We start from the raw sequence: 57,367 nt of genomic DNA on the forward strand, positions 1-57,367 counted from the left end.
ACGGATCGTGACAACGTGGCCGCTGGAGAAGCTCCGGGAGTGGACAGGCGCCCGGCGGTGAATCGCTCCTTCCCCTGGTTCGTTATCGCCGGTGTCCTCACCGCCGCTCTGAGCCTGCGCGGACCCATCGTCTCGCCGACACCGGTGCTGCGCGACATCGAGGCCGACCTCGGCATCACCGGCGCGACCGCCGGGCTCCTCACCACCGCGCCCGTGCTCATGTTCGCGCTCCTCACCCCGCTCGCGGCGATCTTCGTCCGCCGCACGGGTGCCGAGATGGCCCTCCTCGTCTCGCTGTCGGGCGTGCTCCTGGGCACGGTCATCCGCGCCGTGCCCGATTTCGGCTTCATGCTCGCCGGGATGGTGGTGATCGGAGCATCGATCACCATCGGGAACGTCGTGATCCCGGTGATCATCCGGCGCGACGTGCCGCCCGAGCGGGTCGCGGTCGTCACCGCCGGATATGCGGCGACGATGAACGTCGGGTCGCTCATGACGTCGTCCTTGACCGCACCGCTGGCGTCGCTCATCGGCTGGCCGTGGGCGCTGCTGTCGTGGTCGCTCATCACGATCGCGGGCATCGTGCTCTGGGGTGCGCATCTCGCGCGGTCGCGGCGACAGGGCGAAGACGCGGAGCGTTACTCCGGAGACGTGACACCTGGGCGCGACGGCTCCGGCGGGGCATCCGCTCTCGACATCGACCCCGCCACGATCACCGGACCGCTGCCGGTCGTCGCCTCTCGGCGCGAGGAGAGGTCGATGATGCGCCGGCCCGTCACCTGGCTGCTCGTGGCGTCGTTCGGGTTGCAGAGCTTTCTGTACTACGGTCTGTCGACCTGGATGCCCGCGATCGCCTCCGATGAACTCGGGGTCGGGCCGGACACGGCCGGGGTGATCGCGTCGATCTACCAGGGGGCGGGGATCCTGGGAGCGTTCGTGGTCCCGTTCCTCGCCCGGTGGACGCCGCGGTTGGTGCCACCGGTGGTCATCTGCGTGTCGTGGGTCGTGCTGGGCATCGGACTGCTCGCCGCGCCGGAGCTGCTCGGCCTGTGGCTCGCGATCGGCGCCATCGGGCATGCGGGCGGGTTCGTCGTGATCTTCTCGGTGCTGGTCGCCGTGGCGCGCAGCGACAACGAAGCGGCGGGCCTCTCGGCTTTCGTGCAGGGCGGCGGGTACGTCGTCGCCGCCGCCGGCGGGCCCCTCTTCGGCCTGCTGCACGACCTCACCGGCAGCTGGACGCCGGCGCTCGTGCTCGTGCTGGCTCTCGTGGGGGTCTATTCCACGGTGCTGATCGGGGCTAGCGTCGCCTCCATGCGGAGCGGGCCGCGGGGAGGGACGAAGGGCGGACGAGGATGACGCGGCATCGACGTCTGGCTGATGCCGCCGTCCTGGCGGTCGTCCTGGGGTGCGTGATGACCGCCGTCGCCGGGTGTGCCGACGCGGGAGAGCATGTCGCGGGTCGATCCGGGGCGGGCAGTCCGACGCCGACGGCGGCGTGTCCTGCCGTGCCGGGGGTCGAGCTTCCGCCCGACTGTGCTCCTTATGACCCCGACGACGCGATGGCCGCCAACGACGGCTATCGGGAGCGCATGCCGCTCTCGGACGAGGCTGTCGCGGCGAACCGTGAGCTGCTTCCGGAGGTCGTCGTGGCGTTGGACGCGCTGCGAAGCGACGGGGCGGTCACCCCGGAATCGGTCGTCGCGACGCTGCGGGACGCGGGGTTGACGGACGTGCAGACGCGAGGCGACGCGGACGATCTCCTGTTCGGGGCGCTGGGCGTGGCCGGCGGGTGCTTCTACGGGGAGATCTCCGCTCAGACGGTGCAGATCGAGGTCGGCGGGCTCATTCTCGACGGCGGCTGTCTACCGGCGCAGTGACGTCGCGGTGTCTCCTGCACAGCGTTCCCGCTCGGTTGTGTCGGATAGCGTGGGCCGATGAGCACCGACCGCGTACGCGAGGTCCGCGTCCGCGCGGGGCGCGTGCAACCGTCCGGCTCCTGGATCTACGTCTGGATCGACGTCGCGACGAACGCCGTGGCCTACGTCGGCGGCACGGGGTTCGATCCCGAGCTGCGTGCATATCTGCACGTCACCAGCGACGACCCGGATATCGGTCGGATCCGCGCAGCGATCCCGCGGTACGAGGAGAGGAACTTCGACGTCCTCGCGTTCGCGGTGCCCGGCCACATCGACCGGGCCGAGGCGAGATCGGCGCTCGCCGCCGACGTGACGTGCGGCGGCCGGCGGCGTCGTCATCGCGGGAGGTCGCCGAGTTCGTCGGGCGGATCCTCAGCGAGCTCGACGCTCGCGGGGTGAAGAGGATGCGGGGCGACGCGGCGCGACCCGAGGACGGGTGGCCGAGATGATGTACGTGCGCCCGTCCTTCGCGACACAGACCTTCCGAGACCGGGACGGTCGCGTCATCGACTATGGCAACAGGTGGCACGGTTCGCCGCCGGACGTCGTGAAGGGGGTGCGGCTTCGGCCCGTCGATGCTTCGTGTGCCGCGCTGACCTTCATCTTCCACGACCATCCGGGCGTGCATGTCCATGCGGGTCTCCTTCATGACTTCGCCTACCCGGTGTGTGGCTGTGATGCCTGCGACTCGACGTGGGAACACGAGGCGAATGAACTCGAACGACTGGTGCGTGCGGTGGTGAACGGTCACTACAGGGAAGCGATCTCTTTCCGGGAGGGAGACCCCTGGCTCGCTTTCGCATTCGAGTCGCCGGACGGCCGTTCATCCGGGGAATTCCGAGCGCAGGGCATGTCGCGAGAAGACGCTCAGACGGCGCTGGACGCCCTCCAGAGCATCTCCGGACCGTGGTCTGCCTGGCCGCCCGCCTCGACGGTGATGTGAAGGCAGCTACGCGCCTGCAACACCGATCGCCGCAAGGACGCGATCCATCGAACCACCCAGCGCCCAGCGCTCGGCGAGCTCGCGCGCGGTCGCCGTGGCAGTGGAATCGAGGGGAGTCAGGTCGTCACCGGTCACCGTGAGATCGAGATCGCGCGCCACACCGACGACCCGCGGAGCCACCTCGAGGTAGGGGAGCGCGGCCAGGATCTTGGACCGCACACCCGCAGACATCCCCTCGCCGGCCTCGGCCGCTGCGATGATCCCCGCGAGGTCGCCGTGCTGCGACAGGAGGCTCGCCGCGGTCTTCTCTCCCACGCCGCTCACGCCGGGAAGGCCGTCCGAGGTGTCGCCGCGCAGCGTGGAGAAGTCGGCGTACTGGTCGGGTCGAACCCCGTACTTCTTCTCCACCACCTCGCCGGTGACCACTTCGAGATTGCTCATTCCGCGGGCCGTGTAGATGACGCGAACGTCGCGTTCGTCGTCCACGAGTTGAAAAAGGTCGCGGTCACCGGTCACGATGTCGACCGGCACCGTCGCAGTCGTCGCCAGCGTGCCGATGACGTCGTCCGCTTCGTAGTCGGATGCCCCGGCGATGGGAATCCGCAGCGCCTCGAGCGTCTGGCGGATCATCGGCACCTGTGCTTCGAGCGGATCGGGCACCACTTCGACATCGTGCCCGCCCGCGACGATCTCGGCGACGCGATGCGCTTTATAGGAGGGAATCAGATCGACACGCCACTGCGGGCGCCAGTCATCATCCCAGCAGGCCACCAGTCGCGTCGGCTCGTACGTCATGACCAGCTTGGCGATGATGTCGAGGAAACCACGTACGGCGTTCACCGGCGCGCCGTCGGGTGCCTTGACCGTGTCGGGCACGCCGTAGAACACGCGGAAGTACAGAGACGCGGAGTCGAGCAGCATCAGGCGATCCGGCATGCGCACATCCTGTCACGTCGACCGAGCCCGCTCGCGCGGGATCAACAGCCCGGACCGGCCGGGTCCTCACGGCACGTCCGGTCGACCAGTGCCGTTCGCACCTCGCGGACGTCGACCTCGTAGCCTCCGGCCGAAGAGGTGACGACCCCGGGAACGGGGCGCCACGTCGATCCGAAGGTGACGGCGGCGGTGTACTCAACCGTCACCGCCACCGGGTACACCCCACGCTCGGCGTAGACATGGCTGGTTGCGGTCGGAGTGAACTGCGGCTGCCCGAGGGCCGACCACGACGACCCGCCCGAGGAGGACCGCACGGTCGTGCCGTCGCCATAGGAGAAGACGTACGCCGCCGGCTCGAACCGGACGACCACATCCCAGCCGAGGATCTCGCCGGGGATCTCCTGCGCGCTCGCGGATGCGTACACATTCGTCGGCATCCCGACCACACCGAACCCGGATGGTTCACCGCCGAGGAGCGGCACCGCCGGACGGAATGAGGCGAGATCCTCGATCGTCACCTCGGGAGGAGCCTCGACCTGATAGTCGATGTCGCAGCGCCGCAGTTCGACGACGCAATCGGGTTCGACGGGATCGGCGACGTCCGCACTCTCGGATCCACCTCCGCGGGGACCCTCGCCGAACTGCCCACCGGCGCCGCCCGAGCCCGTGCTCGCGCCGACGTTGACCTCGGTGCCGGTGTTGCCCACTTCGCAATGCGTCCACATGTTCGAGCCAGCGCACCCTTCTGACGCAGGAGCGACGATGCCCAGCAGCGCGCTAAGTGAGACTGTGCCAATCGTCAGCCAGCGCATTCAGCGCTCTCCACCGCAGTGCTCTTCGATACGGTCAGACCTGTGTCAGTTGTCCCCGAACTCTCGAATTCGAGCTCAACCGCATAGCGGTCCGGACGAGTTTCGGGGACGACAGTGGAGCCGGACGCATCAACAACGTCGACTGCTGAGACATCGACGCATGCCAACGCCGCCACGGCGGCTGGGGGGTCAGTTGAGGAGGAAACGGGCGCGAAACTGACGAGTAGGGAATCTCCCGTCTTGCGCCATCCTTTGGCCGCCAGCTGCGTGAGACTCTCGCGTTCAGTGGCGTTTGCGGCGCCGGTCGTCCATTCGTAGACGGGCTCGAAGGTCTCGGGATCGCTCAGGTCGACGGCATTCAGTGCCTCGACGTAGTTGCGGTACGTCTCCTCGGCGGCGGCGAAGGCCTCTTCCTCTGTCGCGAAGGGCCCCTGAGACTCCACCGGCTCGGGCTGCGGTGCGCACCCCGTCACGAGCACGAACACCGAGACGAGGCTGAGCGTCACACCCGCGACACCCCTCACCGTGCTTCGTGCCTCTGATCCGACCCGGCTTTTCACGGACACCACCGTAGTGGGCGTCCGCGCGCACCCTCGGAGTTATCCACACCCGACACCGGCACCGGACGTTCACCTGCTCGTCGACCGACCGACCCCCCGGGGAGTCCCCACCGTTCACCTGAGCGCTCGACGCTGGACGCTCTGGGAGGTGGCATGAACCGAGACGCCGTGCTGGCGTGGGTGGAGTCACCCCTGCAACTGATCGGCGCCGCCGAGTGGGCGGCCGCACATCGCACCACCATCCCGGTCGCGGGCCGTCTGACGCCGCAGATGTCGGAGACGGCCGACCTCCTCCTCGCGCGCGGGGCGCGGTTCGGTGAGATGGATCCCTACCTCGGCATCCCGTGGAAGCTGCTGGCGCAGCATCCGCACTGGCTCGTCGGCGACGGATTCTCGGGACAGTTCCGTCTCGCTGCCGCCATCCTCCGTCCTCGCACCCTCACCTTCCTCGACGACGGCGCTATCGCGCTGCCCTTCGCCGACACCCTCCTTCAACGCCGCCCCTACGCTCGCCCCCACGTGACCGAGAAGGGGCTGACCTCTCTCGTCGCGCCGTTCGCCGCCGAGGCGATCGCCCGCCGCGCCCGCTCCCGTGCCGCGCACCTGTTCACGGCCTTCGACCTCGGCCCGGATCGCACGGCCGCGCTCGCCGACCGCGGCTTCGCCATCGAGCGGCACCGGTTCGCCTGGACGCGCGCAACAGCCTCCGCGCCGGTCGATCTCGGCGCCCGCGTGATCCTCGGCAGCGCCCGCCCGGTCGACGGACGGATGACACGTGACGCCTACCTCAGATGGCTCGCCGAACTCGCCGCGGCCGCGCCGACCGGCGCCGAACCTGCGACCTACCTCCCGCACCGGCGCGAGACCGCCGAACAGCTCGACGCCGTCCGCCGCGTTCCGGGTGTCGCGGTCGCCGAGGCATCCGTCCCCGTCGAGCTGATCCTCGCCGGCGCGACCCGACCGCTGCAGCTGCACACCCTTCCCTCGACGACCTCGACCACTCTCCGCCTCGTCCTCGCCGGCAGCGGCTCGACCATCAACGGTGAACCGGTGCCGACCGACCAGACGCGGGCGGGGGCCGAACGATGAGCGACGTCGTCGCGATCATCCCGGCCCGGGGCGGATCGAAGGGCGTTCCCCGCAAGAATCTGCGTCGCGTCGGAGGCATCCCGCTCATCGGCCGCGCCATTCAGGCAGCCCGGCGCTGCGATCTCATCGACCGCGTCTGCGTTTCGACCGACGACGACGAGATCGCCGCCGTGGCGGAAGAGTGGGGGGCCGAGGTCATCCGGCGCCCCGCCGACCTCTCGGGCGACACCGCGAGCTCCGAGTCGGCGATCCTGCACGCCCTCGACGACCTCGAGGCGCGCGACGTCAACGTCGGCGTCGTGGCGTTCCTGCAGGCCACCTCGCCGTTCATCGACAGCGAAGCCCTCGACGGTGCCATCCGCCTGGTGCAGCAGCGCCGCCGCGACAGCGTGTTCTCGGCGATCGAGACGTACGGCTTCCTCTGGCGCAAAGGCACGGGCGACTGCGCCGAAGCGATCAACCACCGCGCCGATCACCGTCCGCGCCGGCAGGACCGTGAACCGCACTACCTCGAGACGGGCGCGTTCTACGTCATGCGAGCCCGGGGCTTCCGCACCATCCGGCACCGCTTCTTCGGCAGCATCGGAATCGCCACGGTGCCCGAGCGCACCGCGATCGAGATCGACTCCTTCGCCGAGCTCGAGCTCGCCCGCGCCCTCGCCCCTCTCGTCGATGCGCCCGAACCTCTCGATGTCGATGCGGTCGTCACCGACTTCGACGGCGTGCACACCGACGACACCGTCACGGTCACCGAGTCCGGTGTCGAGGCGGTGCGCGTCAGCCGCTCCGACGGCATGGGCGTCGCGCGCCTGCGCGCCGCGCAGATCCCCTTCCTCATCCTCTCGACCGAGGAGAACCCGGTCGTCAGCGCCCGGGCGCGGAAGCTCCGCGTCGAGGTCGTGCAGGGCGTCGCCGACAAGGCTGGGGCGCTCCGCAGCTGGGCCGATGCCGCACGCATCCCGCTGTCTCGCATCGCCTACCTCGGCAACGACGTCAACGACGTGCCCGCGATGGACATCGTGGGCTGGCCCGTCGCCGTCGGCGACGCCGACCCCGTCGTCCTGAGCGCCGCTCGCGTCGTCCTCGACCGCCACGGTGGCGACGGCGCCGTGCGAGAGCTCGCTGAGCGCGTGCTCCGCGCCCGCCGCGGCCCGACATCCCTTCCCTACCTCCAGGAGAACAGGACCACCCCATGACCGTCACCATCGGCTCCCGCGTCATCGGAGGCGGCCACCCCGCCTACATCATCGGCGAGATCGGCCTGAACCATAACGGCGATGTCGAGATCGCCAAGCGCCTCATCGACGTCGCCGCCGACGCGGGCGTCGACGCGGTGAAGTTCCAGAAGCGCACCCCCGAGATCTCGACGCCCGAGCACATGCGCGACATTCCGCGCGAGACGCCGTGGGGCACGATGAGCTACCTCGACTACCGGCGCCGTGTCGAGTTCGATCGCGATCAGTACATCGAGATCTCCGACCACGCGATCCTGCGAGGACTGGAGTGGTTCGCCTCGCCCTGGGATGTGCCGAGCGTGGCGTTCCTGGAAGACCTGGGCGTCGGCGCGCACAAGGTCGCCTCCGCGTGCCTCACCGACCGTGCCCTGCTGGGCGCCCTCCGCGACACCGGCAAGCCGGTCATCCTGTCCACCGGCATGTCGACCATGGCGCAGATCAGCGCGGCCGTCGACGCCCTGGGCACCGATGATCTCGTGCTGCTTCATGCCACCTCGACGTACCCGATGGAGCCCGACGAGGCCAACCTGCGTATGATCCCCGCATTGCGCGACCGGTTCCCCGGAGTGCCCGTGGGGTACTCCGGTCACGAACGCGGCCTGCAGGTCTCGCTCGCCGCGGTCGCGCTGGGCGCGGTCGCCGTCGAACGCCACATCACGCTCGATCGCACGATGTGGGGCTCCGACCATGCCGCCTCCCTCGAACCCGCCGGCCTGCAGCACCTCGTGCGCGACATCCGGATCATCGAGGCAGCCCTCGGTGACGGCGTCAAGCGCGTGTACGACAGCGAGCGGGGCCCTCTGGCCAAGCTCCGCCGCGTCCCGACGTGACAGGTTCTCTCACATGAGAGGGTCCGCCGATGGGTCAGCGCGACCGCGGAGGATCCGGGTCGTCGGCATCGCCGACACCGATTCGTACGTGAAGTGGGCGGCGGCGCTCGTGGGGAATGCTCCGGCCACCTGGGACCGCTCGATGCGAATCCTCGACACGCCGCTGGCGGTCTCGGACGACCAGCTGCGCGCCGCCCTGACGACGAGCGGCTTGCCCGCCGACGCCGTCGTCCGGCTGACGCTTGCGCAGCTGCGGGAGAGCGTTGCCGACGACCCGCCGGATGTCGTCATCATCGGGGCGCGCGGCCCACTGGCCCGGGTTCTCGTGCGTCTCCTCGCCACCCTTCCGGGGCGACCGGTCGTGGTGACGGGGCTTCCGGGCATCTCGGTCCCCGTCACCCGGAAGGCTCTGTTCTACCGGCAGGGCGCCGATCTGTTCGTCGTGCACTCCCGGCGCGAGCGGACGGAGTTCGCAGCGCTGTCGGTGACCACCGGACTTCGCCACCGCTTCGCCCTGGCCACCCTGCCGTTCGCGGCGGCGGCCGCGCGGGCGGGTGGTCACGGGCATGCCCGCGGGGCGACCGACATCGTCTTCGCCGCCCAGGCGATCGTGCCGAGCGACCGGGACGACCGCCTGAGGCTGGCCGTGATGCTTCGAAGACTGGCGTCGGCAGACAACTCACGGCGCGTCGTGATCAAGCTCCGCGCCGCAGAGGGGGAGCACCAGACCCACCTCGAGCGCGACGCGTTTCCCGAGCTCCTGCGTTCGCTCGGTGAGCCACCGGAGAACCTCGTCCTGTCGACGGCGCCGATGCAGGCGGCCCTCGATCAGGCCGCCGGGCTGGTCACGGTCAGCTCGACCGCGGCGATCGAGGCCATCGCCCGCGGCATCCCGGTTCTGGCGCTGGACACGTTCGGCGTCTCGCCCGCGCTCATCAACGTGGTCTTCGAGGGCAGCGGCCTGCTCGGGGGCGAGGACGATCTGCTCGCGGGCCGATTCCGGCTTCCGTCGACGTCGTGGTTGCAGGAGAACTACCTGCACGACCCGGAAGAGGATGACTGGATCGCGGCCGTCGAGCGGTTGGTGGGGTTCCGGCGACAGGGACTGCTGGCCGACCCCGCGCTGCCGGCGGGACGAGGGGGGCGCCTGCGTCTGGCCTGGGAGCGCAAGTCCGTGCTCGGTGAGATGGATCGTTCACCGGCCGGGCGATGGGCGCTCGTCGTCGGCGTTCCTGCGCGGAGCGTCGTCCGGACGGCGCGGCGCGTACGCAACCGGCTTCAGGTGTCGCGTTCGGCCGGACCGATGTCTTCGCGGTGATCATCCGTCCCACCCGGGGGGTACTCGGTGGGCTCGGGGCGCGAGCGAAGGAAGAGGATGCTGACGGCCAGCCCGCCCCAGACGATGATGATCGACAGGATAAGGAACGTGATGGCGAGACCGGTCATTTCGCGTGCTCCTTCCGATTCGCCGCGTGGCCTTCGGGCGGGAACGACGGCCACGCGCGGAAGTCATCCGGCGAGTCGCGCCACTTCAGCGCCGACATGACGATCGCAGCGACCACGATGAACCCGATCGTTCCCCAGCCGAACACCAGCAGGTACCACTCGGGAAGACCGCCGTATCCTTCCACGATCAGCACGACGATGCGCTGGATCAGCATGTAGGCCAACACGATCGGAGCCAGCACGCCTACGAGCAGCACCCACACGCGCCCGACCTGGAACGTCGACACCGCGTTGAGGTGGTAGCGGAGTTCGGGGCCGCCGCGCAGCACCCAGATCACCACGATCGTGGTGAGCACCGCCGAGGCGACGATCCCCACATTGTTGGCGTACTGATCCGTGACGTCGAGGGCCAACAGGCCGGTGGTGGTGGAGAAGAGCAGGATCGACAGCACCGCCGAGACCGAACCCACGGCGGTGGCCGCCACCCGCGGTGTCAGGCGGAATTTCTCCTGGAACGCCGCCGAGACGACCTGCAGGACCGAGATCAGCGACGTGAAGCCGGCGAGGGTGAGGGAGCCGAAGAACAGGCATCCGAACAGCGGGCCGCCGGGCATCTGCGACACGATCGCGGGGAAGGTGATGAACGACAGCCCCACCCCGGTCAGGCCCTCGAGTTCGGCGACCTGGATGCCCTGCTGGAAGGCGAAGAACCCCAGCGTGGCGAAGACGCCGATGCCGGCGAGGATCTCGAACGACGAGTTCGCGAACGCCACGACCAGGCCGGGCGAGGTCAGATTCGACCGTCGACGCCGGTAGGAGGCGTAGGTGATCATGATGCCGAACGCGATCGACAGCGAGAAGAAGATCTGGCTGTACGCCGCGATCCACACGTTCGGATCGCCCAGGGCCGCCCAGTTCGGGGTGAACAGGGCGTTCAGCCCGTCGGCTGCGCCGTCGAGGAAGAGGGCGCGGATGACGAGGACCAGGAAGGCCGCGACGAGGAGGGGGAGGAAGATCACGTTCGCCCGCTGCAGGCCCTTGGCCACTCCCGCGGCGAGCACGAGGATCGCGGCGATCCACACCAGTGCAAGGGGGATGAGCACGCCCGGCACGAACTCCAGGCTCAACCCGGGGTCGCCGACCTGCAGGTAGTCGGCCTGGAAGAAGGTCGCCGGATCGTCGCCCCAGCGCAGGTCGAAGGAGAAGACGAAGTAGCTCAGCGCCCAGGCGATCACGGCCGTGTAGTAGAGGCCGATGACGAAGGCGATCGCCACCTGGAACCATCCGAGCGACTCGGTGAAACGGCCGATCGATCGGCCGATCCGCCGGAACGCGGTGGGCGCAGCACCCCGGAACCGGTGCCCGAGGGCGTAATCGAGGAACAGGATCGGTATGCCCGCGGTCAGGAGCGCGACCAGATAGGGGATGAGGAACGCCCCACCGCCGTTCTCATAGGCGACCCCCGGGAAACGCCAGATGTTGCCGAGGCCGACCGCCGATCCGATGGCCGAGAGGATGAAGCCGACCTGGCCGGTCCACTGCTCCCGGGGCCGGACCGTAGCCGAAGGGGCGGGGGCGTTCTGGGTCACTGTCGTCCTCCGTCGTGGCTGTGGTGCGTCACCGCGGTGCCCCCGCACGCTACCAGCCCCGAGGACGGGCGACACCCCTCATTCGGCCCTCGTCACGGATTGCCTTCGCTGAGCTGATCGTGGATCCGGCGCAGGTCCTCCATCAACGAGCCCACGACGATCCAGTTCGTCGCCGATGGTGCGGTCAGTTGCAGGGGCGCCGTGAGCGCCGGGATCGTCGCCGTCGGCTCCGCGCCACCCGACCGGGGCGCGCGGCGCAGATCCAGGCGGATGTCGTGCGCCGCGCGACGCAGCTGATCGGCGATCGCGAGGACAGCGGGCTCGGTGGCAAGGCTGGCGTCGTAGTGGTCGTAGACCGCACGCGTCATCCCGATCGTCTGGGTCACGATGGGACCGAAGAGGGCGAGGAGCTGCTCGACCTCGCCGAGCTCGCGTCGATACCGCCGGGCCCGCGGATTGAGGGAGAGCGAGTCGCGCGCCGTCGCGATGGCCTCATCGGCGTCGACCACCATCGGTCGCAGCAGCCGAACGGTGAGCATGAGCTCTTCGATCTGCGGACGCGTCTGCTGGGTGGTGAGCGCATCGGCGAGGCGTTCGAGGGATCGAGCGAGTTCCTCCCCGACCCGGTCGACGGCCTCGTGTGCGGGAGTCACGGCGACCGGCGGCACCATCACGATGTGCACCACCATGCCGATGATCGCGCCGATGATGGTCTCGAGGATGCGGTCGACGGCGTAATCGGGGGTGGTGGCGCCCAGGGCGAGCACGAGCACCGCGCTGATGGCGACCTGGTTCGCCGTCCCCGCGGTCACGCGAGCCGCCCACGGCACGATCAGGGCGACGATGATGGCGACCAGGACCACCCAGGTGGCGTCGCCGAACACCATCCCGAGCCCCGAGGCGATGGCCACACCCACGATGACGCCGACGCTGCGTTCGATCGCCTTCGCGAACGACTGGTTGAGGCTCGGCTGCACCACGAGAAGCGCGGCGATCGCGGCGAACACCGGGGGAGGACCCTGGATCAGCCAGCCGGCGACGAGCCAGGCGGCCACGGTCGCGATCGCCGATTTGGCCACCTGCAGCAGAGGCGCGCGACGCGGGGCGCGGATCGCCGAGGTCAGTCGCATACCTCAACGCTAGCCACGTCGGGCGGGGTTGACAGCGCCGACGCCGCCCGATGGGCTGAGGGTTCGTCGAAAGAAGGAGAGCGGATGTCTCGGGTGCTGGTTTTCGGTGGACACGGCAAGGTTGCGATGCTCCTGGCGCCGCTGCTGGTCTCGCGTGGCGACGAGGTGACCGCGGTCATCCGGAATCCCGCTCACGTCGACGAGGTCGAGGGCACGGGTGCGACGCCCCGCGTGGCCGACATCGAGCAGCTCGACACCGAGGCGCTCGCCGAGCTGGTGGCGGGCCACGACGCGATCGTCTGGTCGGCGGGCGCCGGCGGCGGTGACGCCGCGCGTACGTATGCGGTGGACCGCGATGCGGCGATCCGCTCGATGGACGCCGCGGGCCAGGCCGGTGTCGAGCGCTACGTGATGGTGTCGTGGCTGGGATCGAAGGCCGATCACGGCGTGCCCGAGGACGACGACTTCTTTCCCTATGCCGACGCCAAGCTCGCCGCCGACGATCATCTGCGCGGCACCGGTCTGGAGTGGACAGTGCTCGGACCGGGGGCGCTCCTGGACGAACCCGGCACGGGACGAATCACCATCGATCCGGACGGCCGCGGTGCGGTGCCGCGCGCAGACGTCGCCGCCGCCGTCGCGGCAGCGCTGGTCGAGCCCGCGACGGTCCGGCGGACACTGCGATTCGGCGGGGGAGAGCAGCCGATCGCCGAGGCCTTCGTCGCCGCATCCGACGCGCGGTAGCGCCGCGGGACGCAGCTCACCCCTCGTGGCGTCCGCTACGGTCGAAGTATGAGCGGGGAGGCCCGGGAGAGGGATGACGACGTCGATCTGCTGATCGACGCGTGGTCCCGTCGGCTCCCCGACGTCGATCTCACTCCGCTCGATGTCATGTCGCGACTGCGGCGCGTCGCGCTCCGACTCGCCCGCCTGCGCGCCGAGGCCTTCTTCAGCGCAGGCCTGTCGGTGTGGGAGTTCGATGTGCTGGCCGCTCTCCGTCGCGCAGAGGATCCTCACGAACTGAGCCCTGCCCAGCTGATCGAATCCACCATGATCGGAAGCGCGGCGATGACCAACCGTCTGGAGAAGCTCGCCGCGCGCGGCCTCGTCGAGCGGCGGCCCAACCCGCGCGACGGTCGGGGCGTGCTCGTGCGCCTGAGTCCCGAGGGCACCGAGCGCGTCGACGCCGCGATGACGGAGCTGGTCCGCCGGGAGGCCGAGGAGCTCGCGGGCCTGTCGCGCGAGGAGCAGGGTCTGCTGACCCGTCTCCTGGGGCGTCTCCTGGTCTGAAGCGAACACGCGGTGTCGTCGTCGCGCATCCCTGCGCCGCCGCATCCTTCCCTTTCCGCGCCCTCTCCTGCCATGGTGAGTTCATGCGCAGCCCGAAGCTCGTCCTGGCCGTCCTCTCCACGGCGGCATTCGCCCTTTCGCTCAGCGCCTGTGCACCCGGCGCGGCGAATCCCGGGAGCACGTCGGTGATCGCCCCCGTCACCGAGTCGGCCAACGATCTGCAGGGGGCCACGGTCGAGCTCGTCGTCGGTCAGGTGCTCGACATCGACACCGGTGACCTCGCGATCGACAGTTACGAGGGCGAGGTCGCCGATCCCGCCGTGGCGGAATTCGTCCAGGGGAGGGATGACGGCAGCGCCACCTTCAACCCGGGGGTGCGTGCGCTCGCCGAGGGCACGACGACGGTCACGATGACGAATCAGGACGGCGGGATCCAGCCGTTGGAGTTCACCGTCGAGGTCTCCGCGGGCTGACGCTCTCTGATAACCTGAAGTGTCACGCGTGTGACGGTTCCACCATGCCCGGTTTCGATCTCGGGATGACGTGTGGGCCGGTGCGCCACATGTGACGCCGTACGACCACAATCCGCTCCGCCTCGGGGCCGGATCCGACCGCTTTCGCGTGCGGACCAGGCAGCCGAGGCCCGAACACCACACCACCAAGGACAACCCACTACATGACTACCGCAACGACCGCCCCGGCCACCAAGCAGGTCGCGATCAACGACATCGGATCTGCCGAGGACTTCCTGGCCGCGGTCGAAAAGACCCTGAAGTTCTTCAACGACGGAGACCTCATCGAAGGCACCGTCGTGAAGATCGACCGCGACGAGGTCCTCCTCGACGTCGGCTACAAGACCGAGGGTGTCATCCCCTCGCGCGAGCTTTCGATCAAGCACGACGTCGACCCCAACGAGGTCGTCAACGTCGGCGACCACGTCGAGGCGCTCGTCCTCCAGAAGGAGGACAAGGAAGGGCGCCTGATCCTGTCCAAGAAGCGCGCACAGTACGAGCGCGCCTGGGGTGACGTGGAGAAGATCAAGGAGACCGACGGCGTGGTCACCGGCCAGGTGATCGAGGTCGTCAAGGGTGGCCTCATCGTCGACATCGGCCTGCGCGGATTCCTCCCCGCTTCGCTCATCGAGCTGCGCCGCGTCCGCGACCTCACCCCGTACCTGGGTCAGGAGATCGAGGCGAAGATCCTCGAGCTCGACAAGAACCGCAACAACGTCGTGCTCTCGCGTCGTGCTCTGCTCGAGCAGACCCAGTCCGAGTCGCGCACCACGTTCCTCAACAACCTGCACAAGGGCCAGGTCCGCAAGGGAACGGTCTCGTCGATCGTCAACTTCGGTGCCTTCGTCGACCTCGGCGGCGTGGACGGCCTCGTGCACGTCTCCGAGCTGTCGTGGAAGCACATCGAGCACGCCTCCGAGGTCGTCGAGGTGGGCCAGGAAGTCACCGTCGAGATCCTCGAGGTCGACCTCGACCGCGAGCGCGTCTCCCTGTCGCTGAAGGCGACGCAGGAGGACCCGTGGCAGGTCTTCGCCCGCACCCACGCGATCGGTCAGATCGCGCCGGGCAAGGTCACCAAGCTCGTGCCGTTCGGTGCGTTCGTCCGCGTCGCGGACGGCATCGAGGGTCTCGTGCACATCTCCGAGCTCTCGGGCAAGCACGTCGAGCTCGCCGAGCAGGTCGTGTCGGTCGGCGAAGAGGTCTTCGTCAAGATCATCGACATCGACCTCGAGCGTCGCCGCATCTCGCTGTCGCTGAAGCAGGCCAACGAGTCGGTCGACCCCTACGGCACCGAGTTCGACCCGGCCCTCTACGGCATGGTCACCGAGTACGACGAGAACGGGGAGTACAAGTACCCCGAGGGCTTCGACCCGGAGACCAACCAGTGGAAGGAAGGCTTCGACGAGCAGCGCGAGGCCTGGGAGCAGGACTACGCCGCCGCACAGGCGCGCTGGGAGGCCCACAAGGCCGCCGTCGTCAAGGCCCTCGAGGCCGAGGCGAACGCGCCCGCGGTCGAGTCGACGGGTTCGTCCTCGTTCTCGTCCGACACGTCGGGCGGCGGGACGCTGGCCGACGACGAGGCGCTCGCTGCGCTTCGTGAGAAGCTCTCTGGTCGCTGAGCTCGCACCATCCGCGCACAGGGCCGGAACCCGTCACGGGTTCCGGCCCTGTGCCGTGTGCGGACGAACGTGACGGGATGAACCGCGTAGCGTCGGACCGATGAGCGACGCGACCGGGCACCTGCCGGGGAGCCGCGCGTACCGGCGTCTCCTCGTCGCCCTGTTCTTCGCCGGGATCGCCACCTTCGCGCAGCTGTACTCGCCTCAGGCGGTGCTGCCGCTCATCTCCGCCGACCTCGACGTGTCGCCTCCGACCGCCTCCCTCGCGGTGTCGGTGACGACGCTCGGTCTGGCCGCCGCCGTCATCCCGTGGTCCATCGTCGCCGACCGCTTCGGTCGCGTGCCGGCCATGACCGTCGGGATCTGCGCTGCCACGGTCCTCGGGCTGCTGGCGCCACTGGCCGACGACATGGGCGTGTTCCTCGGCATCCGACTCGCCGAGGGTGTGGCGCTGGGAGCGATCCCCGCCATCGCCCTGGCCTATCTGAGCGAGGAGGTCGACGCGCGCCACACGGCGTCCGCGGCGGGAAGCTACATCGCCGGTACGACCGTCGGCGGGCTCTCGGGACGGCTGGTGTCGGGCCCCGTCGCCGACCTCGTCGAATGGCGGGCCGGAATGTGGGCGGTGGCGATCCTGTGCGCGGCCTCGGCCGTGGTCTTCCTCTGGCTCGTCCCGCGCGCGCGGGGCTTCATCGCCCACCGCCATCGGCCGGAGCGCCGGCTCGGCGAGCGGCTCTCCGCTGTCATGCGAACCCCGGCCCAGCTCGCGATCGACGCGCAGGGATTCCTCCTCATGGGAGCGTTCGTCGCAGTGTTCAACTACCTCGGTTTCCACCTCGCGCAGCCACCGTTCTCCCTGCCCGGGTGGCTGGCGACCCTGCTGTTCCTCTCCTACCTCGCCGGGACGGTCTCATCTCCCTGGGCCGGTGCGCTCGCCGTGCGTCACGGCCGGCTCCCGGTCCTCCTCGGCGGCATCTCGGCGATGCTCGTGGGGCTGGTTGCGCTGCTGGCTCCCACGACCGCGGTCGTCCTCCTCGGTCTCCTCGTCTTCACCGCGGGGTTCTTCGCGGCCCACGCCGTGGCGTCGGGCTGGGCCCCCGTGGCCGCTTCGGCCGATACCCGGGCGCAGGCGTCCTCGCTGTACTATCTCGCCTACTACGGCGGGTCGAGCCTGTTCGGCTGGTGCCTCGGCTTCGTCTACGCCGGGCCCGGCTGGACGGCCTTCATCGCTGCGCTCGCGGCGATGTGCACCGCTGCCGCGGTCACCGCTGCTGTGGTGCTGCGCACCGCAGGTCTCGCGCCTCGATAAAGTGAGCGCGTGACTCAGACGCGCGCGGGCGACACAGACCTCGGCACGGTCCCGCCCCGGGCGCCCGTGGTCCTGACGGCCCTGATCCTGGCCGCGCTGGTGTGCAACATCAACCTCGCCGCCGCCAACGTCGCCCTTCCCGACGTCGGCGACGCCTTCGGCGCCACCCAGACCGCGCTGAATCTCGTCGCCGTCGGGTGCGGGCTGGGGCTTGCGATGTCGGTGCTGTACCTCGGGGCTCTGGCCGACCGCTACGGACGCAAACAGCTGCTTCTGCTCGGCCTCGCTCTCACCGTCGTCGCAAGCTTCCTCTCCGCCTTCTCCCCGACGGTGGAGATGCTCATCGCCGCGCGGATCTTCACCGGTGTCGCAGCGGGCATGGCCTTTCCCACCACCCTGTCGCTGATCACCGCGCTGTGGGCTCAGGGGCCCCGGCGTACCGTGGCCATCGCCCTCTGGTCGGGCGTCAGCGCCACGGCTGCGGTGATCGGCTCCGTGCTGGCAGGGTTGCTGCTGACGATCTGGTGGTGGGGCTCGGCCTTTCTGCTGGCGGCGCCCATCGCCGCGATCGCCTTCGTCCTCGTTGCGCTCTTCGTGCCCTCGCACGTCAAGGAGAACGACGACCCCGTCGATCACCTCGGAGGGGTTCTCGCGACCCTCGCGATCGCCGCGCTCGTGCTCGGGGTGAGTCTGGTCTTCGCGCCCGGTCGGACTCTGCTCGGGCTGATCCTGCTGGGCGCAGCGGTGGTGCTGCTGGCACTGTTCGCCTGGCGCCAGATGGCGGCGCGGCATCCGATCTACGAACTGAGGGTCGCCCGACGGCGCATGTTCTGGGTACCGGCCACCGGTGGCACGATCGTCTTCGGCTCGCTGATGGGGGCCATGTTCGTCGGGCAGCAGTTCCTCCAGAACATCCTCGGGTACAGCACCCTGGAAGCCGGGCTGGCGGTGGTGCCGGCCGCCGTCGGTCTGCTGCTGTGCGCTCCGCTGTCCGCGCGGCTGCTCACCTCGCGTGGGTCGCGCGCGACCATGCTGGCCGGGTACGCGCTCGTCCTGCTGGGCTTCCTCACCACCCTGCTGTGGGGGGAGTCCACGCCGTACGTGCTCGTCGGCGCCGGCTTCCTCTTCATCGGCAGCGGTGCCGCCTTCGCGATGACGCCGGCTTCGCGTGCGCTCACCGAGAGCACGCCGGTCAGACGTGTCGGGATGGCGTCAGCGACCTCGGATCTGCAGCGCGACCTGGGCGGCTCGATCATGCAGGCCCTCCTCGGGGCGGTTCTCGCAGCCGGCTTCGCGGCCTCGTTCGCCCGTCAGATCGCCGCGTCGGCCGAGGCGCAGTCGGTGAGTGCCGAGGTGACGCAGGCGCTGCAGGCCTCGTACGCCTCGGCGCTGCGGGTCGCCGAGCAGTATCCGCAGTACGCCACCCAGATCACCCAGGGGGCGACGCAGTCCCTGCTCGACGGCGCGTTCTCCGCCTATCTGATCGGTGCCGTCGCGATCGTCGTCGGTGCGGTGGTCGTGGCGGTCTTCCTCCCCGGATTCGCCCGCGAGCAGGAGCTCGTCGCGGGGTACGCGCGGGAAGACGCAGATCCGTCGGCAGGGCGGTCGTAGTCGCATGGACGTCACCCCCACCGCATCCGTTCCCTCCGCCGCCCCCGACACGCGCCGCTGGATCGATCTCGTCCTCGCCGATCGCGCGCGCGGGCATTCGCCCGCTCTCACCCAGCTCCTCCTCGGGGCGCTCGTCCTGGCGGTCGCGATCGCCGTGCTGGCGACGGATGTCGTGGGGAGCATGCCGGTCTTCTTCGCCGGGGTGATCGGGATCTTCATCCTCACCGGACTCGCGCTCGTGGTGCCGTGGGACCGCATGTCCTCGTGGTGGCTGATGGCGATCCCGTTGGCCGACATCGTCGCGGTCGGCGTCATCCGCAGTGCCGCCCCCGCCCTCGGGACGGGATTGCTCTTCATCTTCCCGGTGATGTGGCTGGCGACCGGCTTCGGGATCGCGGGCCTCATCTCGGGGGTGGTCACGGCCAGCGTGACCTACTGGATAACCGTGGCCATCGGGCCGCCGAACGGGGCGGTGCTGAGCACCATCCTCCTGCCCGTCGTCCTCATCGCCGTCGGGCTGACCTCCTTCCTCGCCGCGCGGCGGGCGGCGGCACAGCGGATGTTGCTGGACAAGCAGGCCGCGCTGCTGCGGCAGTCGGCCGAGCGGGCCCGGCGTCAGGAGCAGCTCGTGACCGAGGTGCTCGACGCCGTCGACTTCGGCGTCATCCGCATCGACGAGACCGGCGCGATCACGGTGACCAATGACGCCCATGCGCGGCTGCAGCAGGTGCTCGCTGACGTCGAGGCGGAGGATCAGCTCGAGGCCTACCGCACGGATCGCACGACCCGCCTGCCGCGCGAAGAGCTCCCGCTCGAGCGCGCGCGCCGCGGCGCGGTCTTCCAGGACGAGCGCGTGTGGTTCGGCACGCCGGGCGGCCTGCAGCGGGCGTTGAGCTTCACCGCCCGACGGTTGCGCGATTCCGACGGTCGGGATGCCGGCGCGGTCGTCGTCTCCCGCGATGTCACCGTCGAGATGCTCGCCGCACGGGCGCGGGACGAGGTGATCTCGTCGGTGTCGCACGAGCTGCGGACCCCACTGACGTCGATCCTCGGCTACATCGAGCTCGCCATCGACGACCCCGAGACACCGTCCCGGATCCGATCGAACCTCCAGATCGCCGACCGGAACGCCGAACAGCTGCTCGAGCTCGTCTCCGACGTCCTGACGGCATCGGCGGCTGCCGACGACCGCGTCGAGCTCGTCATGCAGCCGGAGGTCGTGGAGGTCTCCGAGGTCATCCGAGCGGCCGTCGAATCGCTCGTGCTCCGCGCGGGCGAGCGCGGCGTCACCATCGACACGACCCGGCTGCGTCCGGCGCACGCCTATGTCGACCCGCGTCGGCTCGCCCAGGTGATCGACAACCTGCTCTCCAACGCCGTCAAGTACAACCGCGAGGGGGGACGGGTGTCCTTGCAATCGGCGACGACGGGGCGATGGACCGCGATCGTCATCGAGGACAGCGGCGTGGGCATGACGGAGGAGGACGTCGAGGCACTCTTCCAGCGCTATTACCGCGGTGTCGCGGTGCGCTCCTCACCCGTGTCGGGAACGGGTCTCGGTCTCGCGATCAGTCGTGACATCGTCCGCGGGCACGGCGGCGACATCACGGTGAGCAGCGTGCTCGGCGTGGGCTCGACATTCACCGTCACCCTCCCCGCGACCCGTCCAGGCGGAGGAGGGGAGGCCTGATGCTCGCGGATCTCGATCTGGTGACGTCAGCGGTGATGACCGCCCTCGTCGTCTTCGTCGCGGGCACCGTGTTCCTCCTCGAGACCGTGCTTCGTCGCGATGAGGCTGCCGGGCGGGCGTGGGCGCTGGGATTCCTCGGCGCCATCCTGACCTCCCTGCTCTACCTCGCCTGGGCCGCCGATCCCACCGCCTTCTGGGCGGTCGTCGCGGGCAACTCCGCGTTCGTAGCCGGAACCGGCGCGATGTGGATCGGCTGCCGCCTCTACAACGGTCGACGAAACGGTCTTGCCATCGGCATGATCGCCGTGCTCAGCGCGGTCACCGCCGTCGCCACGGTGCTCGAACAGCCGAGCCTCGATGACTGGGCGGGAGCGGCGTGGACGTTCGCCGCTCTCGTCGTCGTGGCCGGTGCGGCGGGGATCGAGTGCTTCCGCGGTTCGCTCGGCGGCATGCGGACGGCGTGGGTGCTCGGCGCCGTGTTCGCCATCGAAGCCGTCTACTTCTCCTTCCGTCTCCTCGCGTTCCTCCTGATCGGCCCCGACGACCCGTTCTTCCAGACCTGGTTCGGCAGCGTCGTCGTGGGGATGCTGACGGTCCTGCTGATGATCGTCGCCGTGGTCGTGACCTCCGTGCTCCGCGCAGGACGGGCGGAACTGCGTCACCAGCGTGCGCTGGCCGGAGCAGAGGATGCCGTGACGGGGATCCTCACCGAGAAGCGTCTTCGCGCCGCCCTGGATTCGCTGACGGCCACGGCCGAAGCCCGGGGCGTGGCGCTCGCGGTGATCGAGGTCAGACTCGACGACCTGGCACACATCGCCACCGCCTTCGGTGAAGACGCGCGCCGCGAGGCGATCGTGGTGTGGCGCGAGGCGGTCCGCAGTCACGCGCCTCTGTTCTCGGTGATGGGGGAGGACGGCGAGGGCGGCATCGCCCTGGTCACGACCGCGTCCTCACCGAGCACCGCCCGCCGGGAGGCCATGACGCTGTACCGCGGCAGTTTCGACGCCCTCGGTCAGCTTTCCGGCGTCGGTCTCCCCGTCGTCGGCGTCGGCGTCGCGCTGACCGAGATCGTCGGATACGAGCCTGAGACGCTTCTTCGGGTGGCGCGCACGAGCGCCGTGAGCGGATTCTCCAGCGCCGACTCGGCGGTGGTGGTCGCGCGCACCGCCGAGGCGTGAGACCTACTCAGGTCGACGCGTCGTCGTCAGCGCCTCGATGCGGGCGCGCAGCTCCCGCGGCCGGAAGGGCTTGCGGAGATACTCGTCGGCGCCGGCGTCCAGTCCCTCCTGCGCATCCGACTCCTGCACGAAGGCCGTGATCATGATGATGTGGGTGGCGCTGAAGCGGCGGATGCGCCGGGCGGTCTCGTACCCGTCGATCCCGGGCATGCTGATGTCGAGGGTGACCACCTCGGGTGACACGCGACGTACCAGCTCCACGCCGTCCAGTCCATTGTCGGCGGCGTGGACGGCGTAGCCCGCCGATTCCAGGACGAGCGAGATGAGCGACCGGATGTCGGCCTCATCTTCGATCACGACGGCTGACTGTGTCACCGCGTTGCCTCGCTCGCTTTCGGCCGCGTTCGGGGGGTGCGTCCGATCGGCCCAGTCTAGAGGGCGCAGCCCTCCGGCGTCCCACGACCTCGGCGTGGCATGCTCGGAACATGTCTCTGCTCGCGCTCACCGGCGGGATCGCCTCGGGGAAGTCGACCATCGCCCGGCGCCTCGCCGACCACGGCGCCGTCGTCGTCGACGCCGACGCGATCGTGCGCCACGTCCAGCTGCCGGGCTCCCCGGTCCTCACGGCGCTCGCCGCGGAGTTCGGCGACGACATCCTCCGCGAGGACGGATCGCTGGACCGGGCCGCTCTGGCCGGCCGCACCTTCGGCGATGCCGCGGCGGTCGAGCGCATGAACGCCATCGTGCATCCCGCCGTCCGGGAGGAGTCGGCCCGGCGTTTCGCCGAGGCGTTCACGGCGGACCCCGACGCGGTGGTCGTCTACGACGTCCCCCTTCTGGCGGAGGCCCGCGCCGCGGACCCCTGGGATCTGATCGTGGTCGCCCACGCGCCCGCGGAGATCCGACGGCGACGGCTGGTCGACCTGCGAGGCTTCACGGAGCAGGACGCGACCGCCCGGATCGCCGCGCAGGCGAGCGACGACGAGCGCCTCGCGCTCGCCGACGTGGTGATCGACACAGCGGTGCCGATGGCGGACACGCTCTCCCAGGTCGACCGGCTCTGGCAGGAGCTGCCTCGACGGATCGCAGAGAAAAACGCCAGACGCCGCTGAGTTCGGCGTACCCTGTCGCTACCGATCAGGAGGAGCCGACATGGGAGCGCTCTGGAGATTCCGTCGGCGGCGGAGGGCGCCGTACCGCGCGGTCACCGAGGAAGAGCAGATCTCGAGGTACGTGTACCTGCTGAACACGCTCCCGGCATCGGTCATCGAGAGCGCGCACGCCACGGCGTTCCGCGACCTCCCGCTGGAGCGCCGGCGAGCGATGCTCGCAGAACTCCGTCCTTTCCTCCGTGACGACGAGCGGCAGGATGCCGATGCCGAGCCGGGTCTGCTGGCCACACTCGTCCGCCGTGCCGAGCAGTACCGCAGCGAGCGGGCGGACGGTCGGATGACGCCCGAGGCGGGCGACCCGCGACAGACGGCCGACCCGCGATCGATCCTGATGAGTGCCGGGGTCATGACGGTCGTCGCGCAGCAATTCCTCCTGACCCAGGCGGTCACGGCCTACTTCACCGTCGGCGCCGGGTCTCTCATGCTCGCGGAGCAGCCGGGATGGCTCGTCGACACCGTCGACCCCACGGCGGCATCCGTCGACGCCGGCGGGTACGCCGGCGACGGGGGGTTCGGCGGCGTAGCATTCGGCGACGGCGGCGGCTTCGGTGGAATGGACGCGGGCGGATTCGGCGGCGGTTTCGGCTGACGGAGCGGATGTCGGAGGGCGCGCCTACGCTGGAACAGTGCAGACCACACGATCCGTCAGGCCCTTCGAGGTCGTCAGCGAGTACGAGCCGTCCGGCGATCAGCCGTCGGCGATCGCCGACCTCGCCGCCCGCATCAATGCCGGCGAAACCGACGTCGTCCTGTTGGGAGCGACCGGAACGGGAAAGTCCGCCACCACCGCGTGGCTGATCGAGGCGGTGCAGCGGCCCACCCTGGTGCTGGCGCACAACAAGACCCTGGCCGCCCAGCTGGCCAACGAGTTCCGCGAGCTCATGCCGCACAACGCGGTCGAGTACTTCGTGTCGTACTACGACTACTACCAGCCCGAGGCCTACGTGCCCCAGACCGATACCTTCATCGAGAAGGACTCGTCGATCAACGCCGAAGTCGAGCGGCTGCGCCACTCGACGACGAACTCGCTGCTGTCCCGACGTGACGTCGTGGTGGTCTCGACCGTGTCGTGCATCTACGGCCTCGGCGCGCCCGAGGAGTACCTGCGTGCGATGGTGGCGCTGCAGGTGGGCGAGGTCTACGACCGCGACGCTCTGATCCGCAAGTTCATCTCGATGCAGTACAACCGCAACGACGTGGACTTCTCGCGAGGGAACTTCCGCGTCCGGGGCGACACGATCGAGATCATCCCGGTGTACGAGGAGTACGCGATCCGGATCGAGATGTTCGGCGATGAGATCGAGGCGCTGTACATGCTCCACCCCCTCACGGGTGATGTCGTGCAGCGCATGGAGTCGGTTCCGATCTTCCCTGCCTCTCACTACGTCGCGGGTACCGAGACCGTGCAGCGCGCGATCGGAACGATCGAGCACGAGCTCGCCGAGCGCCTGAAGGAGCTGGAGTCGCAGAACAAGCTGCTCGAAGCGCAACGGCTGCGCATGCGGACGACGTTCGACCTCGAGATGCTTCAGCAGCTGGGTTTCTGTTCGGGGATCGAGAACTACTCGCGTCATCTGGACGGACGGATGCCGGGGGAGCCGCCGCACACTCTGCTGGACTTCTTCCCCGACGACTTCCTCATGGTCATCGACGAGTCGCACGTGACCGTTCCGCAGATCGGTGCGATGTACGAGGGTGATGCCTCTCGGAAGCGCACGCTGGTGGAGCACGGGTTCCGGCTCCCCAGTGCGCTGGACAACCGACCGTTGCGATGGGACGAGTTCAAGGAGCGCATCGGACAGACGGTCTACCTCTCCGCAACCCCCGGACGCTATGAGATGGGCATCGCCGACGGGGTGGTCGAGCAGATCATCCGACCCACCGGACTGATCGACCCGCAGATCGTGGTCAAGCCGTCGAAGGGCCAGATCGATGACCTGCTCGAAGAGATCCGCCTTCGCGTGGAGCGCGACGAGCGCGTGCTCGTGACGACCTTGACCAAGAAGATGGCCGAGGAGCTCACCGACTTCCTCGGCGAGCACGGCGTGCGCGTGCGGTACCTGCACTCCGACGTCGACACCCTGCGACGCGTGGAACTGCTGACCGAACTGCGCGCCGGCGTGTACGACGTCCTGGTCGGGATCAATCTGCTCCGTGAGGGTCTCGATCTTCCGGAGGTTTCGCTGGTGTCGATCCTGGACGCCGACAAAGAGGGCTTCCTCCGATCCGGCACCTCCCTCATCCAGACCATCGGCCGTGCGGCGCGAAACGTCTCGGGTGAGGTGCACATGTATGCCGACACCATCACCGATTCGATGCGGAACGCGATCGACGAGACGAATCGTCGACGCGACAAGCAGATCGCCTACAACCTCGAGCACGGCATCGATCCGCAGCCCCTGCGCAAGCGCATCGCCGACATCACCGAGGTGCTCGCTCGCGAGGCGGACGACACGAAGGCCCTGCTGAACCGCAAGGACGCGCGAGTGAAGTCGGGGAAGGGCAAGTCGCCTACGCCGCAGCTGCGACGGGAGGGCATCGCGGCCGAGGGCGCCGAGCAGTTGGAGGCCACGATCGCCGACCTGTCCGGCCAGATGCTCGCGGCCGCAGGGGAGCTGAAGTTCGAGCTCGCGGCGCGCCTGCGTGACGAGGTGCAAGACCTCAAGAAGGAGCTTCGCGCGATGGAGCGAGCCGGTCATGCCTGACACGTCGATGGCGCAGCGGGTCAGCCTCATCACCCTGGGTGCGACCGACCTCGAACGCGCACTGGCCTTCTACCGCGCCCTGGGATGGGCGCCGCACGAAGAGTCGATCGACGGCGTCGTCGCCTTCTTCCAGCTCGACGGGTTCGTCCTCGCGCTGTGGGGAAGGGCAGAGCTCGCCGAAGATTCCGGTATCGACGACCCTGGCGGATGGGGCGGGGTGACTCTGGCGCACAACGTGTCCTCCGCCTCCGCGGTCGACGCCCTTCTCGGCGCGGCCGCAGACGCGGGTGCCCGGATCAGTCGTCCGGCCGGGCCGACCCCGTGGGGCGGATACTCGGGTGTCTTCGTCGATCCCGACGGGCACGCGTGGGAGATCGCGCACAACCCCGGATGGCGGCTCGACGCCGCGGGGCGGGTGTCGATCGGCTGAGAGGATCGTGCCTCGGTTCTCGCTCGGCGCGAACGCCGGACTCCATGTCGGAGGCCCCACCTACACTTGACGGGTGCCCATCGTTCCCGTCGCCCTGCCCGGTTCCCCCGCTTCCACAGGCCTTCCGACCGGCTCCGCATCCGGCGAAAATCTCTCCTTCGGGTCGTCCGGAAAACTCAGCGTCCGAGGCGCGCGCGTCCACAATCTGAAGGACGTCGACCTCGACATTCCCCGTGACTCGCTCGTGGTCTTCACCGGCTTGTCGGGGTCGGGGAAGTCCAGCCTCGCCTTCGACACGATCTTCGCCGAAGGTCAGCGCCGATACGTCGAGTCGCTGAGCGCCTACGCCCGCCAGTTCCTCGGCCAGGTCGACCGGCCCGACGTGGATTTCATCGAGGGCTTGAGCCCCGCCGTCTCGATCGATCAGAAGTCGACCAACCGCAACCCTCGGTCGACGGTGGGCACGATCACCGAGATCCACGACTACATGCGTCTGCTGTGGGCCCGCATCGGCATACCGCACTGCCCCGAGTGCGGAGAGATCATTCAGCGGCAGACCGTGCAGCAGATCGCCGATCAGCTCATGGAACTCCCCGAGCGCACCCGTTATCAGATCGTCGCGCCGGTGGTCTCGCAGAAGAAGGGCGAGTTCGTCGACCTCTTCAAAGAGCTGAGCGCGAAGGGCTACTCTCGCGCCATCGTCGACGGCGACATGGTTCAGCTCGCCGACGCCCCGACGCTGAAGAAGAGCTACAAGCACGACATCGCGGTGGTCGTCGACCGCCTGGTCGCAAGCCCCGACATCCTCTCCCGGGTCACCGACTCGGTCGAGACGGCGCTGGGCCTGGCCGGCGGAGTCATGCAGGTCAACTTCGTCGACCGCGAGGGCGACGAGGCCTGGCAGTCCTTCTCCGAGAAGTTGGCGTGCCCGAACGGGCATCCGCTGCAGCTGACCGAGATCGAACCGCGGACGTTCTCCTTCAACGCTCCGTTCGGCGCCTGTCCCGCCTGCTCGGGTCTGGGCACCCGCATGTCGGTGGATGTCGAGCTCATGATCGGCGACGAGGACCTCTCGATCCGCGACGGCGTGCTGATCCCGTGGACGACACAGGGCAAGGGACTCTTCCAGTACTACGAGCGGCTGCTGGAGGGTCTTGCCCGCGACCTGGATTTCTCGCTCGACACCCCGTGGCGCAAGCTCCCCGCCGACATCAAGGACGCGGTTCTGCGCGGCGAGAACTACAAGGTCACCGTCCGGTGGAAGAACCGGTACGGGCGGGAGATGCGGTACTCCTCGGGCTTCGAGGGCGTCGTCCCCTACATCGAGCGGCAGTATCTTCAGGCCGAGTCCGACACACAGCGGCAGCGCTGGGCGGAGTTCCTGCGCGAGGTCCCCTGCCCCGTCTGCGACGGAGCGCGGCTGAAGCCCGAGGTGCTGGCGGTGCAGGTGCATGGACATTCCATCGCGGACGCCTCGCGGCTGAGCCTGGGTGACGCCCACGCGTTCTTCGCCGACCTCGAGCTGACCCCGCGGGAAGCCAAGATCGCGGCGCAGGTGCTGCGCGAGATCCGCCTCCGGCTGGACTTCCTCATCCAGGTGGGGCTGAACTACCTCAACCTCAGTCGTTCGGCCGGTTCGTTGTCGGGGGGAGAGGCGCAGCGCATCCGTCTCGCGACCCAGATCGGCTCAGGCCTCACCGGCGTGCTCTACGTTCTCGACGAGCCCTCCATCGGTCTGCACCAGCGTGACAACCGTCGCCTGATCGAGACGCTGGTCAAGCTCCGCGATCTCGGCAACACCCTGATCGTCGTCGAACACGATGAGGAGACGATCCACGCCGCGGACTGGATCGTCGACATCGGTCCGCGCGCGGGCGTCGACGGCGGCGAGGTGGTGCACTCCGGTCCGCTCGATGATCTCCTGGCCGACCCGCACTCGATCACCGGCGACTATCTCTCCGGTCGGCGCGCGATCCCGACGCCCAAGAAGCGGCGCCGGATCGATCGCTCGCGCAAGATCAGCGTCGTGGGTGCCCGGGCGAACAACCTCCGCAACGTCACCGTCGACTTCCCCCTCGGTGTGCTCACGGCCGTCACCGGGGTCAGCGGCTCGGGCAAATCGTCACTGGTGAACGACATCCTCTATCAGGTGCTGGCATCGCGGCTGAACGGTGCGCGCACCGTGCCGGGAAAGCACACGAGGGTGACGGGTCTGGACAACCTCGACAAGGTCGTCCACGTCGATCAGGCACCCATCGGCCGTACGCCTCGCTCGAATCCCGCGACCTACACGGGCGTCTTCGACCGCGTCCGCACTCTCTTCAGCGAGACCCCCGAAGCCAAGGCCCGGGGCTATCAGCCGGGCCGGTTCAGCTTCAACGTCAAGGGGGGCCGCTGCGAGGCGTGCTCGGGTGACGGCACGATCAAGATCGAGATGAACTTCCTCCCCGACGTCTACGTCGACTGCGAGGTCTGCCACGGCAAGCGGTACAACCGCGACACCCTCTCGGTGCACTACAAGGGCAAGAACATCGCCGAAGTGCTCGAGATGCCGATCTCCGAGGCGGCGGAGTTCTTCGAGCCCATTCAGGCCATCCACCGTTACCTGAAGACCCTCGTCGACGTCGGCCTGGGCTACGTGAGGCTCGGACAGTCGGCGACGACCCTCTCCGGGGGCGAAGCGCAGCGCGTCAAGCTCGCGACGGAGCTGCAGAGGCGCTCGAACGGACGCAGCATCTACGTCCTCGACGAGCCGACGACGGGGCTGCACTTCGAAGACGTGCGTCGATTGCTCGAGGTGCTGAACGGGCTGGTCGACAAGGGGAATTCGGTCATCGTGATCGAGCACAACCTCGATGTCATCAAGTCGGCCGACTGGGTGATCGACCTCGGGCCCGAGGGCGGATCGGGCGGGGGTCAGGTGATCGCCACGGGCACACCCGAGCAGGTCGCGCGCGTCGAGGAAAGCCACACCGGCGCCTTCCTGGCCGAGGTGCTCGGCGAGTCGGCGGTCCGCAAGGCCGGCTGAGTCGGCCGTGACGACCACCGAACGCGCCCCCCGACGGGGCCGACCGCAGCTGTCCTACCGGCCCAAGGCTGGTGAGATCCCCACCAATCCGGGGGTCTACCGGTTCCGCGATGGGCAGGGACGCGTGCTCTACGTCGGCAAGGCGAAGAACCTCCGAGCCCGCCTGTCGAACTACTTCGCTCCGCTGCACACCCTCCACGAGCGCACGCGACGGATGGTGACCACCGCGACCTCGGTGGAGTGGACGGTGGTGGCCACCGACGTCGATTCCCTGCAGCTGGAGTATCAGTGGATCAAGGAGTTCGATCCCCCCTTCAACGTCCGCTACCGCGACGACAAGTCCTACCCGTTCATGGCTATCACCCTGGGCGATGAGGCTCCGCGCGTGATGGTGACCCGCAACCACCGGATCGCGGGGGCGAAGTATTTCGGGCCGTATCCCAAGGTGTGGGCGGTCCACGACACGATCGACCTGCTCATCAAGGTCTTCCCGATCCGCACGTGCAGCGACGCGTCGTACAAGAAGGCGATGGCTTCGGGGCGCCCGTGCTTCCCGGGGCAGATCGGCCGCTGCGGCGGACCGTGTTCGATGAAGGTGACGATCGAGGAGCATCGCGCCGTCGTCGACGACTTCATCGCCTTCATGGCGGGCGGCGACCAGCGCTTCACCCGCGAGATGACCGCCCGGATGAACGAGGCCTCGGCGGCGATGGACTACGAATCCGCGGCGGTGTACCGAGACAAGCTCCAGGCCATCGACGCGGTCCTCAAGCGCAGCGCCCTCGTTCTGCCCTCCGACACCGATGCCGATCTCTTCGGCATCGCCGAAGACGAACTCGCCGCCGCCGTGCAGCACTTCGTCGTCCGCGGCGGCCGGGTGCGCGGTGTGCGTGCGACCACCATCGAGAAGGAGATCGACATCTCCGGGGCCGACCTCGTCGATCAGGTGCTGCAGCGCACATACGGCGACGCCGCGGCGGCCGACATCCCACGCCAGGTGCTCGTACCCGAACTTCCTGATGACGCGCAGGAACTGGAGGAGTGGCTCCGCGAGAGGCGCGGTAAGAAGGTCTCGATCGGTGTCGCCCAGCGGGGGCAGAAGGCGGAGCTGATGAAGACGGCGACGCTGAACGCCCAGCAGGCACTCATGCTGCACAAGACCCGCCGTACGAGTGACTACGTCGCTCGCACCCAGGCGCTGACCGATCTGCAGGAGGCGCTGGGTCTGGAGGAAGCGCCCCTGCGGATCGAGTGCTACGACGTCTCCCACCTCGGGGGGACCAACGTCGTCGCGTCGATGGTCGTCTTCGAAGACGGACTGCCGCGCAAGGATCAGTACCGTTCCTTCAAGGTGGAGCAGACCTCGGATGACACCGACTCGCTCCATCAGGTGCTGACACGCCGGTTGGCCTACCTCGATCGACCCGACGAGCAGGATGAGACGTCGGAAGAGGGCGTCGTCGCGCGCAAACGGCCCCGCTTCGCCTACCCGCCCCAGCTTCTTCTCGTCGACGGCGGTCAGCCGCAGGTCGCCGCCGCCGCCCGGGCCCTCGCCGACGCCGGACACTCCGAGATCGCCCTGGCGGGAATCGCCAAGCGGCTCGAGGAGGTGTGGCTGCCCGGCGACGACTTCCCCGTCATCCTGCCGCGCACCAGCGAGGCCCTCTATCTCCTCCAGCGCCTGCGCGACGAAGCCCATCGATTCGCGATCAGACATCAGCGCAGCCGCCGTCGTCGCGACATCCAATCCGTGCTGACCGAGGTGCCCGGCCTCGGAGAGGCCCGCATCCGCGCCCTTCTCCGCCACTTCGGGTCGGTGACCGCGCTGAAGAAGGCGACACCCGACGAGATCGCCGAGCTCCCCGGTGTGGGGCCGAAGCTCGCCACCGCGATCGTCGACCACCTCGCCGATGGGTAACCTGGACCAGACGACGGGGGAGGGCATGGCCGACGAACAGACGACGCCGGGTGAGATGCTCATCGTCTCGGGGATGTCGGGCGCGGGGCGTTCCACGGCGGCGAACGCCCTCGAAGACCTCGAGTGGTACGTGGTGGACAACCTGCCCCCGCAGATGCTGAAGCCGCTGCTCGATCTGACCGAGCTCGCCGCCCACGCGCTGCCCAAGGTGGCCGTGGTCGTCGACGTCCGGGGGCGCAATCTCTTCGCTGAGCTCCCGCAGGCGCTGCACGATCTGCGCGACCGACGCCAGCTGCGCGTGCTCTTCCTCGATGCCTCCGACGAGGTGCTCGTGCGTCGCTTCGAGGCCGTACGTCGTCCGCATCCGCTGCAGGGCGAGGGCACGATCCTCGATGGGATCCGGCGCGAACGGCAGCGACTGGCCGCCATCCGTGAGAACGCCGACCTCATCATCGACACCTCGCAGTTCAACGTCCACCAGCTGGCGACCCACATGGTCGACCTCTTCTCGGAGGAGGGTGCGGCACGGCACGTGGTGACCGTCATGAGCTTCGGATTCAAGTACGGTCTTCCGCCCGACGCCGACCTCGTCGCCGACATGCGCTTCCTCCCCAACCCCTACTGGAACGATCAGCTGCGGCCGCTGACGGGCGTCGACGAGGGTGTGCGCGACTACGTCCTCGAACAGGAGGGCGCGGTGGCGTTCATCGACGCGTATGCCGCCGCACTCCGACCGGTGCTCGAGGGCTACCAGCGCGAGAACAAGCGGCACTCGGTCGTGGCGATCGGCTGCACCGGCGGAAAGCACCGTTCGGTGGTGATGGCCCGCGAACTCGCCGCACGACTGGGCGAGGTTCCCGGTGTCGCCGTTCGCGTGAAGGATCGCGACCTGGGGCGCGAGTAGCCGGGGCCGTGGTCGTGGGCGGCGGGGCGCCCGAGTAGGCTGGAGCGTCGTTCCGACCCATGCTGAGGAGTCCCGTGTCGCTGACCGCTGAGGTGAAGGCCGAATTGACCGCTGTCCGCGACCCGCGGCCGACGGCACGAGTGGCCGAACTGACGTCGCTGCTGAGGTTCGCGGGCGGTCTGCACTCCATCGCCAATCGGGTCGCGGTCGAAGCCGAGGTCGACACCGAAGCCTTGGCGCGTCGCGTCGCGCGTGATCTCGTCGAGCTCTACGGTGTTCGTCCCGAACTCGTCCACGTGCATGGCTCGGGGGCCCGCAACGGCAGCCACTACGCCGTCCGGGTGATCGAGGGCGGTGAGACCCTCGCCCGCCAGACCGGACTCCTCGACCAGCGACGCCGACCCGTCCGCGGTCTCCCGAATCGGCTCACCACCGGTGCCCGCCCCGACCTCGCGGCCATCTGGCGCGGCGCTTTCCTCGGCGCCGGTGCGCTCAGCGAGCCGGGACGATCAGCGGCGCTGGAGATCAGTTGCCCCGCCTCGGAGGCCGCGATGGCGCTCGTGGGTGCCGCGCATCGATTGGGCATCCCGGCGAAGGCGCGCGAAGTCCGCGGCATCCCCCGCGTGGTCGTCCGCGAGGGGGAGGGCATCCGCGTCGCCCTGGCCGAGATGGGCGCTGCGCGCGCGGCGGCTCAGTGGGATCAGCTCCGCCAGCGCCGTGAGGTGCGCGCCGGCGTGAACAGACTGGTGAACTTCGACGACGCCAACCTCCGCCGCTCGGCGCAGGCGGCGGTCGCCGCGTGCGCACGGGTCGAGCGGGCGCTGGAGATCCTCGGCGACGAGGTGCCGGAGCACCTGCGCCAGGCCGGTGAGCTCCGTCTCGCGCACCGCGACGCCAGTCTCGACGAGCTGGGTCACCACGCCGACCCGCCGCTGACCAAGGACGCCGTCGCCGGCCGCATCCGTCGTCTGCTCGCCATGGCCGACAAGAAGGCCGAGACGGACGGGATCCCCGGCACCGAGTCGGCGGTTCCTGCCGGCGTGGACGACTGATACAACGTCTCGTCGCGGGGAACAAGCCCGGAGACCGATTGTTGGGTCTCAGTAGGATGAAACCCGTCACCCTCGCTGCGCCGGGGAGCCTCGGCGCGCGCCGATAGGAAGAAGAGAATATGGCGAAGTACACCTTGCCCGACCTCCCCTACGACTACGCCGCGCTGGAGCCGCACATCAGCGGCAAGATCATGCAGCTGCATCACGACAAGCACCACCAGGCGTACGTCACCGGTGCGAACACCGCGCTCGAGCAGCTCGCCGAGGCGCGCGAGAGCGGCAACCTCGCGAACGTGAACAAGCTCGAGAAGGATCTGGCGTTCAACCTCGGCGGACACGTCAATCACTCCATCTTCTGGACCAACCTCTCGCCCGAGGGCGGCGGACAGCCCGAGGGCGAGCTCGCCGCCGCAATCGCGGAGTTCTTCGGCTCGTTCGAGAAGTTCCAGGCCCACTTCACCGCCGCCGCGACCGGCATCCAGGGCTCGGGTTGGGCGGTTCTCAGCTGGGACCCGATCGGCGAGCAGCTGATCATCCAGCAGCTCTTCGACCAGCAGGCCAACACCGCCCAGGGGACGGTGCCGATCTTCCAGCTGGACATGTGGGAGCACGCCTTCTACCTCGACTACCTCAACGTCAAGGCCGACTACGTCAAGGCGGTGTGGAACATCGCCAACTGGCAGAACGTCGCCCAGCGCCTCGACGCCGCCCGTGAGAAGACCTCGGGCCTGCTGGTACTGTCATAGCAAGCGCGGCGTCCCAGCGGGATCGCCCGCTGGGACGCCGTTGTTCCATTCCTTTCCTCACCTTCGCAACCCCTCGCGCTCGCGCGCACGACACAACAGGAGTCCTCTCTCGTGGCTGTCAAGATCGGAATCAACGGCTTCGGCCGCATCGGACGCAACTACCTTCGCGCGGCTCTCGCGCAGGGCGCTGACATCGACATCGTCGCGGTCAACGACCTCACCGACAACAAGACCCTCGCGCACCTGCTGAAGTACGACTCCGTCGGAGGCGTGCTCGACGCCGAGGTCTCGTACACCGAGGATTCCATCACCGTCGGCGACAAGACCATCAAGGTCTTCGAGGAGCGCGATCCCGCCAACCTGCCCTGGGGCGAGCTGGGTGTCGACATCGTCATCGAGTCCACCGGGCGCTTCACCAAGGCGGAGGACGCCAAGAAGCACATCGCCGGCGGTGCCAAGAAGGTTCTCATCTCGGCCCCTGCCACCGGTGACGACGCCACCATCGTCATGGGTGTGAACGAAGAGACCTACGATCCGGCGACGGACGTCATCATCTCCAACGCCTCGTGCACCACCAACTGTCTCGCACCGCTCGCGAAGGTCTTCAACGACGCGTTCGGCATCGAGCGCGGCTTCATGATGACCGCGCACGCCTACACCGCCGACCAGAACCTCCAGGACGGCCCGCACGGCGACCTGCGGCGCGCACGAGGTGCCGCCATCAACATCGTCCCGGCCTCGACCGGGGCTGCCAAGGCCATCGGGCTGGTCCTGCCCGAGCTCAACGGCAAGCTGAGCGGCTCGTCCTACCGCGTTCCCGTTCCCACCGGGTCCATCGTCGACCTGACGATCGTCACCCCCACCGAGGGGCTCACGGTCGACCAGATCAACGCCGCCTACAAGGCCGCGGCTGCCGAGGGGCGCCTCGAGGGAATCCTGGAGTACACGGAGGACCCGATCGTCTCCAGCGACATCCAGGGCAACCCGCACTCGTCGATCTTCGACGCGGAGCTGACCAACGTCAGCGGCAACCTCGTCAAGGTCTCCGCCTGGTACGACAACGAGTGGGGCTACTCCAACCGCCTGGTTGACCTCACCGAGTACGTGGCCGAGCGTCTCTGAGTCGACGGATGGCACTGCGTACCCTCGGGTCCCTCGGCCCGCTGGCCGGCAAGCGCGTCCTCGTCCGCTGTGATCTGAACGTCCCCCTGCGGGACGGTCGCATCACCGACGACGGCCGCGTGCGCGCCTCGCTTCCGACCCTGAACGCGCTCATCGATCAGGGTGCCCGCGTGGTGGTCTGCTCCCACCTCGGTCGTCCCGACGGCGCTCCCGACCAGAAGTACAGTCTCGCGCCGGTGGCCCAGCGCCTGTCGGAGCTGCTCGGCAAGCCCGTCGCCTTCGCGCGCGACACGGTGGGGGAGTCGGCTCACGAGGCGGTCGCCGCCCTGGAGGACGGCGACGTGGCGGTGCTGGAGAACCTGCGTTTCCAGCCGGGGGAGACGGCGAAGGATGACGCGGAGCGTCGCGCGTTCGCCGCGGAGCTCGCCGGTCTCGCCGACGCCTTCGTCTCCGACGGGTTCGGCGTCGTCCATCGCAAGCAGGCCAGCGTGTTCGATGTCGCGGATCTGCTGCCCTCGGCAGCGGGGCTCCTCATCGAGAACGAGCTCGACGTCCTCGACCGCCTCACCGAGAATCCCGAGCGGCCGTACACCGTCGTCCTCGGCGGCTCGAAGGTCAGCGACAAGCTGGGCGTCATCGAGCATCTCCTGCCGCGGGTGGACCGGCTCCTGGTCGGCGGCGGGATGATGTTCACGTTCCTCGCCGCCGAGGGTCACCCCGTGGGTAAGAGCCTCCTCGAGGAGGACCAGCTCGACACCGTCCGCCGCTACGTCGAGGACGCCCGCACCCGCGGCGTCGAGCTGGTGCTTCCGGTCGACGCGGTGGTCGCCGCCTCGTTCGCCGCCGACGCCGACCACGTCGTCGCCCCCGTGTCGGCTCTGGAGGAGACGCCTTTCGGTGCCGACGGCCTGGGCCTGGACATCGGCCCCGACACCGCCGCGCTCTTCGCCGACCTCGTCGCCGACAGCCGCACCGTCTTCTGGAACGGCCCGATGGGCGTGTTCGAGATGCCCGCCTTCGCCGCCGGCACCCGCCGTGTCGCCGAGGCGCTGACCAAGGTCTCCGGGCTCAGCGTGGTCGGGGGCGGCGACTCGGCGGCCGCGGTGCGGCAGCTCGGCTTCGCCGACGATCGATTCGGCCACATCTCCACCGGAGGTGGCGCGAGCCTCGAATTCCTCGAGGGAAAGAAACTCCCCGGACTGGAGGTCCTCGGATGGCAGGCGTGAGTACTGATTCGACTGCGTCGCAGGCCAGGCGCACCCCGTTCATCGCCGGCAACTGGAAGATGAACCTCGACCACCTGCAGGCGGTCGCCTTCGTGCAGAAGCTGCACTGGACCCTCAAGGATGCCGGCCACGAGACCGGCAGCGTCGAGGTGGGCCTGTTCCCGCCGTTCACCGATCTCCGCACGGTGCAGACGCTCGTCGATGCCGACAAGATCCCGTTCGCCCTCGGCGCTCAGGACCTCTCCGCACACGACTCCGGTGCTTACACGGGTGAGATCTCCGGCGCGTTCCTGGCGAAGCTCGAGTGCCGATACGTCATCATCGGTCACTCCGAGCGTCGGCAGTACCACGGCGAGACGGACGAGATCGTCGCCTCGAAGGTCGCCGCGGCCCCGCGTCACGGGCTCGTGCCCGTCATCTGCGTGGGCGAGACGGCGGAAGATCTCGAGACGCACGGTGCCAGCGCCGTGCCGGTGGCTCAATTGGAGAAGGCGCTCGCGGGTCTCGCGCAGGGGAGCGAGGTCGTCGTGGCCTACGAGCCCGTCTGGGCGATCGGATCCGGCCACGCGGCGACCCCCGAACAGGCCCAGGAGGTCTGCGCGAAGCTGCGCGCCGTGGTCGGTGCATCGCTCGGACAGGAGGCGGCCCTGCGCACGCGTGTGCTGTACGGCGGCTCGGTCAAGTCCGGCAACATCGCCCGCTTCATGCGCGAGCCCGATGTCGACGGTGCGCTCGTCGGGGGAGCCAGCCTCGTCGTGGATGAGTTCGCCGCCATCATCCGGTACCAGAAGCACGTCGGAGTCTGACCTCGGCGGCAACCCGACCTATACTTGACCCCTGTGCGGTTCGCCCGGACCGCGCTGAAAGGCCACTACGACTGTGCAGATCCTCGAGTTCGTCCTGCAGGTGCTCCTCGGCATCACGAGCCTCCTGCTGACCCTCCTCATCCTCCTTCACAAGGGACGCGGTGGGGGACTCTCCGACATGTTCGGGGGAGGGATGACGTCGGCTCTGGGGTCGTCGGGCCTTGCCGAGCGCAACTTGAACCGCTTCACGGTGGTCCTCGCTCTGGCGTGGTTCGCCTCCATCGTGGCCCTCGGCCTCATCACCAAGTTCCAGGGACTGTAAGACATGGCAACCGGAGGAAATGCGATCCGCGGCACCCGAGTGGGTGCCGGCCCGATGGGCGAGCAGGATCACGGGTATCACGCAGAACGCATCGCCGTCTCGTATTGGGACGCGCTGGGCAACGAGACGGTTCGGTACTTCGCCGCGGGAATCCCCGATGAGGAGATTCCCGACACGATCGACTCGCCGCACTCCGGTCTTCCGGCCGGACGTGACCGAGAGAACCCGCCGGCCGTGGCCAAGACCGAGCCGTACAAGACGCACCTGGCGTACGTGAAGGAGCGTCGCACCGAGGAAGAGGCCGACGCCCTCCTCGAGGACGCGCTGAACCAGCTCCGCGAGCGTCGCGGCCAGTAGACCTGCGCCGTCGGCGGTGCCGGGGCTCTCAGTAGTCCTGGTCGATCAGCTCAGGTGGCACCTGGGCTGCGGCTGCCTGGTCGACGAAGAACACCGTTCGCCGGGTGCCCTTCGCACCCGCGGCGGGCACGCTGGGGTAGCTTGCCCCTGCGAGAGCGAGACCGAGCGCCGACGCCTTGTCAGCACCTGACAGCACGAGCCAGACCCGCTGCGACGAGTTGATCACCGGTCGGGTGAAGGTGAGCCGCTGCGATGGCGGCTTGGGGGAGTCGCGCACGGCGACCACCGATGCGTCGGTGACGAGGATCTCGGGGCGGTCGGGGAAGAGCGATGCGATGTGACCGTCGGGTCCGACGCCGAGGAAGCTGATGTCGAACGTCGGCCACTGCGGATGATCCGACGTCCCGTACCGCGCGAGCTCGGCGGCGTACGCGGCCGCGGCTTCGTCGAGGTCCAGACCCTCGTCACTGGCCGGAGCGGCGTGGATGTGCGCATCCGGAAGCGCGTTCAGCAGCGCCTCCCTGCTCTGACGCTCGTTGCGCTCGGGGTGGAACCGTCGCACGAAACGCTCGTCGCTCCACCAGAAGTGCACCCGCGTCCAGTCGATGGGGTACCGAGGAGCCTGCGCGGCGGCGGCACGCAGCACGGCCGCCCCGCTGACGCCACCCGTCAAAGCGACATGGACGTCTCGGGAGGCCGACTTCTTGGCGACCCGGGTGAGGAAACGCTCGGCGACGGAGTCGGCCAGCGCGGCAGCGTCGGAGGTGATGACGACGCGCTTCTCGCCGGACGAATCAGTCATGTGTCTCCTGCGTCGTAGGCGGATCGAGAAGCGCCCAGCCCTCGGTGATCACTCGACCGTACAGGACATCGGGGTCGAGGCGACGCAGCTCCTCGGCGAGGCACTCCCGCAGGCTCCGCCGGGGGAACGCGAGGTCGTGCTGGGGCTGACCGGGCTGTGTGAGCAGCGCCACGGCAGGACTCGGTCGCTCGAGGACGACGTCACCGCTTTCACGCACGAGGGTCACCGACTTGATGCCGTGCGGCCACTCCGCGGTGGGGAGGTAGCCCCAGTCGACGGGCACATCGAGGGCGAGACGCAGCCACGCGGCCAGGAGCGCCGTGGAGGGCGAGTCTGACGCGCCGCGGACGGTGATGCTCGTGACATTCTCGAACGGCGGCTGATCGAGGATCGCCGCCAGCTGTTCCCGCCACCGGGTGAGGCGGGTCCACGCGAGGTCGGTGTCTCCTGGCCGGTACTTCTCGCCGAGGGAGGCGACCCACGCCGACGGATCGGGTTTGGTCGCGGCATCCGTGATCCGTCGCTGAGCGATCTTTCCGATCGATGTCTGCGAAGGGATGTCGGGGGTGTCATCCGGCCACCACACCACGACCGGTGCGTCCGGGAGCAGGAGCCCCGTGACAAGGCTCTCGAGATTGGTCGAGCCCGCCTCGCCGAGGGCGTGGAGGGTCACGACCTCGCTGGCACCGGCGTCGCCGCCGACGCGGATCTGCGCGTCCAGCCGCGGCGGGGAGTCTTCGCCATTCGTCATCACGACGATGACGCGCATCGGATGCTCGCGCGAGGCGGCGTTGGCGACGTCGATGACGTCTTCCTGCGCGCCCTGCCGGGTGACGATGATGAGCGTCAGCACGCGTCCGAGCGCGACCGCGCCGCCCTCCTCCCGGACGTTGACGAGGGCGCGCGAGATCTTGCTGACAGTGGTGTCGGGCAGATCGACGATCATGGACGCCTCCAGGTGCGGCCGTCGCGGGCGAGCATCGCCTCGGCGGATTCCGGGCCCCAGGAGCCCGGGGAATACTGCTCGAGCGGTCCCTCCTGAGCGGCCCAGAACTGTTCGATGGGATCGAGGATCCGCCACGACAGTTCCACCTCCTCGTGCCGCGGGAACAGCGGCGGGTCACCCAGCAGGACGTCGAGGATGAGGCGTTCGTACGCCTCCGGGCTCGCCTCGGTGAAGGCGTGGCCGTAGCCGAAGTCCATCGTGACGTCTCGGACCTGCAGGCCCGCGCCCGGCACCTTCGACCCGAACCGGATGGTCACGCCCTCATCGGGCTGCACCCGGATCACCAGGGCGTTCTGACCGAGCCCCGAGGTCTGGTTGCGCGAGAACAGCAGTTCGGGTGCGCGTTTGAACACCACCGCGATCTCCGTGACGCGGCGCCCGAGACGTTTTCCGGTGCGCAGGTAGAACGGCACCCCCGCCCACCGACGCGTGTTGACCTCGAGGGTGATGGCGGCGTAGGTCTCGGTGGTGGACTCGGGGTTCATCCCCTCCTCCTCCAGGAATCCGAGAACCCGTTCGCCACCCTGCCAGCCTCCGGCGTACTGACCGCGCGCGGTGGAGCGGGCCAGATCTTCGGGCAGGGTCACCGCGGCGAGCACCTTCTCCTTCTCCGCGCGCAGATGCTGGGCGTCGAACGAGATCGGCTCCTCCATCGCGGTGAGTGCGAGGAGCTGCAGGAGGTGGTTCTGGATGACGTCGCGCGCGGCGCCGATCCCGTCGTAGTAGCCGGCGCGACCGCCCACGCCGATGTCTTCGGCCATGGTGATCTGCACGTGATCGACGTAGTTGCGATTCCAGATGGGTTCGTACAGCTCGTTGGCGAACCGCAGGGCGAGGATGTTCTGGACGGTCTCTTTGCCCAGGTAGTGGTCGATCCGGAAGATCGAATCGGTCGGAAACGCGCTTCGCAACGCGTCGTTCAGAGCCTGCGCCGAGGCCAGATCGTGTCCGAAGGGTTTCTCGATCACCACGCGCCGCCACCGTTCGGGGCGGTCGGCGGTGTCGTCGACGAGTCCCGATGCCTTCAGCTGCTCGGCGACGATCGGGAAGTCCTTCGGCGGGATCGAGAGGTAGAACGCATGGTTGCCCATCGTTCCCCGCTCGGCGTCGAGCTGGTCCACCGTCTCGCGCAGGCGTCGGAAGGCGTCGGCGTCGCCGAATTCGCCCGAGACGAACCGGATGCCTTCCAGCAGCTGCGCCCAGGTCTCCTCACGGAATTCGGTGCGGGCGTTCGCGCGCACCGCGTCGTAGACGACCTGGGCGAAGTCCTGGTCCTCCCAGTCGCGGCGGGCGAAACCGACGAGTGCGAACCCCGGAGGAAGGAGCCCGCGGTTCGCGAGGTCGTACACCGCGGGCATCAGCTTCTTGCGGGAGAGGTCGCCGGTCACGCCGAAGATCACCAGGGCGCTCGGCCCCGCGATACGGTTCAAGCGCCGGTCTTCAGGGTCGCGGAGGGGGTTGCGTCCGCGGGAGATCTCGACACCCGACGCTGCTGCGCCGCTGCTCGATCCGGGGATCTCGTCGGTCATGAACGTCCTACTGGGCGGCTTCGAACAGGGAGAGGACCTCGGCCTGCGGGTCGGTCAGCGTGAGCGTCACGACCGGGCGGCCGTGACCGTCAGCCAGGACGCTGGCGTCACCGGCGGCCTGTGCCTGGATCAGCTGGCCGAAGGTGAAGGGGCGACCGGGGATCTCGAGGTCGACATCGGTCTGCTCGAGGATCTGCAGGTACACGCCCGTCGCGGGCCCGCCCTTGTGGTACTGACCCGTCGAGTGCAGGAACCGCGGACCCCAGCCGAAGGTGGTCGGGCGACCGGAGTCGGCGGCGACGAGCTCGCGGAGACCCTGGAGCTGCGGAAGGTCGAGTCGGTTGACGTACGCCTGGATCGAGACGTAGCCGTCGGCTGGAAGCTGCGCCCACAGGGCATCGAGCACGCCGGCGACGGTTCCTGATGCCGCGAGCGCCGGGTCGGAGACCCGCACCTCCACGCCGTCGAGGGTGAAGGCGGGTGCCGAGGGCTCCGGGCGGGCATCGAGCAGACCGCGGGCGGCGGTCTTGGCCGACTCCACGTCGGGCTGATCGAAGGGGTTGATCCCCAGCATCCGTCCTGCGATGGCCGTGGCGTACTCCCACACCATGAACTGGGCGCCGAGCGAACCGCTGACGAGGATCTCGCCCTCGTGACGCTCACGCAGGTGGAAGGCCCCCGCCTCGTCGACCAGGCGCACGATCTGCAGGTCGTCGGGCCGGGAGTCGAGCTCAGGGGAGACAGGGAGGAGCACGACCGGGAGGATGCCGGTGCCCTGCTTGCCGGTCGATTCGGCGATGAGCTGTTCGATCCAGTCGGGGAGCCCGACGATGTGGGTTCCATCGGTGACCAGGCCCAGCTTGTCGCGTCTCGGGGTTCCCCCGGCGATCGCCGCGGCCAGGATGAGCGCGGGATTCTCGGGACTGTCGACGGCGACTTCGAGAAGGGTGGCCTCGGCCTCGTCGAGCAGCTCGCCGATGTCCACGCCCGCCAGTCCCGCGGGCACGAGGCCGAAGGCGGTCAGCGCCGAGTAGCGACCACCGACCTCGGGGTCGGCGTTGAAGACGCGGTAGCCGTCGGCGCGCCCCGACTGATCCAGCGGCGAGCCGGGGTCGGTGACGATGACGATCCGCTCGGTCGGGTCGATCCCGAGGTCGCGGAAGGCCGCCTCGAAGGTGCGCTTGGCCGAGTCGGTCTCGACGGTCGACCCCGACTTCGAGGACACCACGAGCACGGTCTGCGAGAGGCCGCCGGCCTCGCTGTCGCCGTCGATCGCAGCGAGCACCTGGCCGGGAGCGGTGGAGTCGAGGATCACCAGGGGTACCCCCGAGGTCTGGGCGATCACCTCGGGGGCGAGGGACGATCCTCCCATTCCCGCGAGGACCACGCGGGTGACTCCCCGCGAGCGCAACTCGTCGCGGAGAGCCACGATCTCGGCGACGAGCGGACGCGACACCGACACCGCCTGCACCCAGCCGAGGCGCTTGGATGCCTCGGACTCCGCATCCGGACCCCACAGCGACGCATCGCCGGCGGTGATCCCCGACGCGACAAGGCTCGCGACCAGCCCCGGGAGCGTCTCGTCGACGACGGACTTGACACGCCCCGAGACGTGGATGTCGAAGCTCACTGAGCCGCCTCCTCGACGCTGGCGGGCGCCGCCTCGAGAGCCGCGGCGACCGTTCCCTGCAGCTCGTGCCAGGAGGCGATGAACTTCTCCACACCCTCCTTCTCCAGCACATCGGTGACGTCGTCGAAGTCGACGCCGACGGCCTTCAGCTGATCGAAGACCGCATACGCATCGGCGTAGTTGCCGGTGACGGTGTCGCCGGTCACGTCACCATGGTCGAAGGTCGCCTCGAGCGTCTTCTCCGGCATCGTGTTCACGGTGCCGGGCGCGACGAGCTCGGTCACGTAGAGGGTGTCGGGAAGGGCCGGATCCTTGACGCCGGTCGACGCCCAGAGGGGGCGCTGGACGCGGGCTCCGGCCTCGATGAGCGCCGTCGCGCGGTCGGTGGCGAACTCCCGCTCGTAGAGTTCGTACGCCAGGCGGGCGTTGGCCACGCCGGCACGGGACTTCAGCGCCCGTGCCTCATCGGTGCCGATCGACTCGAGGCGCTTGTCGACCTCGGTGTCCACGCGCGACACGAAGAACGACGCGACGGAGTGGATGGCGGAGATGTCGTGCCCGGCCTCTCGTGCCTTCTCGATGCCCGAGAGGTAGGCGTCGATGACGGCGGCGTACCGCTCGAGGCTGAAGATGAGGGTGACGTTGACCGAGATCCCCTCCGCGAGCACCTCGGTGATCGCGGGGAGACCCGCGAGGGTCGCAGGGATCTTGATGTGGACGTTCGGGCGGTCCACCCGGGCCCAGAGCTTCTTCGCCTCGGCGACCGTCGCAGCGGTGTCGTGCGCGAGGTCGGGCGAGACCTCGATCGAGACGCGGCCGTCGACCCCGTCGGTGGCGTCGAAGACCGGCCGCAGGATGTCGGCGGCCGAGCGGACGTCATCCGTCGTGATCTCGAAGATGGTGCGATCGACGTCTGCTCCGTCGGCGGAGAGCGCCGTGACCTGCGCCTCGTAGTCCTCGCCCTTGGCGAGGGCGCCGGCGAAGATCGTCGGATTGGTGGTGACGCCGCTGACGTTGCGGCTGTCGATCAGGCCGGCCAGGTTGCCGGATTCGATGCGCTGGCGGGACAGGTCGTCCAGCCAGATGCTGACGCCCTCTTCGACAAGACGTGCGGTGGGGGTGGTCATCAGGATCTCCTCAGTGCCTCGGGGGCTCAAGAGCGCGGTGGCTCGGTTGATCAGTGGGCGGCGGCCGTGGCCGCGATGGTCTCGCGGGCCGCCTCGACGACGGCCTCGGCGGTGATGCCGAACTTCTCGAACAGCGTCTTGTAGTCGGCCGACGCGCCGAAGTGCTCGATCGACACCGAGCGCCCACGATCGCCGACGATGCCGCGCCAGGGCAGCGCGATGCCCGCCTCGACCGAGACCCGCGCGCTCACGGCGGAGGGGAGCACCGATTCGCGGTAGGCCTCGTCCTGCTCGGCGAACCACTCCAGCGACGGAGCCGACACGACGCGGGCGTTCACGCCCTCGCCCCGCAGCGTCTCGCGCGCGGCCACGGCCAGCTGCACCTCGGAGCCCGTCGCGATCAGGATCACGTCGGGGCGTCCGTCAGGAGCCTCGGCCAGGACGTAGGCGCCTCGGGCCGCGCCATCGGCCGAGGCGAAGGTCTCGCCGGAGGCATCGCCCTCGCCCCGCTCGAACACCGGGATGTTCTGACGGGTGAGCGCCAGGCCCGCAGGGCCGTCGTGTCGGCGGAGCAGCTCCAGCCACACCACGGCGGTCTCGTTGGCGTCGGCCGGGCGGACCAGCGTGAAATTGGGGATGGCGCGCAGCGCGGCGAGCTGCTCGATCGGCTGGTGCGTGGGACCGTCCTCGCCGAGCGCGACGGAGTCGTGGGTCCACACGAACAGTGACGGGATGTTCATCAGGGCCGCCAGGCGCACCGACGGGCGCATGTAGTCGCTGAAGATGAGGAACGTTCCGCCGAAGGCGCGGGTCGGTCCGTGGAGCACGATGCCGTTGATGATCGCGCCCATCGCGTGCTCGCGGATTCCGAAGTGCAGCACGCGGCCGTACGGGTCACCCGACCACTCATGCGTGGACCAGACCTCGGGGATGAAGGACTTCGCGTCCTTGATCGTCGTGAGGTTCGACTCGGCGAGATCGGCGGAGCCGCCCCAGAGCTCGGGAAGCTGCGCGGCCAGGGCGTTGATGACCTGACCGGAGGCCGCGCGGGTGGAGACGTCCTTGCCGGCGGCGAAGACGGGCAGCGCGTCGCGGATGTCACCGGGGAGCTCCCGCGCCTGAATGCGGTCCCAGAGGGCCTTGCGCTCGGGGTGGGCTGCGGCCCAGGCGTCGAACTTCTCCTGCCACGCGGCGCGCGCCGCCGCGCCCCGCTCTCGAAGGGAGCGGGTGTGCGCGAGCACGTCGTCCGGCACCTCGAACGTCTCGTCCGGGTTCCAGCCGAGCACCTCTTTTGTGGCGCGCAGTTCGTCGGCGCCCAGGGCCGAGCCGTGGATCTTGCCGGTGTTCTGCTTGCCGGGGGAGGGCCAGCCGATGATGGTCTTCAGGATGATGATCGACGGCCGGTCGGTCTCGCCCTTGGCCTGCTCGATCGCCTCGTACAGCGCGGCGGCGTCTTCGACGTACTGCCCGGTCTTCTTCCAGTCGACCGTCTGCACGTGCCATCCGTATGACTCGTAGCGCTTCGCGACGTCTTCGGTGAAAGCGACGTTGGTGTCGTCCTCGATCGAGATCTGATTGGAGTCGTAGATGACGACGAGGTTGCCGAGGTTCTGGTGCCCGGCCAGCGACGACGCCTCGGAGGTGACACCCTCCTGGAGGTCACCGTCGGAGGCGATGACGTAGATGTGGTGGTCGAACGGGGATTCGCCTGCGGGGGTCTCGGGGTCGAACAGCCCGCGCTCGAAGCGCTGCGCATAGGCGAAGCCGACCGAAGAGGCCAGGCCCTGCCCGAGCGGACCGGTGGTGATCTCCACGCCGTCGGTGTGACCGAACTCGGGGTGACCCGGGGTCTTCGACCCCCAGGTTCGCAGCGCCTTCAGATCGTCGAGCTCGAGGCCGAAACCGCCGAGGTAGAGCTGCACGTACTGCGTCAGCGAGCTGTGGCCGGCGGAGAGGATGAAACGGTCACGGCCGGGCCAGTGCGTCTCGGCCGGATCGTGGTTCATCACCCGCTGGTAGAGAAGGTACGCCGCCGGGGCGAGGCTCATCGCGGTGCCGGGATGACCGTTGCCGACCTTTTCCACGGCGTCCGCCGCCAGGACTCGGGCGGTGTCCACCGCGCGTCGATCGATCTCTTCCCACCGCAATGCCGACACCCGGGCCGCCTTTCTCGAAGGTGCGTCCCGACGGCAGGCAATCCACGGCGAAGACCGGTGAGGTACAGGGGATTGGGCGCGGGGCGCGCGTGTGGCTTCAGCATAGCGAAGCGGCACATCCGGGCGAGCGACTGTGACAGGTCGCGACGAGCCGTTGACATCCCTCGGTCTTCGCGATAGAAACCTCCCGCCGGACGGAGCCCGCGCGCCATGACCTAGACTCGGAGGGGACTTTCTCGAGGCTCGCAACGGGGGACGATGGACATCTCAACGGCCGCCGGTGGCGCGATCACGCGCCACCGCCCGTCTCCGGGTCGTACCGTCCGTGCGTACATCGCGCTGACCAAGCCGCGCGTCCTCGAGCTGCTGCTGGTCACCACGGTGCCGGTGATGATCCTCGCGCAGAACGGACTGCCGAACCTCTGGCTCGTCCTCGCGACCGTGATCGGCGGTTCGTTGAGCGCCGGATCGGCCGCGGCGTTCAACATGTACCTCGACCGCGACATCGACGCCCACATGCAGCGCACCGAGAACCGTCCCCTGGTGACGGGGGAGGTCACCCCACGAGGGGCGCTGGTGTTCGCCTGGTCGCTCGCTGTGGCATCCACCCTCTGGCTTTTGCTGACGACCAATCCGCTCGCCGCCGGCCTGTCGGCGGGCGCGATCTTCTTCTACGTCGTCGTCTACACGATGATCCTCAAGCGCCGCACCGAGCAGAACATCGTCTGGGGCGGCATCGCCGGGTGCTTCCCGGTGCTGATCGGATGGACCGCGGTGACGGGGTCGCTGTCGTGGACGCCGTTCGTGCTGTTCCTGCTGGTGTTCCTGTGGACGCCGCCGCACTACTGGCCGCTGTCGATGAAGTACCGCGGCGACTACGCGGAGGTCGATGTGCCCATGCTCGGCGCGACTCGCACCGGCTCGCAGGTCGGACTGCAGGTGATCCTCTACGCCTGGGCGACCGTGGCGTGCTCGCTGCTGCTGATCCCCGTCGCCGGGATGGGACTCGTGTACACCGTGTCGGCTGTGGTGTTCGGCGGCTGGTTCATCTACGAGTCGCACCGCCTGTACAACCGAGCGGTGCGTGGCACTGAGCCGCGACCCATGCGCGTCTTCCACGCCTCGATCTCGTACCTCACCCTGCTCTTCGTCGCGATCGCCGTCGACCCGCTCCTGCCCTTCTGACGCGGCGCGGCCCTGCTTCTCATCGGCGCCGCGCGTCGGTACCGCGGGGATCGAGCGTGCCACGGTCCGACGAGGCGGATCCGACCGGGCGGCGGGAGATCACCGCGACTGCTGCGCGCGCGTTCGCTCCTGCTGGACGAAGGGGTGAGCCGACACGCGTTGAGGACCGCGCGGGACGAGGGACTGCGGGACGGTGACGCGGAGATCTTCCTTCGCGCAGTCGCCCTCGACCGATGCGTCCGAGGTTCGGCGAATCGCCGAGGAAGGGACGGAGGAAAGCGCGGGGCGAATGAACGGGGAGCGCGACCGCGAAGGGCGAACGGCGCAGCGGGGATCAGGCGCCGACGCCGGCGCGAGCCTCCGACGCGTCACGCGTGACGACGGGCACGCCGCCTGTCACCGGTCGGGTCAGGTGCAGCACCACCGCGGTCATGGCCGCCGCCGTGAGCGCGGCGAGGACCATGTGGATGCCCACCGCGAGGATCGGCAGACCGTTCCGGGCCTGGAAGAGACCCACGGCGATCTGGACCAGTTCCGACCCGAGCAGGATGATGCTCCATCGAGCGAGGAGCGGGCTTCGGTCTCGTTGCCGCCATGCGCCGATGACAAGGGCGATCGTCAGAGCGAACAGCACGTAGCTGGGCCAGGCGTGGATGTGTTCGAGGAGCTCGGCGTCGAATCCGCTCCTGCCGGCGTCGGCATCGCCCGAATGCGGGCCGGCCCCGGTGGTCAGGATGCCGAAGACGATCGTGACGATCAGGGCTGCGACCGCCGCTCTGGTCGTCCAACGCAACCACGCGGGGACGGCGGATTCGCGAGGCAGATCGGGTCGGTTCATCCGGACGAGGAAGGCCGCGGTGACGCACACGAGGACGACGGAGACGACGTAGTGGAAGCCGACGATGAAGGGGTTCAGACCCGTCAGCACCGTGATCCCCCCGACGAGAGCCTGCGCGACGACACCGATGAGCACCACCCAGGCCAACAGCACGAGGTCGCGTCGCGCCGAAGTCGTGCGGACGGAGCGGATCGCGGCCGCGATCACCGCGGCGAGCAGGACGCCGTTGGCGAGGGGTCCCGCCGGGATGTCGAGCGCGATGCCGAGCGCCACGGCCGCTCCGGCCCCCGCGATTCCGCCGGCAGCGAACCACAGGGTCGGGCCGAGAGCCCTGCGACCGCCGGTTCGGAGCACGATCAGAATGACGACGACGAGCGCGAGGATCCCCACCACGCCGGTGAGCGTGCGGTTCCCGAACTCGATCACGCCGTGGATCCCCATCTCGGGGGTGGGGACGATCGAATCGGCGGTACACCGCGGCCAGGTGGGGCAGCCGAGCCCCGAGCCGGTCAGCCGGACAGCCCCGCCGGTGCCGATGATGAGGACCTCGGCGACGAATGACAGCCACGCGAAGACGCGGAGCGGACGACTCATCCCCTCAGGCGCCCGGCGCGGGCGAGTCGACACGGGCGCGAGCGCGGACATGCGGGGACCTCCTGGGTCGGATGCCGCCGGGCACCCGGCGCGGGCCGGGGGGAAGGCGGAACCTGTAGAATCGAAGGGTTCGGTCGCGCGCCCTCGGGCGCAACCCCTTCTGAACAGTTTAGGCGTCCAGCGCGACGCCAGGAGCGGGTCGACCCCGCGACAATCCCTGCCGTTTCTCCCCGAGGCAGGGGGAATGTCGGAACGGAGAAATCCGTTGGGGCCCCGAGAGGAGAGTGTGACGATGTCGGATGTACTGATCGATCGCCCGGAGCTCGAAGGCCTGGGGGTGTACGAATTCGGATGGCACGACACAGACGCCGCCGGAGCGAGCGCCCGCCGCGGCATCAGCGAGGCGGTGGTGCGCGACATCTCCGCGATGAAGAACGAACCCGAATGGATGCTCAAGAACCGCCTCAAGGGGTTCCAGCTGTTCGGGCGCAAGCCCATGCCCACGTGGGGTGCCGACCTGTCGGAGATCGACTTCGACAACATCAAGTACTTCGTGCGCTCCACCGAGAAGCAGGCACAGTCCTGGGAGGACCTCCCCGAAGACATCAAGAACACCTACGAGCGACTCGGCATCCCCGAGGCCGAGCGGGCGCGTCTGGTCGCCGGCGTCGCGGCGCAGTACGAGTCCGAGGTCGTCTACCACCAGATCCAGGAGGATCTGGAGCGCCAGGGCGTCATCTTCATGGACACCGACACCGCGCTGAAGGAGCACCCCGAGTTCTTCGAGGAGTACTTCGGCACCGTGATCCCCGCCGGTGACAACAAGTTCGCCGCGCTGAACACCGCCGTGTGGTCGGGAGGCTCCTTCGTCTACGTCCCCAAGGGCGTGCACGTCGACATCCCCCTCCAGGCGTACTTCCGCATCAACACCGAGAACATGGGGCAGTTCGAGCGGACGCTGATCATCGCCGACGAAGGGTCGTACGTCCACTACATCGAGGGCTGCACCGCCCCGATCTACAAGAGCGACTCCCTGCACTCGGCCGTGGTCGAGATCATCGTGAAGAAGAACGCCCGCGTGCGCTACACGACGATCCAGAACTGGTCGAACAACGTCTACAACCTCGTCACCAAGCGTGCTGTCGCCCACGAGGGCGCCACGATGGAATGGGTCGACGGGAACATCGGCAGCAAGGTGACGATGAAGTACCCGTCGATCTTCCTGGTCGGCGAGCACGCCAAGGGCGAGACGCTCTCGGTCGCCTTCGCCGGTCCCGGTCAGCACCAGGACGCCGGCGCGAAGATGATCCACATGGCGCCGTACACCCAGTCGTCGATCGTGTCGAAGTCGATCGCCCGGGGCGGCGGTCGCGCCGGCTACCGCGGCGAGGTGAGGGTGGACGCCAATGCGCACCACTCCGCCAACACGGTGCGCTGCGATGCGCTGCTGGTCGACACGATCTCGCGATCCGACACCTACCCGGCGATCGACATCCGGGTCGACGACGTGCAGCTCGGTCACGAAGCGACGGTGTCGAAGGTCAGCGAGGAGCAGCTGTTCTACCTCATGAGCCGCGGTCTCCCCGAGGACGAGGCGATGGCCATGATCGTCCGCGGGTTCATCGAGCCCATCGCCCGTGAGCTGCCGATGGAGTATGCGATGGAACTGAACAAGCTCATCGAGATGGGCATGGAAGGCAGCGTCGGCTGAATGAGCTCCACCACGCAGGCACCCGTCGCGGTGCCGGGATCCACAGCGCACACCGACGGGGGGTGGGGCCTGGCTCCCATCCAGACCCGCTCCGAGCGTCCGCAGTCCTACGATCCGGCTGACTTCGGCGTCCCGACCGGGCGAGAGGTCAACTGGAAGCACACCCCGATCGAGCGTCTTGCGCCGCTGTGGCAGACGGATGACGCGGCGGCACGGCCGACGGGCATCACCGTCGGCGAGCACGTCGGTGTGACGGTCGACACCCTCGCCCCGGGTTCCGCGCCGCGCGGCGAGGTGTTCACGCCCGAGGACTACCCGGCGGCGCTGGCGTGGGTGCGCACGCCCGAAGCGACGCGCATCCGGCTGCGGTCGGGCGCCGAGCTGACCGAACCGGTCATCGTCGACGTCGTCGCCGATGCGGCGGCCACGTTCTCGCACCTCGTCATCGAGGCCGAACCGCACGCTCGCGGCACCGTGCTGCTGCGCCACGCCGGGCCCGCCCTCCTCGCCCAGAACGTCGAGATCATCGTCCGTGACGGCGCCGCCCTGACGGTCGTGTCGGTCCAGCGCTGGGACGACGACGCCGTCCACGCGGCGGCGCACCAGGCCCGTGTCGAGCGCGACGGCTCGCTGACGCATGTGGTGGTGAGCCTCGGCGGCTCGGTCGTCCGGGTGAACCCGTCCGTCGAACTGGCAGGGGCGGGGTCTCGTGCGCAGCTCTACGGCGTGTCGTTCTCGGACGCGGGCCAGCACCTCGAGAGCCAGGTCTACCTCCACCACAAGGGCCCGCACACGGTGGGAGATGTGCTCTACAAGGGCGCCCTCCAGGGTGAGAGCGCCCGGAGCGTCTGGATCGGCGACGTGCTCATCGGTCGCGACGCCGTGGGAACGGACTCGTACGAGGCGAACCGCAACCTCGTCCTCACCGACGGTGCCCGCGCCGATTCCATCCCCAACCTCGAGATCGAGACCGGAGACATCGCCGGCGCCGGTCACGCCAGCGCCACCGGGCGCTTCGACGACGAGCAGCTGTTCTACCTGCAGGCCCGGGGCATCCCCGAGGCGGAGGCACGGCGGCTGGTCGTCCTGGGCTTCCTCGGCGAGATCGTCCAGCGCATCGGCATCCCGACGCTGGAGGAGGAGCTGATCGCGGCCATCGAGCGCGAACTCGAGGAAGGAGCGGCCGCGTGAGCGCGACCCGCGTCTGTGCCCTCAGCGACCTCGAGCAGGACTCCGCCCTGCGTGTGGAGGTCGACGGAGTGGCCATCGCCGTCGTCCTCGACGCCGCCGGCGAGGTCCACGCCATCGGCGACACCTGCACGCACGGCGACATCTCGCTCGCCGAGGGCTTCGTCGACGGTGACACTCTGGAGTGCTGGGCCCATGGCTCGGCGTTCTCGCTGCGCACCGGCAAACCCCTCAACCTCCCCGCATACGAACCCGTCCCGGTCTTCGAAGTGACCATCGACGGCAACGACGTGCTCATCGACCCGAATGTGAAGAAGGACATCTGATGACTGTGCTCGAGATCCGCGACCTCCATGTCACGGTCGAGACCGACGCCGGGACCACCCCGATCCTCAACGGCGTGACCCTGACCGTCCGTACCGGCGAGACCCACGCGATCATGGGGCCCAACGGCTCCGGCAAGTCGACGCTGGCGTACACCATCGCCGGGCACCCGAAGTACACCGTCACGAGCGGATCGATCACCCTCGACGGCGAAGACGTGCTGGAGATGTCGGTCGACGAGCGGGCGCGCGCGGGGCTCTTCCTCGCCATGCAGTACCCGGTCGAGATCCCCGGTGTCACGGTGACCAACTTCCTGCGCACCGCCAAGACCGCGATCGACGGCGAGGCGCCGGCCATCCGGACGTGGACGAAGGACGTCAAGGCGTCCATGAAGAGCCTCCGCATCGATCCGAAGTTCGCCCAGCGCAACGTCAACGAGGGATTCTCCGGCGGTGAGAAGAAGCGTCACGAGATCCTTCAGCTCGAGCTGCTGAAGCCGCAGATCGCCGTGCTCGACGAGACCGACTCCGGTCTCGACGTCGATGCGCTGAAGATCGTATCCGAGGGTGTCAACCGCGCCAAGGAGGACACCGATCTCGGCGTGCTCCTCATCACGCACTACACCCGCATCCTCCGCTACATCCGCCCCGACTTCGTCCACGTGATGGTCAACGGCCGCATCGCGGAAGAGGGCGGCCCCGAACTCGCGGAGCGCCTGGAGGAAGAGGGCTACGACCGCTTCATCGGCGATGAGACGCCGGTCGACGCCTGAGATGACCCCGCGTAGGATGCAGCCATGACCGCGACGCTCAGCCCGGAGAAGTTCGACGAGGTCACCGAAGCCCTCAAGGACGTGATGGACCCCGAACTGGGGATCAATGTCGTCGACCTGGGTCTCATCTACGACCTCGCATGGGATGACGAGAACGATGCCCTCGTCATCCACATGACCCTCACGTCGGCTGGGTGCCCGCTGACCGACGTCCTCGAGGAGCAGACCGCTCAGGCGTTGGACGAGGTCGTCGAGCGCTTCCGCATCAACTGGGTGTGGATGCCGCCGTGGGGCCCCGAGCGGATCACCGACGACGGGCGCGACATGATGCGCGCGCTCGGCTTCGCGATCTGACGCAGGGGTGCAGCCCCTCGAGGCCCTTCCGCTGGCCGATCTGCGGGAGCGATCCAGCGCGAAATGGCGGGCGTACCCCGCTGACGTGCTGCCGCTCTTCGTCGCCGAGACCGACTTCGCGCTGGCTCCGGCGATCTCGGCCCGGTTGCGCCGCGCCGTCGAGCTCGGGGATACCGGCTACACCGCGCCGGGGTCGGGCGTCCGCGAAGCGTACGCCGGATTCGCGGGGCGGCGCTTCGGCTGGCATCCGGATCCCGCCCTCATGCGGACCACGTGCGATGTGATGATGGGGGTCGTCGAGATCCTGCGTCAGGTCACCCGCCCGGGCGACCGGGTGATCGTCATGCCGCCCGTCTACCCGCCCTTCTTCGACGCGGTGGCCGAGGCCGGCGCCGTGGTCTCGCGCGTCCCTCTCGTCGAGGGACCGGAGGGGCCGGAGATCGACCTCGCCGGTGTCGATGCGGCTCTCGCGGCGGGCGCCCGGGCGATCTTGCTGTGCCACCCGCACAACCCCACCGGGACCGTGCACCAGCGACGAACCCTGGAGCGCCTGGCCGAGCTCGCCGCCGCCCACGATGCCGTCGTCCTGAGCGACGAGATCCACGCTCCTCTGGCGCAACCCGATGCCGGGTTCGTGCCGTTCCTGGCGGTCTCCGACACAGCAGCGTCGGTCGGCTTCGCCCTGGTGAGCGCCAGCAAGGCGTTCAATCTCGCGGGTCTGAAGTGCGCGATCATGGTCGCCGCGACCCCCGAGCGCTTCGGAACCCTCCGATCGCTCCCTGTCGAGGTCGAATGGCGCACGGGCATCTTCGGTGCGCATGCGGCGATCGCGGCGTTCGCCGACAGCGACGAGTGGCTGGGCGCGCTCCTGGCTCGGCTCGACGTCAATCGCCGGCTCCTCGACGATCTCCTCGCCGCCCACCTCCCTCTCGCCCGCTTCCGCATTCCTCCCGCGGGATACCTCGGGTGGGTCGATCTGAGCGCGTACGAATGGGGGGATGACCCGGGGCGGCGCATTCTCCGGGAGGCACGCGTCGCGTTCCACTTCGGTCCGCAGTTCGGTGCGGAGGGTCGCGGACACGTGCGGATCAACTTCGGCTGCGATCCCGACGTGCTGCGCGAGGCCGTGGCGCGGGTCGGTGCCCTCGCACGCGCATGACCTCCTCTCGCGCTCCGGTCGACGTCGCACCCTCGTCCGTCTGGGGTCCGCCGTTCCTCTGGGTGACCGTCGGTGCGGTCGCCCTGATCTTCCTCGCGGCGACGCAGGCGCTCGCGGTGACCACGGTGATGCCGGTGGTCAGCGCCGACCTCGACGGCGACCGCCTCTATGCCGTCGCTTTCGCCGGGACCCTCGCAACCAGTGTCATCGGCATGGTGGCGGCGGGTGCCTGGTGCGACCGGGGCGGTGTGCTGGCGCCTCTCAGCACTGCGGTGGGACTGTTCGTGATCGGTCTTCTGATCGCCGGGCTGGCGCCCAGCATGCCTGCTCTCGTCGCCGGACGACTCGTGCAGGGTCTCGGAACCGGCGGGCAGACGGTCGCCCTGTACGTCGTCGTCGCGCGGGTGTACCCCGGGACCGTCCACGGACGCGTCTTCGCGGCCTTCTCGGCAGCCTGGGTCGTCCCTTCGCTCATCGGCCCCTTCCTGGCCGGAGCCGTCGCGGAGTTCCTGCACTGGCGCTGGGTGTTCCTGGGGGTGGCGGTGCTCACCATCGTCGCTTACCTGCTCGTGGTGGCGCGTCTGCACGGCCTGCCGCTCCACACCGACGAACCGGCCACGGCGCGGGTCGGGCCGCGGCTCGCGTGCGCGTTCGTCGTCGCCATCGGCGCGCTCGGACTCAGCCTGGCCGGCGAACTCGGCAGATGGGCGTGGCTTGCGGTCATCGCCTCGGTCGTCGTCGTCGCGCTCGCAGCGCGTCCGCTCCTGCCGCCCGGCGCTCTGCGCGCCGCCCACGGGCTGCCCAGTGTGGTCCTGATGCGCGGGCTCATCGCGGGAGCGCTGTTCGGGGCCGAGATCTACATCCCCTACCTGCTCATCGACGATTACGGCTTCTCGCCGACCTGGGCTGGTCTGGGGCTCACGGCGGCCGCGTTGGCGTGGGCGGGCGCGGCGGAGGTGCAGGGCCGTATCGGAGACCGCCTCGGCAACACCCGCATCACCGTCATCGGCACCGCGCTGCTGGTCGCCTCGCTCCTCATCGCGGTGGCGACGGCGCTGCTGAGCCTCACCCCCGCGGTCCTCGTCGCCGGATGGAGCCTCGCGGGCGCCGGAATGGGATTGATGTACCCGCGACTGACAGTGCTGACGCTGGCGTATTCGACACCGCAGAATCAGGGATTCAACTCCTCGGCGCTGTCGATCTCGGACGCCGTCGGCTCGGCGTCATCCATCGCGGTGATGGGGCTGGTCTTCACGCTGCTGACGGGGACGGATGCCGGGTTCCCGGCCGTCTTCGTGATCGGCACGCTTCTCGCACTCGCCGCGCTGGTCCCGGGCCTCCGCCTCGGCCACGCACACGAGGCGCGATCGACGACCGTGGCCTGAGACCCGCGCCGTCGTCGATCTCCTCGCAGCTCAGTTCTCAGCACGGCCGAGCCGCCAGTAGCCCATGAAGGCCACGGCACGCCGGTCCACGCCCTGCTCCGTGACGAGGTGCCGCCGAAGGGTCTTGATCGCGCTCGCCTCACCGGCCAGCCAGGAGTACAGTGGCGCCCTTTTGAGGGCCGCGCCGCCCTTGGCGGTGCGGGGAACCTCCCAGAGGATTCCCTCGTCGATGTCGATCTCCTCGATCTCGCCCCCGCGCCCCGACGGGGCCAGACGCTGAACGGCGTCCTCGACCGCCGCGACGAGGTGGGTGTGCCGCGGCCCGTCGCCCCGGGCGGCGACGAGGTAGTCGAAGCCGGGATGGCGCGGCAGGTAGTCGAGATCGCCCTCATGCGGCACCTCCACCGCCACGACTCCTCGGGCGTCGGGGGCCAGCTGCTCCAGGATCACCGCGATGGCGGGGGCCGCGGTCTCGTCACCGGCCAGAAGCAGGTTCTCGGTGTGCCGGGGCGGGACGAAGTCGATTCCGAGGCTCACGCCCCGATCCGCTGTCGTCGGGGCGAGGATCAGCACCTCGTCGCCCTCAGCGGCAGCGGCGATCCACGCCGACGCCGGACCGGAGATCTCGTGGGCGACCATGTCGATGTCGACCTCCCGGACGGCGTGGCGCACGGCGCGGGTGGTGTAGGTGCGAAAGGGCAGACGCCCGTCGTCGGGCTGCGCGCGCCACCGGGTGTACCAGTCCTCGCCGGTGGGCATCGAATCGAGGGGGAGGCTCGCTGTGGGGAAGACCACCTTCACCCGCTGGTCGTACCCGGGATCCCCGTACTGGTCGAGGTCATCTCCGACGAACGTGAACCGACGGAAGCTCGGGGTCAGGTCGGTGATGCGCGAGACGCGCACGCGGAAGAAGCGCATGGCGCTCATCGGGAAGCCTCCGTGATGGGGTGGGCGTCGGTGCGGGTGGCGTGGTGGCGGCCGCGGGGGAGGACGATCGGCGCGCCCGAGACAGGATCGTCGATGACGACGGCGTCCAGGTCGAAGACCTCATCGATCAGTCGCCGCGTGAGGATGTCCCGCGGCGGGCCCTCGGCGACGACGCGGCCGTCACGAAGGGCGAACAGGTGATCGGCGTAGCGGGCGGCGAGATTCATGTCGTGAAGCACCATCACGATCGTCGTGCCGCGGTCGCGATTCAGATCCGTGAGGAGGTCCAGCACCTCGATCTGGTGGGCGACGTCGAGGAACGTGGTCGGCTCGTCCAGCAGCAGGACGTCCGTCTCCTGCGCGAGGGCCATCGCGATCCACACCCGCTGACGCTGGCCCCCGGAGAGCTCGTCCATGGCTCGATCGGCCAGGTCGGCGACACCCGTGGCCTCGAGCGCCTGCGCGACGACCTCGTAGTCGCGGGTGCTCCACCGCGCGAGCGGACGCTGGTGCGGGTGGCGGCCGCGACCGACGAGGTCGGCCACGGCGATCCCCTCCGGCGCGACCGGACTCTGGGGGAGGAGTGCCAGCATCCTGGCGACCTCCTTGGACTTCCGCGTGTGCAGCGCCTCGCCGTCCAGGACCACGCGTCCCGACTGGGGAGCGAGCAGGCGGGCCAGCGCGCGCAGAAGCGTGGACTTCCCGCAGCCGTTCGCACCGATGATCGCGGTGACCCGACCGGACGGGACGACGAGATCTAGCTCTGGCACGATCAGCCGACTCCCGTAGGCGAGGGTGAGCCCCTCGGCGGCCAGGCGATGGGCGGTGGTCATAGCGAGCCTCCGGAGCGGTTCGTCCTGATGAGGAGGTAGATGAGGTAGGGGGCGCCGAGGACGCCCGTGATGACGCCGACCGGCAGACGGTTCTCGAAGGCGAATTGGCCGACGAGATCCGCGCTGAGGACGAGGAGCGCGCCGACGAGTCCCGCGGGCACGAGGAGCGACCCGGCGGACCCGATGAGACGCGCCGCGATCGGCCCGGCCATGAACGCCACGAACGCGATGGGCCCCGTGGCCGCCGTCGCGAAGGCGAGGAGCGCGACGGCGGCGACGATGAGAAGAAGCCGACTGCATGTCAGGGCGACGCCGAGGGCCGCCGCGGTGTCGTTCCCGAGCCGAAGCACATCGAGATTGCGGG

The 57,367-nt window shown here is 69.0% G+C and carries 56 protein-coding genes (2 of these 56 only partly in view); 39 read left to right on the forward strand and 17 right to left on the reverse strand.

Annotation, left to right across the window (positions count from 1 at the left end):
- The 5 genes in view from DT073_RS08765 to DT073_RS08785 are tightly spaced (at most 57 nt apart) and all read left to right on the forward strand, a layout consistent with a single transcriptional unit that may run on beyond the window.
- Positions 1-61: the end of a PHP domain-containing protein gene (locus DT073_RS08765; protein WP_124293042.1), read on the forward strand. The gene continues 935 nt to the left of window position 1, outside the view; only the last 61 of its 996 coding nucleotides appear in the window; its start codon lies beyond the left edge, outside the window; it ends in the stop codon at positions 59-61.
- A complete protein-coding gene (locus DT073_RS08770) occupies positions 40-1,356 on the forward strand; it encodes an MFS transporter (protein WP_164478172.1) in 1,317 nt (438 codons plus the stop codon). Before DT073_RS08765 ends, DT073_RS08770 begins: the two co-directional genes overlap by 22 nt.
- The gene (locus tag DT073_RS08775; protein WP_124293044.1) at positions 1,353-1,877 is read left to right on the forward strand and encodes a hypothetical protein; all 525 of its coding nucleotides are present in this window, start codon (positions 1,353-1,355) and stop codon (positions 1,875-1,877) included. Before DT073_RS08770 ends, DT073_RS08775 begins: the two co-directional genes overlap by 4 nt.
- 57 nt (positions 1,878-1,934) lie before the next feature.
- Positions 1,935-2,315: a hypothetical protein gene (locus DT073_RS08780; RefSeq protein WP_124293045.1), complete on the forward strand. Its 381-nt coding sequence runs from the start codon at positions 1,935-1,937 to the stop codon at positions 2,313-2,315.
- A gap of 46 nt (positions 2,316-2,361) precedes the next feature.
- Positions 2,362-2,859 (forward strand): DUF6226 family protein, encoded by a 498-nt coding sequence (locus DT073_RS08785; RefSeq protein ID WP_124294435.1) that lies wholly within the window; start codon positions 2,362-2,364, stop codon positions 2,857-2,859.
- A 6-nt stretch (positions 2,860-2,865) separates the two neighbouring features.
- Here the strand turns inward: DT073_RS08785 and DT073_RS08790 are convergent, their stop codons facing one another.
- From DT073_RS08790 to DT073_RS08800, 3 genes are all read right to left on the reverse strand, one after another.
- Positions 2,866-3,795 (reverse strand): 5'-3' exonuclease, encoded by a 930-nt coding sequence (locus DT073_RS08790; protein ID WP_124293046.1) that lies wholly within the window; start codon positions 3,793-3,795, stop codon positions 2,866-2,868.
- A 41-nt stretch (positions 3,796-3,836) separates the two neighbouring features.
- Complete coding sequence (locus tag DT073_RS08795) at positions 3,837-4,502, reverse strand: hypothetical protein (RefSeq protein WP_124293047.1); 666 nt, start codon at positions 4,500-4,502, stop codon at positions 3,837-3,839.
- Positions 4,503-4,594: 92 nt separating this feature from the next.
- Positions 4,595-5,113: a hypothetical protein gene (locus DT073_RS08800; protein ID WP_124293048.1), complete on the reverse strand. Its 519-nt coding sequence runs from the start codon at positions 5,111-5,113 to the stop codon at positions 4,595-4,597.
- Positions 5,114-5,320: 207 nt separating this feature from the next.
- Between DT073_RS08800 and DT073_RS08805 the strand changes: the two genes are divergently transcribed.
- The 4 genes from DT073_RS08805 to DT073_RS08820 are packed head-to-tail and all read left to right on the forward strand — an operon-like array spanning position 5,321 to position 9,639.
- Positions 5,321-6,256, forward strand: a complete 936-nt coding sequence (locus DT073_RS08805; RefSeq protein WP_124293049.1) for a hypothetical protein — start codon at positions 5,321-5,323, stop codon at positions 6,254-6,256.
- Positions 6,253-7,452, forward strand: a complete 1,200-nt coding sequence (locus tag DT073_RS08810) for an acylneuraminate cytidylyltransferase (RefSeq protein ID WP_124293050.1) — start codon at positions 6,253-6,255, stop codon at positions 7,450-7,452. The genes DT073_RS08805 and DT073_RS08810 overlap by 4 nt, the downstream gene beginning before the upstream one ends.
- Positions 7,449-8,321: an N-acetylneuraminate synthase family protein gene (locus DT073_RS08815; protein WP_124293051.1), complete on the forward strand. Its 873-nt coding sequence runs from the start codon at positions 7,449-7,451 to the stop codon at positions 8,319-8,321. The genes DT073_RS08810 and DT073_RS08815 overlap by 4 nt, the downstream gene beginning before the upstream one ends.
- A 13-nt stretch (positions 8,322-8,334) precedes the next feature.
- Positions 8,335-9,639: a DUF6716 putative glycosyltransferase gene (locus DT073_RS08820; protein WP_124293052.1), complete on the forward strand. Its 1,305-nt coding sequence runs from the start codon at positions 8,335-8,337 to the stop codon at positions 9,637-9,639.
- Here the strand turns inward: DT073_RS08820 and DT073_RS08825 are convergent.
- The 3 genes from DT073_RS08825 to DT073_RS08835 all read right to left on the reverse strand — a co-directional run bounded on the left by DT073_RS08825 (position 9,600) and on the right by DT073_RS08835 (position 12,486).
- A complete protein-coding gene (locus DT073_RS08825) occupies positions 9,600-9,767 on the reverse strand; it encodes a methionine/alanine import family NSS transporter small subunit (protein ID WP_124293053.1) in 168 nt (55 codons plus the stop codon). The genes DT073_RS08820 and DT073_RS08825 overlap by 40 nt on opposite strands.
- A complete protein-coding gene (locus DT073_RS08830) occupies positions 9,764-11,356 on the reverse strand; it encodes a sodium-dependent transporter (protein WP_124293054.1) in 1,593 nt (530 codons plus the stop codon). The genes DT073_RS08825 and DT073_RS08830 overlap by 4 nt, the downstream gene beginning before the upstream one ends.
- A gap of 92 nt (positions 11,357-11,448) precedes the next feature.
- A complete protein-coding gene (locus tag DT073_RS08835; RefSeq protein WP_124293055.1) occupies positions 11,449-12,486 on the reverse strand; it encodes an FUSC family protein in 1,038 nt (345 codons plus the stop codon).
- A gap of 84 nt (positions 12,487-12,570) precedes the next feature.
- Between DT073_RS08835 and DT073_RS08840 the strand changes: the two genes are divergently transcribed.
- From DT073_RS08840 to DT073_RS08875, 8 genes are all read left to right on the forward strand, one after another.
- On the forward strand, positions 12,571-13,230 hold the full coding sequence (locus tag DT073_RS08840; RefSeq protein WP_124293056.1) for an SDR family oxidoreductase: 660 nt from the start codon (positions 12,571-12,573) through the stop codon (positions 13,228-13,230).
- Between the two features lie 48 nt (positions 13,231-13,278).
- The gene (locus DT073_RS08845) at positions 13,279-13,776 is read left to right on the forward strand and encodes a MarR family winged helix-turn-helix transcriptional regulator (RefSeq protein WP_124293057.1); all 498 of its coding nucleotides are present in this window, start codon (positions 13,279-13,281) and stop codon (positions 13,774-13,776) included.
- 83 nt (positions 13,777-13,859) lie between these two features.
- Entirely contained in the window at positions 13,860-14,249 is a 390-nt protein-coding gene (locus DT073_RS08850) for a hypothetical protein (protein WP_124293058.1), read from the forward strand.
- 203 nt (positions 14,250-14,452) lie between these two features.
- Positions 14,453-15,907, forward strand: coding sequence for a 30S ribosomal protein S1 (gene rpsA, locus DT073_RS08855; protein ID WP_124293059.1), 1,455 nt, complete (start codon positions 14,453-14,455; stop codon positions 15,905-15,907).
- Between the two features lie 100 nt (positions 15,908-16,007).
- Positions 16,008-17,216, forward strand: coding sequence for an MFS transporter (locus DT073_RS08860; protein ID WP_124293060.1), 1,209 nt, complete (start codon positions 16,008-16,010; stop codon positions 17,214-17,216).
- A 9-nt stretch (positions 17,217-17,225) separates the two neighbouring features.
- The gene (locus DT073_RS08865) at positions 17,226-18,827 is read left to right on the forward strand and encodes an MFS transporter (RefSeq protein ID WP_124293061.1); all 1,602 of its coding nucleotides are present in this window, start codon (positions 17,226-17,228) and stop codon (positions 18,825-18,827) included.
- A gap of 4 nt (positions 18,828-18,831) precedes the next feature.
- Positions 18,832-20,517: a sensor histidine kinase gene (locus tag DT073_RS08870; RefSeq protein ID WP_124293062.1), complete on the forward strand. Its 1,686-nt coding sequence runs from the start codon at positions 18,832-18,834 to the stop codon at positions 20,515-20,517.
- Positions 20,517-21,695, forward strand: a complete 1,179-nt coding sequence (locus DT073_RS08875) for a hypothetical protein (protein ID WP_124293063.1) — start codon at positions 20,517-20,519, stop codon at positions 21,693-21,695. Before DT073_RS08870 ends, DT073_RS08875 begins: the two co-directional genes overlap by 1 nt.
- A 3-nt stretch (positions 21,696-21,698) precedes the next feature.
- On the opposite strand, the gene DT073_RS08880 is transcribed toward DT073_RS08875, so the two are convergent.
- Positions 21,699-22,070, reverse strand: coding sequence for a response regulator transcription factor (locus tag DT073_RS08880; RefSeq protein ID WP_240638456.1), 372 nt, complete (start codon positions 22,068-22,070; stop codon positions 21,699-21,701).
- Positions 22,071-22,180: 110 nt separating this feature from the next.
- Here DT073_RS08880 and coaE point away from each other — a divergent pair, with 110 nt between their 5' ends.
- From coaE to DT073_RS08950, 14 genes are all read left to right on the forward strand, one after another.
- Positions 22,181-22,807, forward strand: a complete 627-nt coding sequence (gene coaE, locus DT073_RS08885; RefSeq protein ID WP_124293065.1) for a dephospho-CoA kinase — start codon at positions 22,181-22,183, stop codon at positions 22,805-22,807.
- Positions 22,808-22,847: 40 nt separating this feature from the next.
- Positions 22,848-23,456, forward strand: coding sequence for a hypothetical protein (locus tag DT073_RS08890; RefSeq protein WP_124293066.1), 609 nt, complete (start codon positions 22,848-22,850; stop codon positions 23,454-23,456).
- A gap of 37 nt (positions 23,457-23,493) precedes the next feature.
- Positions 23,494-25,572 carry an excinuclease ABC subunit UvrB gene (gene uvrB / locus DT073_RS08895; RefSeq protein WP_124293067.1) on the forward strand — a complete coding sequence of 693 codons (2,079 nt, stop codon included), beginning with the start codon at positions 23,494-23,496 and terminating at the stop codon, positions 25,570-25,572.
- A complete protein-coding gene (locus DT073_RS08900; protein WP_240638469.1) occupies positions 25,565-26,002 on the forward strand; it encodes a VOC family protein in 438 nt (145 codons plus the stop codon). The genes uvrB and DT073_RS08900 overlap by 8 nt, the downstream gene beginning before the upstream one ends.
- A gap of 73 nt (positions 26,003-26,075) precedes the next feature.
- Entirely contained in the window at positions 26,076-29,030 is a 2,955-nt protein-coding gene (gene uvrA, locus DT073_RS08905; RefSeq protein ID WP_124293068.1) for an excinuclease ABC subunit UvrA, read from the forward strand.
- Positions 29,031-29,037: 7 nt separating this feature from the next.
- A complete protein-coding gene (uvrC, locus tag DT073_RS08910; RefSeq protein WP_240638482.1) occupies positions 29,038-30,948 on the forward strand; it encodes an excinuclease ABC subunit UvrC in 1,911 nt (636 codons plus the stop codon).
- Positions 30,941-31,852, forward strand: a complete 912-nt coding sequence (gene rapZ, locus DT073_RS08915; RefSeq protein WP_502697150.1) for an RNase adapter RapZ — start codon at positions 30,941-30,943, stop codon at positions 31,850-31,852. The genes uvrC and rapZ overlap by 8 nt, the downstream gene beginning before the upstream one ends.
- A gap of 74 nt (positions 31,853-31,926) precedes the next feature.
- Entirely contained in the window at positions 31,927-32,904 is a 978-nt protein-coding gene (gene whiA, locus DT073_RS08920) for a DNA-binding protein WhiA (protein ID WP_124293069.1), read from the forward strand.
- 119 nt (positions 32,905-33,023) lie between these two features.
- The gene (locus DT073_RS08925; RefSeq protein WP_124293070.1) at positions 33,024-33,650 is read left to right on the forward strand and encodes a superoxide dismutase; all 627 of its coding nucleotides are present in this window, start codon (positions 33,024-33,026) and stop codon (positions 33,648-33,650) included.
- Between the two features lie 111 nt (positions 33,651-33,761).
- Positions 33,762-34,772, forward strand: coding sequence for a type I glyceraldehyde-3-phosphate dehydrogenase (gene gap / locus DT073_RS08930; RefSeq protein WP_124293071.1), 1,011 nt, complete (start codon positions 33,762-33,764; stop codon positions 34,770-34,772).
- A gap of 8 nt (positions 34,773-34,780) precedes the next feature.
- Complete coding sequence (locus DT073_RS08935; RefSeq protein WP_124293072.1) at positions 34,781-35,998, forward strand: phosphoglycerate kinase; 1,218 nt, start codon at positions 34,781-34,783, stop codon at positions 35,996-35,998.
- Entirely contained in the window at positions 35,995-36,804 is an 810-nt protein-coding gene (gene tpiA, locus DT073_RS08940) for a triose-phosphate isomerase (protein WP_276310429.1), read from the forward strand. The genes DT073_RS08935 and tpiA overlap by 4 nt, the downstream gene beginning before the upstream one ends.
- Positions 36,805-36,877: 73 nt before the next feature.
- Positions 36,878-37,126, forward strand: coding sequence for a preprotein translocase subunit SecG (gene secG / locus DT073_RS08945; RefSeq protein WP_124293074.1), 249 nt, complete (start codon positions 36,878-36,880; stop codon positions 37,124-37,126).
- Positions 37,127-37,129: 3 nt separating this feature from the next.
- A complete protein-coding gene (locus DT073_RS08950; protein WP_124293075.1) occupies positions 37,130-37,483 on the forward strand; it encodes an RNA polymerase-binding protein RbpA in 354 nt (117 codons plus the stop codon).
- A 28-nt stretch (positions 37,484-37,511) separates the two neighbouring features.
- On the opposite strand, the gene pgl is transcribed toward DT073_RS08950, so the two are convergent.
- The 6 genes from pgl to tkt are packed head-to-tail and all read right to left on the reverse strand — an operon-like array spanning position 37,512 to position 45,733.
- The gene (pgl, locus tag DT073_RS08955) at positions 37,512-38,285 is read right to left on the reverse strand and encodes a 6-phosphogluconolactonase (protein ID WP_124293076.1); all 774 of its coding nucleotides are present in this window, start codon (positions 38,283-38,285) and stop codon (positions 37,512-37,514) included.
- Positions 38,278-39,231, reverse strand: a complete 954-nt coding sequence (locus DT073_RS08960) for a glucose-6-phosphate dehydrogenase assembly protein OpcA (protein WP_124293077.1) — start codon at positions 39,229-39,231, stop codon at positions 38,278-38,280. The genes pgl and DT073_RS08960 overlap by 8 nt, the downstream gene beginning before the upstream one ends.
- Complete coding sequence (zwf, locus tag DT073_RS08965) at positions 39,228-40,820, reverse strand: glucose-6-phosphate dehydrogenase (RefSeq protein ID WP_124293078.1); 1,593 nt, start codon at positions 40,818-40,820, stop codon at positions 39,228-39,230. The genes DT073_RS08960 and zwf overlap by 4 nt, the downstream gene beginning before the upstream one ends.
- A gap of 7 nt (positions 40,821-40,827) precedes the next feature.
- The gene (locus DT073_RS08970; protein ID WP_124293079.1) at positions 40,828-42,450 is read right to left on the reverse strand and encodes a phosphoglucose isomerase-related protein; all 1,623 of its coding nucleotides are present in this window, start codon (positions 42,448-42,450) and stop codon (positions 40,828-40,830) included.
- A complete protein-coding gene (tal, locus tag DT073_RS08975) occupies positions 42,447-43,577 on the reverse strand; it encodes a transaldolase (protein ID WP_124293080.1) in 1,131 nt (376 codons plus the stop codon). The genes DT073_RS08970 and tal overlap by 4 nt, the downstream gene beginning before the upstream one ends.
- 50 nt (positions 43,578-43,627) lie before the next feature.
- Positions 43,628-45,733, reverse strand: a complete 2,106-nt coding sequence (tkt, locus tag DT073_RS08980) for a transketolase (protein WP_124293081.1) — start codon at positions 45,731-45,733, stop codon at positions 43,628-43,630.
- A 258-nt stretch (positions 45,734-45,991) separates the two neighbouring features.
- Between tkt and DT073_RS08985 the strand changes: the two genes are divergently transcribed.
- Entirely contained in the window at positions 45,992-46,918 is a 927-nt protein-coding gene (locus DT073_RS08985) for a heme o synthase (RefSeq protein WP_124293082.1), read from the forward strand.
- Between the two features lie 334 nt (positions 46,919-47,252).
- On the opposite strand, the gene DT073_RS08990 is transcribed toward DT073_RS08985, so the two are convergent.
- The gene (locus DT073_RS08990; RefSeq protein ID WP_124293083.1) at positions 47,253-48,350 is read right to left on the reverse strand and encodes a COX15/CtaA family protein; all 1,098 of its coding nucleotides are present in this window, start codon (positions 48,348-48,350) and stop codon (positions 47,253-47,255) included.
- Between the two features lie 292 nt (positions 48,351-48,642).
- On the opposite strand from DT073_RS08990, the gene sufB reads away from it, so the two are divergent.
- Genes sufB through DT073_RS09025 form a run of 7 tightly spaced genes read left to right on the forward strand, consistent with a single transcriptional unit; the run spans position 48,643 to position 55,243 of the window.
- Entirely contained in the window at positions 48,643-50,061 is a 1,419-nt protein-coding gene (gene sufB, locus DT073_RS08995; RefSeq protein WP_124293084.1) for a Fe-S cluster assembly protein SufB, read from the forward strand.
- Positions 50,062-51,252 (forward strand): Fe-S cluster assembly protein SufD, encoded by a 1,191-nt coding sequence (gene sufD / locus DT073_RS09000; RefSeq protein ID WP_124293085.1) that lies wholly within the window; start codon positions 50,062-50,064, stop codon positions 51,250-51,252. It abuts the gene before it with no gap.
- Positions 51,249-51,575 carry a non-heme iron oxygenase ferredoxin subunit gene (locus tag DT073_RS09005; protein ID WP_124293086.1) on the forward strand — a complete coding sequence of 109 codons (327 nt, stop codon included), beginning with the start codon at positions 51,249-51,251 and terminating at the stop codon, positions 51,573-51,575. The genes sufD and DT073_RS09005 overlap by 4 nt, the downstream gene beginning before the upstream one ends.
- Positions 51,575-52,345: a Fe-S cluster assembly ATPase SufC gene (gene sufC / locus DT073_RS09010; RefSeq protein WP_124293087.1), complete on the forward strand. Its 771-nt coding sequence runs from the start codon at positions 51,575-51,577 to the stop codon at positions 52,343-52,345. Before DT073_RS09005 ends, sufC begins: the two co-directional genes overlap by 1 nt.
- Before the next feature lie 24 nt (positions 52,346-52,369).
- Positions 52,370-52,699, forward strand: a complete 330-nt coding sequence (locus tag DT073_RS09015) for a metal-sulfur cluster assembly factor (RefSeq protein WP_124293088.1) — start codon at positions 52,370-52,372, stop codon at positions 52,697-52,699.
- A 7-nt stretch (positions 52,700-52,706) separates the two neighbouring features.
- Positions 52,707-53,858 (forward strand): MalY/PatB family protein, encoded by a 1,152-nt coding sequence (locus DT073_RS09020; protein ID WP_124293089.1) that lies wholly within the window; start codon positions 52,707-52,709, stop codon positions 53,856-53,858.
- Positions 53,855-55,243, forward strand: coding sequence for an MFS transporter (locus DT073_RS09025; RefSeq protein ID WP_124293090.1), 1,389 nt, complete (start codon positions 53,855-53,857; stop codon positions 55,241-55,243). Before DT073_RS09020 ends, DT073_RS09025 begins: the two co-directional genes overlap by 4 nt.
- A gap of 30 nt (positions 55,244-55,273) precedes the next feature.
- Here the strand turns inward: DT073_RS09025 and DT073_RS09030 are convergent, their stop codons facing one another.
- The 3 genes in view from DT073_RS09030 to DT073_RS09040 are tightly spaced (each overlapping or abutting the next) and all read right to left on the reverse strand, a layout consistent with a single transcriptional unit that may run on beyond the window.
- Complete coding sequence (locus DT073_RS09030) at positions 55,274-56,170, reverse strand: siderophore-interacting protein (protein WP_124293091.1); 897 nt, start codon at positions 56,168-56,170, stop codon at positions 55,274-55,276.
- Entirely contained in the window at positions 56,167-57,003 is an 837-nt protein-coding gene (locus DT073_RS09035) for an ABC transporter ATP-binding protein (RefSeq protein ID WP_124293092.1), read from the reverse strand. The genes DT073_RS09030 and DT073_RS09035 overlap by 4 nt, the downstream gene beginning before the upstream one ends.
- Positions 57,000-57,367 carry the 3' end of a FecCD family ABC transporter permease gene (locus tag DT073_RS09040; protein ID WP_502697151.1) on the reverse strand. Its footprint extends 697 nt past the window's final position, so only the last 368 of its 1,065 coding nucleotides appear in the window; its start codon lies beyond the right edge, outside the window; its stop codon occupies positions 57,000-57,002. The genes DT073_RS09035 and DT073_RS09040 overlap by 4 nt, the downstream gene beginning before the upstream one ends.

It is taken from the genome of Microbacterium sp. ABRD28 (assembly GCF_003850245.1).
GTDB lineage: Bacteria > Actinomycetota > Actinomycetes > Actinomycetales > Microbacteriaceae > Microbacterium.

Bases quoted from the DNA above. Each gene is read 5' to 3' on its own strand.
- DT073_RS08775 (WP_124293044.1), top strand. From the start codon at position 1,353: ATGACGCGGCATCGACGTCTGGCTGATGCCGCCGTCCTGGCGGTCGTC.
- DT073_RS08780 (WP_124293045.1), top strand. From the start codon at position 1,935: ATGAGCACCGACCGCGTACGCGAGGTCCGCGTCCGCGCGGGGCGCGTG.
- DT073_RS08785 (WP_124294435.1), top strand. From the start codon at position 2,362: ATGATGTACGTGCGCCCGTCCTTCGCGACACAGACCTTCCGAGACCGG.
- DT073_RS08790 (WP_124293046.1), bottom strand. From the start codon at position 3,795: ATGCCGGATCGCCTGATGCTGCTCGACTCCGCGTCTCTGTACTTCCGC.
- DT073_RS08805 (WP_124293049.1), top strand. From the start codon at position 5,321: ATGAACCGAGACGCCGTGCTGGCGTGGGTGGAGTCACCCCTGCAACTG.
- DT073_RS08810 (WP_124293050.1), top strand. From the start codon at position 6,253: ATGAGCGACGTCGTCGCGATCATCCCGGCCCGGGGCGGATCGAAGGGC.
- DT073_RS08815 (WP_124293051.1), top strand. From the start codon at position 7,449: ATGACCGTCACCATCGGCTCCCGCGTCATCGGAGGCGGCCACCCCGCC.
- DT073_RS08820 (WP_124293052.1), top strand. From the start codon at position 8,335: ATGAGAGGGTCCGCCGATGGGTCAGCGCGACCGCGGAGGATCCGGGTC.
- DT073_RS08825 (WP_124293053.1), bottom strand. From the start codon at position 9,767: ATGACCGGTCTCGCCATCACGTTCCTTATCCTGTCGATCATCATCGTC.
- DT073_RS08835 (WP_124293055.1), bottom strand. From the start codon at position 12,486: ATGCGACTGACCTCGGCGATCCGCGCCCCGCGTCGCGCGCCTCTGCTG.
- DT073_RS08840 (WP_124293056.1), top strand. From the start codon at position 12,571: ATGTCTCGGGTGCTGGTTTTCGGTGGACACGGCAAGGTTGCGATGCTC.
- DT073_RS08845 (WP_124293057.1), top strand. From the start codon at position 13,279: ATGAGCGGGGAGGCCCGGGAGAGGGATGACGACGTCGATCTGCTGATC.
- DT073_RS08850 (WP_124293058.1), top strand. From the start codon at position 13,860: ATGCGCAGCCCGAAGCTCGTCCTGGCCGTCCTCTCCACGGCGGCATTC.
- rpsA (WP_124293059.1), top strand. From the start codon at position 14,453: ATGACTACCGCAACGACCGCCCCGGCCACCAAGCAGGTCGCGATCAAC.
- DT073_RS08860 (WP_124293060.1), top strand. From the start codon at position 16,008: ATGAGCGACGCGACCGGGCACCTGCCGGGGAGCCGCGCGTACCGGCGT.
- DT073_RS08870 (WP_124293062.1), top strand. From the start codon at position 18,832: ATGGACGTCACCCCCACCGCATCCGTTCCCTCCGCCGCCCCCGACACG.
- DT073_RS08875 (WP_124293063.1), top strand. From the start codon at position 20,517: ATGCTCGCGGATCTCGATCTGGTGACGTCAGCGGTGATGACCGCCCTC.
- coaE (WP_124293065.1), top strand. From the start codon at position 22,181: ATGTCTCTGCTCGCGCTCACCGGCGGGATCGCCTCGGGGAAGTCGACC.
- DT073_RS08890 (WP_124293066.1), top strand. From the start codon at position 22,848: ATGGGAGCGCTCTGGAGATTCCGTCGGCGGCGGAGGGCGCCGTACCGC.
- DT073_RS08900 (WP_240638469.1), top strand. From the start codon at position 25,565: ATGCCTGACACGTCGATGGCGCAGCGGGTCAGCCTCATCACCCTGGGT.
- rapZ (WP_502697150.1), top strand. From the start codon at position 30,941: ATGGGTAACCTGGACCAGACGACGGGGGAGGGCATGGCCGACGAACAG.
- DT073_RS08925 (WP_124293070.1), top strand. From the start codon at position 33,024: ATGGCGAAGTACACCTTGCCCGACCTCCCCTACGACTACGCCGCGCTG.
- DT073_RS08935 (WP_124293072.1), top strand. From the start codon at position 34,781: ATGGCACTGCGTACCCTCGGGTCCCTCGGCCCGCTGGCCGGCAAGCGC.
- DT073_RS08950 (WP_124293075.1), top strand. From the start codon at position 37,130: ATGGCAACCGGAGGAAATGCGATCCGCGGCACCCGAGTGGGTGCCGGC.
- pgl (WP_124293076.1), bottom strand. From the start codon at position 38,285: ATGACTGATTCGTCCGGCGAGAAGCGCGTCGTCATCACCTCCGACGCT.
- DT073_RS08960 (WP_124293077.1), bottom strand. From the start codon at position 39,231: ATGATCGTCGATCTGCCCGACACCACTGTCAGCAAGATCTCGCGCGCC.
- zwf (WP_124293078.1), bottom strand. From the start codon at position 40,820: ATGACCGACGAGATCCCCGGATCGAGCAGCGGCGCAGCAGCGTCGGGT.
- tal (WP_124293080.1), bottom strand. From the start codon at position 43,577: ATGACCACCCCCACCGCACGTCTTGTCGAAGAGGGCGTCAGCATCTGG.
- DT073_RS08985 (WP_124293082.1), top strand. From the start codon at position 45,992: ATGGACATCTCAACGGCCGCCGGTGGCGCGATCACGCGCCACCGCCCG.
- DT073_RS08990 (WP_124293083.1), bottom strand. From the start codon at position 48,350: ATGAGTCGTCCGCTCCGCGTCTTCGCGTGGCTGTCATTCGTCGCCGAG.
- sufB (WP_124293084.1), top strand. From the start codon at position 48,643: ATGTCGGATGTACTGATCGATCGCCCGGAGCTCGAAGGCCTGGGGGTG.
- sufD (WP_124293085.1), top strand. From the start codon at position 50,062: ATGAGCTCCACCACGCAGGCACCCGTCGCGGTGCCGGGATCCACAGCG.
- sufC (WP_124293087.1), top strand. From the start codon at position 51,575: ATGACTGTGCTCGAGATCCGCGACCTCCATGTCACGGTCGAGACCGAC.
- DT073_RS09015 (WP_124293088.1), top strand. From the start codon at position 52,370: ATGACCGCGACGCTCAGCCCGGAGAAGTTCGACGAGGTCACCGAAGCC.
- DT073_RS09025 (WP_124293090.1), top strand. From the start codon at position 53,855: ATGACCTCCTCTCGCGCTCCGGTCGACGTCGCACCCTCGTCCGTCTGG.
- DT073_RS09030 (WP_124293091.1), bottom strand. From the start codon at position 56,170: ATGAGCGCCATGCGCTTCTTCCGCGTGCGCGTCTCGCGCATCACCGAC.
- DT073_RS09035 (WP_124293092.1), bottom strand. From the start codon at position 57,003: ATGACCACCGCCCATCGCCTGGCCGCCGAGGGGCTCACCCTCGCCTAC.